Origin of the sequence: Brevibacterium sp. HMSC22B09 (assembly GCF_001806795.1) — a bacterium.
In the GTDB taxonomy this organism is placed as follows: Bacteria; Actinomycetota; Actinomycetes; order Actinomycetales; family Brevibacteriaceae; genus Brevibacterium; species Brevibacterium ravenspurgense.
In genome coordinates this window covers 69439-116166 of sequence record NZ_KV786013.1, presented here as the reverse complement: position 1 = coordinate 116166, position 46728 = coordinate 69439, and the positions used below count along the sequence as shown (strand labels likewise).

Below are 46728 nucleotides of genomic sequence, written 5' to 3'. Positions count from 1 at the left end.
ATTAACGCGTGAAACTGCATTAGCGCGCAAATTTGGCCCAGCCGCCGCGACGGGCTACCCCGTCCTGAAAGGGCTTTACCAGCCGAACGCAGTCACCGTGACAACGCAGGCCGCCGTTCGAACCCAGTTTCACGCTTTAATGCAACTTTGCGCGTAAATGCGCCACATTAACGCGTGAAACTGCATTACCGCGCAAGTCTGGCCCAGCCGCCGAAGCGGGCCACCCCGTCCTGAAAGGGCTTTACCCATCCAAACGCAATTCACCGTGACCACGCGCGCCGCCGTTCGAACCCAGTTTCACGCTTTAATGCAACTTCACGCGTAAATGCGCCGCATTAACGCGTGAAACTGCATTAGCGCGCAAGTCTGGCCCAGCGCCCGAGCGGATTCGCCCACGCAAGTTTGGCCCAGCCGCCGAGCGCACTCAGCCGCGCAGGATGCCCGGCACCAAAAAGCCGACCGCGTCCAGCAGGAAGTGCGCACCGACGAACGGCATCACCCTCCGCCGGCGCATGTACAGCCAGCCGAAGATCAGCCCCATGAGCACATTGCCCACAAAGGGGCCGAACCCCTGATACAGGTGGTAGCTTCCGCGGAAAACCGCCAGCCCCACGATGATCGCCCACGGCGACCAGCGCAGCTTTTCCAGCCGATCCCAGAAGAAGCCCAGCAGCAGCACTTCTTCCAGCACGCCGTTCTTCACCGCCTGCAGCAGCAGAACCGGCACGGTCCACCACGCGGCGTTTAAGTTGTTCGTCGAGATCTGCGCTGTCACACCGAGCGCTCGCCCAGCGGCATAAACAACGAGCGTTCCCGCTCCGATCAGCACAAACAGCCCGACGGCACGCCAGGCATCACCCCAAGCGGCACGCCGAGCACCATCGCGCAAAACACCATCAGACGCAGTGCCGCCACCACGAGCATCGCACCCCGCATCCGGGCCGGCACCGCACCCCGCATCCGGGCCGGCACCGCCACGACCGGAACCACCACGACCAACACCGCGCCCCAGTCCCAGCCGCTCGAGCACGGAACCCTGCCCGTCAAGCCACATGAGGTACAGCGCGAGCGCCACCGGCACGAGCGTGAACCCAATGCCCAGCAGCTGGTACACCAGGTCAAAAACTTCCCGCGTCGACTGGCTGTGGTTGAGCCCCGCAGTGCTGTCTTTCAGCGGTGCGCGCGTGAGCATGTCCGCCAGCCGCACGACGGCGTACACCGCCGACTGCCCCAGCGAAACTCCCGCGACCAGCAGCACTTCCGCCCGCCACCGGGTGGGGCTTCCCAGCCTCCCCGCGGACGAGGTGCCGCTCACCTCACTGCCGATCGCCGCCTCCGTTTTCTGGCTTGGCTGCCGGCATGGGCTGGGTCGGACGGTCATCATTCGCTGCCCCAGAAGCTCCTGTCTGTCCAGCCGCAGCACCCACCGGCTGCCGACCGTCGGCACCCGCCTGAGCCTCAGCCTCACCCGTAGCCTCCGCCTCGGCCTTGTCAATGACGGCGGCGCGCGCACCGTCCTTGACGGCCCGCTTCTCAGCGCGACGCTCCTTGAAGCCCTCAAGCAGTTCGTACAGCACCGGCACCAGGATGAGGGTCAGCAGCGTCGAGGACACGAGACCGCCGATGACGGCCAGAGCCAGCGGTTTGGATACAAACACGCCGCCACCGGTGAGTCCCATGGCCATGGGCGTTAGCGCGAAGATCGTCGCCAGTGCGGTCATGATGATCGGGCGGTAGCGCAGGCGCGCCCCGTGGAACACAGCGGTTTTGAGGTCCGCCCCGTGTGCGCGGAAGCGGTTGATCAGGTCGATGAGCACAATCGCGTTCGTCACCACAATGCCGATCAGCATGAGCATGCCGATCATGGCCGTCAGCCCCATGGGCGTGTTCGTGATGAGCAGCGCGAGGATCGAACCTGTCGCGGCAAACGGAATGGACACCAGCAGAATGAACGGCTGCAGCAGCGAACGGAATGTGGCCACCAGGATGATGAACACGATGAGGATCGCCGCGAGCATCGCCAGGCCCAGCTGCTTGAAGGCGTCTTCCTGTTCGGCGGACACGCCCCCGGTGTCCTGGCTGACGCCCGGCTCCAACTGCGTGTCGTCGACGGCCTTCTGCACCGCGGCGGACACCGCTCCGAGGTCATCGCCGTCGGGAGTAGCGGAGACCGTCACCGAGCGCAGGCCGTCGGAGTGGCTGATGACCGGGGCGGTCTTCTCCTGCGTGATGTTGGCGATCTCGCTGAGTTTGATCGTCTTCTCCTGCGGCTGCGGAGACTCCGGAACCTCCGGCACCTGCGGCATTTCGGGCATCTGAGGCTGCTGCGGCATCTGACCGTCAGGCATCTGCGGCATCTGCCCGTCAGGCATCTGCCCGCCGTCACCGGGCGCCTGCGGCTGCTGGCCGCCTTCCTGCCCAGGTTCACGAGGTGCCTGTTGCTGACCGTCTTCCCCTCCCTCATTGTCAGGGTTGGGCTGCTGCGGCTGGTCGGTTGAACCGGGGTTCGACCCCAGGCCGGGCGCATCGGACGGCTTCGAGGCTGGCTGGGCTACTCGCCCACCGCCCATCGGGCCACCAGCGCCACCAGCACCCCCGGCACCCCCGGCGCCTCCTGCGCCACCAGCACCGGCACCTCCCGTGACGGGCGATCCGTCGGGCATGACCATAACGGTGAGCTTGATGTCTTCGAGATCGCTGATGGTCTCAGCGTCGCCGTCGAACAGGTACACGCTGTTGGTGACGTCGTCGAGAACCACCTGGCCGATGATCTGCCCGTTGATTGCACGGGTGACGATCTGGCCCAGCTGCGCTTCCGACAGACCGTATTCGGCTGCCTTTTTGCGCTTCACATCCACGTGGATGACATCGCCGACAGCGCGCAGGCTGTTGTCGACCTTCTTCACACCGTCGGTCTTCTCAAGCTTCTTCGTGAGCTTTTCGGCGGACTTCTTCAGCGCTTCTGTGTCGTTTGCCGTCAGCGTGATGTCGATTGTCGATCCACCCGGACCGGAGTTGTCCATGACTTCGAAGCTGCCGGACTTGTCCGGGTCCATATCCTTGAACTTCTCAGTCAGGCGCTGCGAGACCTCGTCAGCGCTGGCCCCTTCGGACAGGTTGATGAGGTAGGTGCCATTGAGTCGGCCGGAACCGGAAGCCCCGCCCATGTCGAACTCGCTCGAACCGACCGTGAAGCTCAGATCCTCTACACCTTCCGTGGCGAGGATGTCCTTTTCGACCGGTTCGGCGAGCTTCCCGGCCTCCTCCAGGCCGACACCCGCGGGGAACTGCTGGCGGGCGTTAAGGGTGTCCGAGCCCATGTCGCCCAGGAAGTCCGTTTTGAGAAGCGGCACGAGGCCCAGTGTGAGGATCAGCACCAGGACGCTGGCGACCAGCGTGATCACGGGGTGGCGCACCGTCCAGCCGATGACCGGCGTGTAGGTCTTCTGCAGCCGGGTGACCGGCGAACGCAGCCCCTCGAGCTCGTCAATCTCGCTTTCGGCATCAGGTGAAACAGCATCAGCCGACTCCACCTCGGCAACCGGAGCCGCGGACGAGGTGGAGGTCACCTGGGCAGCCGGCGCCACCTCGGCGGTCTCAGCCGCCACAGCTCTTTTCTTGCCAGCACGGCGGCGCTCCTTGCGCTCAGCTTTCAGGCCGCGCAGGCCCTCCTTGCGGCGGGCAGCGATTTCCTTCTTCTGGGCGCGGTTAAGGCGCACTTTGGATTCACGCGCATGCAGGAACCAGAACGCCAGAACCGGCACGATCGTCAGCGCCACCAGCAGCGATGCCAGCAGGGCAATCGAGGTGGTCAGAGCGAAGGGACGGAACAGCTCACCCGTCTGGCCGGATACAAAGACCAGCGGAAGGAACACCGCAACCGTCGTCAGTGTGGAAGCGGTGATGGCCCCGGCGACTTCGCCCACGGCGGCGAGGATGTTGCTGAACTTTGTGCCGCCCATCGTGTGGCGCCGGCGGATGGCCTCAATCACGACGATCGAGTCATCGACAACGCGGCCAATCGAAATGGTCAGCGCTGACAGCGTGAGCATGTTGAGCGAATAGCCCGTCTGCCACAGACCGATCATTGTCAGCAGCAGCGACAGCGGAATCGAGATCGCCGTAATGAGGGTTGCCCGCACGCTCAGCAGGAACACGAGGATGACCAGCACCGCGAACACCAGACCGAGCACACCCTCGTGGACGAGGTCGTCAATCGACTGCTGAATGAACGGGGACTGGTCGAAAACAGTGGTGAATTCGGGGTTGCCGCGCACCTTGTCCTGCAGTTTCGGCAGGGCATCGTGAACGGCGTTCGCGACATCGACCGTGTTGGCATCGGGGGTCTTCGTCACCGCCAGGGTGAGCGACTCTTTCCCGTTGGTGCGCGAAATGCTTTCAACCGGCGCGGGCACCTGCTTGATTTCAGCAACCTCGGACAGTTTGAGAGGGCCGTCCTTGCCGGTGACCTGCAGATCGCGGATCTGGTCGAGCTTTGTGATGCGCAGGCCGACTTCGACGGGAGCGTCCCCGTTGTCGCCTTCGATTTCACCGGCCGAGGCGGCCACGCCGTTGGCCTGCAGGACGCCGGCGATTTCGTCGACGCTGACACCCTTGTCTTTGACCTTCTTCTTATCAACCGTGATGTTGACCTGTTTGATGTCAGCGCCGGACACGGCGGCCGCGCGCACACCGTCGATCTTCTTCAGTTCTGGGACAACGACCGAATTGAGGTCATCCGCCAGTTTTTCTTTGTCACCGTCAGATGCGGCTGAGATGACGACCACGGGGAACTCATCAAGAGCACCGCTGAACACGACGGGGTCGACCCCGTCGGGCAGCTGTTCTTTGACCTTGGCAATCGCGCCTTCGAGTTCGCGGACGATGTCATCTGACGAGGTCCCGTACGCGACTTCAGCTGTTACTTCGGACGAACCGGATGACGAGGTGGAGCTGACTGACTCGACTGATTCGGAACCGCTGATCGCGCTTTCGATGATGTCGGTGACTTCGCTCTCCACTGCTTCGGGAGAAGCACCCGGGTATTGGGCGGAGATGACAGCCTGCGGCAGCTCGAAGGCAGGGAAGAGCTCCCGCTTCAGTTGGGCTGTGGCGATGAATCCGAACATCACCGCAACGACGGTGATCAGTCCGATGAGGGCACGGTTCTTCAGGCTCAGGCGAGTCAGTGTTTTCACCCGGCCATCTTATTAGACCTGCTGGGCGAAGCCCTTGAGGTTAACTGCACGCTTGGGGTGGGGAAAACCTCCGCGACCCGATTTTGCCACCCACCGAAGTTAAGCTACCTTAATTTCATGGCAAACAGGGTCCTTTCCCGCGGCGGCGCACACGACGGCGGCGCACGCGGCGATACTCGCCACCAGCACGTTCACCGCAAGCGCCTGGTGTGGCTATTGGGTCCGGCCTTTGTTGCGGCAATCGCCTATGTAGACCCCGGAAATGTCGCCGCGAACCTCAGCGCGGGTGCCGAGTACGGCTACCTGCTGGTGTGGGTTCTCATTGCCGCCAATCTCACCGCCATGATCGTGCAGTACCTGTCGGCCAAGCTCGGCCTGGTCACTGGCGAAAGCCTGCCGAGCATACTGGGCGCGCGGCTGAGGAAACCTGCCCGACGAGCCTTCTGGCTGCAGGCGGAGCTCGTCGCCGCAGCAACCGACCTCGCCGAAGTCGTCGGCGGCGCAGTGGCCCTGTACATCCTGTTCGACATCCCCCTGGTATGGGGCGGAATGATCATCGGCGCGGTATCAATGCTCTTGCTGGCAACCGCCGACCGGGCCGGTCAGCGATGGTTCGAAGCACTGGTGACCGCCCTGCTGGTGATCATCACGATCGGCTTCACAGCCGGCCTGCTCATCAGCGACCTCGACCCCGCCGGCATGGCCCAGGGCATGATTCCCCGCTTCGAGGACACGCGCTCACTCATGCTGGCCGCTGCAATCCTGGGTGCGACCGTCATGCCGCACGCCATCTACCTGCACTCGGACCTCATCCGCGATCGCTTCGGCACCGGCATTCCCGAACGCACTGTTGCCCGATTGCTCAAGGCCAGCCGGTGGGACGTGTTCCTGTCGCTCATCCTGGCAGGCGGCGTCAACCTCGCCATGCTGCTCTTGGCGGCGGCCGCACTGCCCGGTGTGGAGGGCACGGAGACCATTGAGGGCGCGCACGCGGCCATCACAGAGGCCATGGGCCCGTTCATCGGCGTGCTCTTCGGCATCGGCCTGTTGGCTTCCGGCCTGGCTTCAACTTCAGTGGGCTCCTATGCGGGCGCTTCAATCATGAAGGGCCTGCTGCACATGCAGATCCCCCTGCTGTGGCGCAGGCTCACCACCCTCATCCCGGCACTTGTCATTCTGGCGCTCGGCATCGATCCGACGTTCGCGCTCGTCGTGTCGCAGGTGCTGCTCTCAATCGGCATTCCCGCGGCTCTCATTCCGCTGGTCATCTACACCGGCCGGCGCAGCATCATGGGTCGATTCGCCAACCCGCTGCCCCTGCAGGCTGCCGCGTGGGTGACAACAGCCCTCATTGTGGCGCTCAACGCGGTGCTCATTGTGCTGGTCTGCTTGGGCTACGACGTGTAAACACCCTTCGCCGCACCGCCGCTGTGACCGCAGCGGCAGCCCTTTCGGCAGATGCACGAATACGCATAGGGTGAAGGTGTGAGCACTGAACTGGAACATCTGTCACCGGTCACCCAGGACTTCCTCAAGGCCATCTGGAGCGCCGAGGAGTGGGGTGGTGGGCCCATCACGACGAAAGCCCTGGCCGAAAGGTTCGGCACGTCGTCTGCGAGTGTGACTGACACCGTCAAGCGCCTAGCCGCTGCTGACCTTGTCGCCTACACCCCGTACAAGCCGGTCCGACTGACTGATGTGGGCCGCCGTCACGCGGTGCAGATGGTCCGCAGGCACCGCCTGCTCGAAACCTACTTGGTCAGCATGCTCAATTATTCGTGGACGGAAGTCCATGACGAGGCGGAGCGACTGGAACACGCTGTTTCTGATCTGTTCGTGTCCCGCATCGATGCGCTCATGGGATTCCCCACGGCTGATCCGCACGGCGATCCGATTCCCGATGCCCACGGCCGCATTTACCACCCTGATCGCGCGGTTCTGCTGGGCGAGGCCACGGCAGAAGGGCTGCACAGGGTGGATCGCGTGGATGACAGCGAAAACGACATTCTTACGCAAGCCGCCAATCACGGATGTGTTCCCGGGGCGCACATTGTTCCCAGCGCGGTGCTGGAATACGCCCCAAATCTGGCCGAAGCGGTGTGGGTCTCCCCCGTCCAGGAGGGCTGAACCAGCTTCGGTTCTAAGCCTCGGCTTTCTTGCGGCCCGGCATGGTTTCCTCGGCGAAGAACCACTGAATACCGGCGAGCACAACAACTGCTCCCGCCGCGGCAAACGCGACCCCGTAGCCGTAGGCGTCAGCCAGCCAGCCGGAGACAATCGGCCCGAAAATAGCTCCGACGTCCATGCCCATCTGATAGCGCGACAGCACTTTGCCGCCGGCCCTGTCAGGCCCGATGATGTCGGCAATAACAGCCTGCTGCGGAGCATTGACGGTGCCCGCACCGATGCCGGCTATGACCGACAAGATCAGGAAGACGGGGAACGACTGCCACAGGCCAACCAGAATCGTGGAAACACCCAACACCAGCAGGCCCGCAATGATGAACGGCTTGCGGCCATACACATCGGCGGCCCGGCCCAGAGTGTTGACCGACAGAGCAGTGCCGGCGGCGAACAGGGCGAGCGCCCAACCGGCAGCGGCAACACCGGCCTGCAGGGCGTAGATCGCAAACAGCGGATAGATGGCGGTGCGCACACCCATAGCACCCCACCCGTTGGCCATCGCGCCGACAAGCGCGGCTCGATAGGACTTGAAGGCCCACGCTTCGCGGAAGCGCATGGGAGGCAGCCGGTCTGGGCGTTCCTTCGCGGTGACGGCTTCGGCAGCCTGCGGTGAAACGGGTCCGTCGGCGGCATCATCACTGCCGACCCCAGCGGGCTCGTGTGCGCCCTGCGAAACCGGGCCCTCCACCTCGTCATTCCGTCCGGTGGTCAGTTTGAGGTGCACCACCAAAGCAGCAATGACCAGACCGGTGCCGTAGATGAGGAACGGCACCCGCATGCCCAGGCCGGCCATGAGTCCGCCGACGACGGGGCCGGCGATATTGCCCACCAGGAACGCGGTCGCGTACATGCCGGTGGCGCGAGCCCGCGCGTTGTACGGGGCGATCCGCACAATGAGCGCCATGGCTGACACCGTGAACAGGGTCGAGCCGATGCCGCCGAGAGAGCGGAACAACAGCAGCTGCTCGTAGGACTGGGCAAACGCCACGGCAAAGGTCGAAGCGGCCACAATGAGCAGGCCCACAACGTAGATGGGCCTTTCCCCGAACGTGTTGACCAGGCGGCCGCCAGCGGGCGCGGTGAGCAGGCGGAAGAACGCAAAAGAGCTCACCACGATCGTCGTGGCGGTCACGCCCAGATCAAAGGAGTGGGCGAACTGCGGCAGCACCGGAGCGATGATGCCAAAGCCGATCGCCACGATGAACGCAGCGCTGATGAGCACCCAAATGTCCGCGGGCATCGCAACTTTCGGCCCGCGCCACTTAGCTCTCTTCTTCACAGGCGTGAAGACCACCCCTGTTTGGTGTCAAGGAAGACATCCGGGTCGAGCGGCGGCCTGCTGGACGTAGTCAGTCGCTCGTGGAATTCAGGTTCCACGTCGCCCACGTACAGCCAGCCCATCATGAGTTCGCTGTCCTTCAGACCGTGGAAGCGGCGGATGGGTTCGGCGTTGGCGTTCGAGCCAGTGCGCCACATAACGCCCCAGCCGGCCTGCCACAGGGCCAGTTCCAGCAGATGGGCGGCACCGGCGGCGGTGGCGTGCTGTTCCCACTGGGGAACCTTGGGGTGCTCAATGTGGTCGGCAATGACCGCGATGAGCAGTTCGGAGCGAAACGGCTTGGGGTTGATTTCCCCTGCGGGGCGGACGGTTCCGTCGGCTTCATCAAGTGCCTCTGCAAGGCCCACGCGGTCATCACCGCGCAGAGTCATGAGCCGCCACGGACGCAGCGCCTTGTGGTCGGCCACCGGTGTGACGGCGGCCAGCAGGTCGCGCAGCTGCGCATCGGTCGGCGTTTCGGGTCCGACCTTGGACACCGAGCGGCGATTCTTCATGGCGGTGAGGACCGGGTCGGTGAATTCGACGGGGTCGAGGCGGCGGGGTGTTGCCGCTGTTGGTTCTTCCGGGGTTGTCATAGGTTCCATTCGATCACGTGTTGTCAGTACATGTATTCGGCGTACCGGGCTCGTGCCTGCGCCAGCTTGGGGTCGATGACGAACATGCAGTAGCCGTTGCCCGGATTGCGCCCGTAGAAGTTCTGGTGGATGTCTTCGGCCACGTAGAACCGGCTCATGGGTTCCAGCGTCGTGACGATCGGCCTGAGGAAAAGCTCTTGCCAGTGTGCGATGGCGTCTTGGAAGCGCTGTTTCTGTTCCGCGTCTTCGTAGAACATGGCCGAACGGTACTGCGTGCCGACATCGTTGCCCTGCCGGTTGAGGCTCGTGGGGTCGTGCCCGGTGAAGAACATGCCGAGGATGACATCTTCCGGCACGACGGCCGGGTCAAACGTCACGCGCACGGCTTCTGCGTGCCCCGACATTCCCGACGCCACCTGTGCGTAGGTGGGATCGGGAATGTCACCGCCGATGTAGCCGGATTCGACGCGGCTGACTCCGCGGGTACGGCTGTAGACGGCTTCCAGGCACCAAAAGCATCCGGCGGCAAGCGTCAGCGTCTTCATATTCGACATAACCTCGCACGCTCCTGGGCTATTCCACCGGCGGCCCTGCGGGGTTTACTGTTCGACTTCGATCTGCGCGTCCTCAGCGACGCTTGCCCACTGTGCGACGGTCAGCAGGTCAGGTTCGTCCTCTGGGCTGTAATCGGCGTCAACGTCTTCGAGGTCGACGCCTTCTTCGTCCCAGTCGATGAAGAACATGATTTCCCGCAGCCGGCCTTCCTCGATCATCAGCTCGACCAGGTAGTCGGTTCCGTCCACGCTCACGCGGCCGCGTACGGGGTAGGTGTGCGAGCGCGGAACGATGGGGCCTGCTTCGTCACTGCCGTTGTCCACGCTGACGAAGTCCAGTTCGCGGTTCAGCAGGGCATCACCGGTGAGTGCGCCGTCCTCGACGCCCTCATCATCGTCAGCCCACACCGTGAACGAGGCGGTGCGCAGCTGCTTCTGAATCTGCTCGGCTGCCTGCGGCAGGGGCGAGATTGCCGGGTCGGCGATCCGCTGCAGAAGGTCAAGGATTTCCGGTGGCAAAGTCACGACGGTTGGTTCGCCGTCAGGCAGCGGGTAATCCGCGTCTTCGAGAGCATTCTCAACAAGGCGCGCTCCCCTGCTGAAAACGAAAGTTCCAAGACCTGTGACGAGTGCCGGTGAAGCAACACCCCAGCGGCGCAGCCGAGCATCGAGCCAGTCGTTGGCCTTCACGTTGACCGGCCACAGCACGGCAGAAGCCACGCCGATAACAGGGGCTGCCCATTTGAGGTACGTGTTGAGCTTGGCGATGCCGATTTCCTCAGCGGTCACGATTGCCTCGGAGTCGCCGACGGAAAGTGCCCACGCGTGGTCTTCGCGGATCTGCTGTACTTCCAAAGCAGACGCTGCCGTCAGAAGGCCACCGAAAACGACTGCACCAGCCAGGCCGCTGCTGCCCACGTGGCGCGGGCGCAGGCCGGCGGCCACGCTGTAGAGGACATCGGCTCCGAGTGTGCGCAGGCTGCCGTTTGGACCAAGGTTCAGCGAAATCGCATTGCCGCTTGTGGCAAGAGAGTCTGCCGCCCTGCGGCGCAGCGAAGATATGAATGAGCTCATGAGTTCTCCTGTGGTGTGTGGGGAGGGAGGCTGAAACCGAGCATCTGCGCTGCGGTTGTCGGATCTCCCTGGGTGAGGTCTCGGTTGTCGTCGGCTGTCAGTGAGCGGATGTCGGCGCGGTCCAGGTAGAGCGTGCCGTCCAGGTGGTCGAGTTCGTGTTGGATGATGCGGGCCGGCCAGCCGCGGAAATCGCGGCTGTTGGCGTTGCCGTCGGGGTCTTCTGAGCGCAGTCGCACGTGGGCAAACCGGGTTGTCGCGGCCTGGTAGCCGCGCACGGACAGGCAGCCTTCGAAGAAGGCGGCGCGTTCATTGCTCAGCGGCTGCCAGCTGGGGTTGATCAGCGGCATGAATGGAAGCGGCGTGCGCTCCCTTTCGCGGGCTTGGTCTTCAGGAAGCCGAACCCGGTCTTCTATGACCGCAATGCGCACTCCGATTCCGATCTGCGGTGCGGCAAGCCCTACGCCGGGGGCCGCGTGCATGGTTGCCCGCATGACTTCGAGCAGACCGAAAAGCTGTTCATCAGACAGCTGTCCGGAGTAGGCGGCAGCCGGGCGGCGCAGCACGGGGTCACCGGCTTGGACGATAGGGGCCACACCATTGTTGTCCTGTGCGGCGCGCAGAACAGCATCAACCTGCTCGACAATCGGGTTCATAAGCACAATTGTGCCCCATCCCTCTGACACAGGACGGGGCACAAAAGCTCAGGTGCGGACCTTAGGCGCGTGAGCGGATGCGGCGGGCCTGACGCAGCAGAGGTTCGTCGATCATCTGCCCTTCGTACTGGAAGACGCCGTGGGAGGTTTCGGCTTCTTTCAGCACGCCAAGGGCCCAGTGGATCTGCTCTGCGGTCGGCGCAAACGCCGTGCGCACCACCTCAATGTGACTGGGGTGGATGGACACCTTGCCGTCGAAGCCGGATTCCACGGCGTCTTCGGCTTCGGCTCGCAGACCTTCGAGGTTCGGGATGTCCGCCCAGATCGAATCGAGCGCGTACTTGCCGTTGGCCTTCGCGGCCAGCAGCATCTTGGCGCGTGCCACGCGGGCGAAGTCACGGTATGTGCCGTCGGCCTTGCGGGAGGATCCCCCGCCGAGGTCGGCAGTGAGGTCTTCGGCACCCCACATAAGGGTTGTCACGTTCGGCGATGCGGCGATCTCGCCGACATTGAGAACGCCCTTTGCGGTTTCGATCAGCGCAATCACCTTGAGCCCGGCAAGCTTTTCGGTGTCCTCAGCGCTTTCCACCTTGGGCAGCATGTAGCTGTAGCCGCCGGACAGTTCGCCGATGAACTTGCGGTCTTCGGCAAAGGACGGCGAGCCGACTGGGTTGACGCGGATGACAGTCCGCTCCGGGCTCAGAGCATCAGGGCCGTTCTGAAAGTTGACGAAGGCGCGGCGGGCGGCCGCTTTGTCATCAGGGGCCACTGCGTCTTCGAAGTCGACGATGACGATGTCGGAGCGCTCGGCGGCTTTCTTGTAGCGGTCCGGGCGGTCGCCGGGAACGAAAAGCCAGGCGGGTTTCATGGTCGGCATGGTTGTCTCCTCAGTATGGGCGGGTCACTCGGCGGCGTCACTGCCTGCCGTGTTGGCGTTCGGGTCGGAAGTGAACATGAGCGTCTGCCTTACGGCTCGGGCAACGACCGTGCCGTCTTGGTTGCGGCCGATGTGTTCGAGTGTGACGATGCCCTGTCCGGGCCTGGACTTGGAGTTCCGCTTGTCCAGGATCTTCGTTTCGGCGTACAGCGTGTCACCGTGGTACACGGGGTGGGGGAACGAAACTTCGGAGAATCCCAGGTTTCCGACGATGGTGCCCTGGGTCAGCTGAGAAACCGACAGGCCCACGAGGGTGGCGAGTGTGAACATGGAATTCACCAGGCGCTGGCCGAAGGGCTGCTGCTCTGACCACGCGGCGTCCAGATGGAGGGCCTGCGTGTTCATGGTCACGGCTGTGAACCACGTGTTGTCCGCTTCTGTCATGGTGCGACCGGGAGCGTGCTTGTACACTGCACCGACTTCCATTTCGTCAAGGTACAGCCCACGCTGCTGGATGACGGGCCCGTTTTCTTCACTCACGATTCTGTGCTCCTTTGCATGAGAACTGCCTTCAATCTATCGCGTCCGGTGCGACCGGCGTTACTGCAGTGCTGATGTCAGGCGGAACAGGGACTCCAGGTATCGGCGGAATAGGCCCCTCTCCCGCCATTCATCCAAGGTGAGTTCCGTGCACCTGGCCCGATACTCCTCGACGACATCAGAAATACCGGACACGAAATCGCCCTCAGCGCACATGAGGCTGATTTCGTAGTTGAGGCTGAAGGAGCGCATATCCATGTTGGATGATCCGAAGACGGCGTAGTCGTCGTCGATGATGAAGCACTTGGTGTGAAGAATCTGCGGTTTGGGCAGACGGTAGATGCGCACGCCGGCTTCCAGCAGGTTGTCGTAGTAGGACGACTGGGCGTACTCGACCATGAACTGGTCAGCTTTTTCGCTGACGAACAGTTCGACTTCGACCCCGCGGTGGGCGGCGGTGATGATGGCAGCTTTGATCGTTTCGTCCGGTACGAAGTAGGGGCTGACAATCGACAGCCGCTTTTCGGCGAGGTACATCAGCGATGTGAAGCAGCGCAGGTTCGGTTCGGTTTTGAAGCCCGGCCCCGATGGGACCAGTTGGACGACCGCATCTTTGCCTTCGAACTCCGGCACCGGCCGTCCGTCGAAGTCGTAGGGCCGGATGTCGATGACCTCTTCGCGTTCGGAGTACCAGTCGGTTGCGAATACAGCTTCGAGTTCGGCGACGACCTCGCCGGACATTTTGACCCACAGGTCGTTCCAGTGGCGGCCCGCCTCGCGGTTCTTCTGGGATCCGTAGGCGGATTCGATGAGGTTCTGGGAGCCCATGAAGCCCACCCGCCCGTCGATCACGACGAGTTTGCGGTGGTTGCGCAGGTCGATGCGGCGCATTTTGCCCTGCAGCGGCAGGAAGGGAAGCATGAGCTCCCAGTCAATGCCCACACTGTCGAACCATTTCTGCATGTCACGGAAGCCGTCGTATTTGCGTGATCCGATGTGGTCCAGCAGAACGCGGACGTTGACACCGCGCTGCGCAGCTCGGCCGAGGGCCTGGAAGAACGGCTCGGTGTAGGCGTCGCGCGACATGATGTAGATCTCGACGTGCACATAGGATTCAGCAGCGTCGATGGCATCTGCCATGTCATGAAACGCCTGGCGGTAGTCGGTGGACATGCTCAGTTTGCGGGCATCAACCATCGGCAAGCCGGTCAGGTGGCGGTTGAGCTGGACAATCTGTGCGAAGTCACTGGCGGGTTCGTAGCCTTCGGGCCAGTCGGGAACGTCTTTTGTTCCCTTCTCCAGGAGCTGGTTGACTTCAGCTTGGATGCGCTGTCGGCGGTCGTTGACGTAGGGACTGCCGAACATGATGAAAAGCGGCACGCCGATCAGCGGGATGAACAGGATGGCCATGAGCCACCCCATTGAGGCTCCCGGCCTGCGGTTTTCCGGCACTACGCCCACAGCGATGATTTTGATGGTGTAGGACACCACGAGCCAGATCACCCACATGACCGTCCAGAAGCTCATCGTCCCCGCCTTTCACACAAAATTTACAGTTCAAACACTAAGGGACGGCGCGGTGACCGCGCCGTCCCAGGTGTGTGCTGCAGCGATCAGCCGCCGATCGGAGCGAGGTCCAGACCCGCAAGCATCCAGCCGAGGATCGGGGTGGACTGCAGGCCGATGAGCAGGCACAGGAACAGGACCAGCACCACGGACCAGCCGATGACCTTGCGGAAGATGACCGACTCCTGGCCGGGCATGTTTGCGGCGGTGGCCGCAATTGCAAGGTTCTGGGGGCTGATGAGCTTGCCGACCACACCACCGGAGGTGTTTGCGGCAACCGTGAGTTCGGGGTGCACGTTGAGTTCGACGGCAGCGGTCTGCTGCAGCTTGGCAAACAGCGCGTTGGCCGAAGTATCCGAACCGGTGACGGCGGTTCCGATCCAGCCCAGCAGCGGGGACAGGAAAGCGTAGGCCGCACCCGTTCCGGCCAGCCACACGCCGATCGAGATGGTCTGTCCGGAGAAGTTCATGACGTAGGCCAGCGACAGCACCAGAACAATTGTGAGTCCTGCCCAGCGCATGCGGTAGAAGGTGTTGCCCAGTTCTTTGGCCGCGGCGCCCAGGGGTGAGGGGAACTTGCCGCCGGAGGTGCAGAAGCTGTAGACGATGGCGACGATGATGCCGGTGATCAGCAGCAGCGAACCAGGTGAGGACAGCCATGAGAAGTTGAACACGGTGGCGTCGCGGACTGCGCCGTTTTCGTCGACGAGAGCTTCGTGGATGACAGGCCAGGGAATCTTGACGTCGGTCGATGCGAGGAACGCGGTGACCGGCGGCACGAGCTTGGCGATGCCGAACACGACGATGAGCGCCAGGTAGGGGAACAGGGCGAAGAAAGTGCGTTCGCCGCTGATCTTTTCCGCCTTCGGCGGTTCTGCGACACCCAGGCGCTCACGCGCTTCGATTGAGCCCTTGGGTTCGCAGATCTTCATGAACAGGATGGTTCCGCCCAGACCGCCGAGTGCTGCGACGATGTCGGTCAGTTCGTAGCTGAAGTAGTTCGAGGACAGGAACTGGAAGACGGCAAAGGTGAAGCCGGTGACGAGGGCAATCGGCCACAGGTCTTTCAGGCCGCGGCGACCGTCGATGATGTACAGCAGAATGAGCGGGACGATGAGAGCCAGGATGGGTGATTGGCGGCCGATGATCGCACCGATGATGTTGGGGTCGATGTTGGTGAGTTTGCCCGCGGTGGTGATGGGCGTGCCGATGGCGCCGTAGGCGACGGGTGCGGTGTTGGCTACGAGGACCGCGGCGGCTGCGCGCAGCGGTTTGATGCCCAGTGCCATGACCATGGTCGCGGTGATCGCGACGGGTGCCCCGAAGCCGGCGAGCGCTTCAAGCAGACCGCCGAAGCAGAATGCAATGAGGAGGGCTTGGACGCGGATGTCGCCGTGGCCCACGCGGTCGAAGATGTTGCGCAGGTCTTCGAAGCGGCCGTTGATGACGGTCAGCTGGTAGAGCCAGATGGCGAAGATGACGATGAGGGCAATCGGCATAATGCCGAAAGCCGCACCCTGCAGTGCGGACATCAGTGCGTAGCCGACCGGCATTTTGAAGCCGGCGACGGCCACCACGATCGCGGTGATCAGAGCGATGAGACCCGAAACGTGGGCCGAGCGCTTGAGGACGACGAGCGCTGCGAAGAACACCAGAAGCGGGATGAGCCCCACGAGTGCTGATGCAGTAACTGAACCCGCGACGGCGTCAACGGCGGGTGTGTACTTCTCCATGTTGTCTTCTTAACTGTCAGGGTGCACGCCGTGTTGGCGTGGCACTGGCGGAATGTTGGGAAACACGCATCCGCGGTGCTGCGACCGTGAGTCGAATTGTCCCAAGCCTGCGGCAGTGTTTCTTCCGCAGAGTTCAAGCATATTGTGAAGCAACTCACGCCTGAACACCAGGTCAACATCAGGTGTGTCAGCGGCATCGAGACTCTGTTGTCAGAGCACTTCGGCAACCGCTCTTCGCAGGACCTCAATCAGCCACGCGTTGACGTGGCAATCGGCCTCCAGCCGGGATCCCAGCTCGTTGGCAAGACCTGGGCAGCTAATCTACTCAAAACAGTGAAAGGGCAGATGCACATGAACGGGCTCAACTTTGCGGTTCTCGATGTGGAGACCGCTAACCGCAGTCGGGCTTCGATTTGTCAGCTCGGTGTCACGATCGTTCGTAACGGACAAATCGAGCAAACGTATGAAACTTACGTCGTCCCGCCGACCGGCTTAGGGACTTTCGACCCTCGCAATGTATCGATCCACGGAATCGAACCTGAGCATGTTGCGGATGCTCCGACATGGGACTTCGTCGACACGGTAACGCGAAGGCTACTTCAAGGTCTTCCAGTTATTGCGCATAACGCGGATTTTGACCGGTCTGCCTACTACGAAGCCTGCACAGCTGTCGGGTTGGACCATCCCAGTTTCAATTGGCTCTGTTCGCTCCAATTGGTTCGCCAAGAACTTGGCTACGGCAATGCCAGCTTGGGTCATGCAGCAAAGGTATATGGGATTCCACTAGACAATGCACACACAGCAGGCGCCGACTCTCGCGCAACAGCTGCGGTCATACTTGCTATTGCCAAACAACGCAGGGCATCCACCCTTGAAAAGGTGTGGCAAGGCGTGCCACAACTGCGCGCATTCACCCCTGTTCGCGAATCGGAAACTGTGCGTCCGAGATTTACGTCTTCGAAGTATCAACGCGTCGCAGATCTTCCCGAGGCCAACAGTGGCGCACCACAAGACGGCCCGTTTTATGGAGAAACCGTCGTCATCAGTGGAGTTTTTGACGACGTGCCACGCGACACTGTCATCGACAGAATCGCCGAAGTCGGCGCATATCCTCGCCTGAACTTCACAAAGAAAACAACCGTGCTGATACGTGCCGAGCACACAGGGAATCCTGTCGAAGGCTTGGAGCTTGGAACCGGCAAAGAGAAGGCGGCAGCGAAGGCACTCGCGGAGGGACGCAGCATTCGCGTTCTCAACGGCGAGGATGCACTGCGGGAACTGGGTTTGAAGTCTAAGCCGCGGAAAACCCAAAGCACCAAACCAACGCTGCCGCATCGTCCCGCACCGCAGAATCGTGCAACAGCACGTCAAGGCAACCTGCAAAGCTCTTCCGGGCCGTCCCCTTTAGTTAACAGCGATCTGCGCTGGTGGAACGACCCAGCCAGAAACCTCGACGACTTTCCAAAAAAGTGGTGGGTAACCTTCGCATTTGATGGAAAGAAGTTTGAAACCTCGGCGAAGATGGTTCAAAGAACATATCCCAAAGCAGTGGCCATTCTGCTTCAGGTGACCCTCTGGTCAATTGTGCTCCTGGGTCTCATAGGTTTTCCTTTCGGCCTATTGATCTCAGTACCTGCAGGAGCCTTTGCAATATTCGCGCTTGTGATGAACAGGCGCGTTAAGACCGTCCGGCAGCTGTGGAACCAAACTCCGCGCCGAATCTCCGTCATTGCTATCAAACCTCAGCCCAACAAGCTCAGAAAATGAGCACGGCCTTCGTACCACAATTAACCAACGTGTTTCCGCGCGCTAAGGCCGTTATTCAGTCCACTACTGCGAATTAGACGGAACACAAAAACAGTGGGCGCTGTGCTTTCCGCACAGCGCCCACCGTCATTCACACCAGCTCAGTCATCCAGCCAAGCGTTGGCGAATACGGCTCGCGACACCTCGGGAGCTGGCGGATGGAAGATGCCCGCGGCAGCATCCCGGTACAGCCGCGATGCTTCGGCAGCATTCCCGAAGCCCGCACCTCCAGCACAGTGCAGAGCCGCCTCGGCGTTCGCCCTGGCAGCTTTCTGCGCCATGTACTTAGCCGAGACAAAGCGCTGCGCCCACGCCGGACCGTAGTCCACACACTCATCGAAATCACGCGTGTAGGAATCCAACTGGGCCGGCACTGCAGCGAACTCCAGAGCCGCATCGGCAACACGCACGCGGAACTCACCGATCTCCGTATACGGCGCTCCCCCGTTCTTAGCCGAACGGCGCTTGCGTAGAGCCTCCGAAGCGACCTCGAGAGCACGGCGAGCAAGACCCGCGTACACCGAAGCGATGAGCAGCTGGAAGTTCGCGGTGATGCCGAAAGTCAGCAGATCCGGGTTCGGACCATCCGGGATGTGGCGCACAACCCGGTCAGCCTCGAGAACAGCATCCTCCAGGATCGTGGCGCGCGAATGCGTAGCGCGCATACCCAGAACATCCCAGTCGTCCGAAGACTTAACGCCCTCCGTACCGCGGGTGAGGAAACCGTAGACCAGCTCCGGACCATCGGCGGCGGTTTCATCCTTGCCGTGCACAATCAGCCTGGTCCAGGCAGGCGTCATCGACGTGAAGATCTTCACGCCCGACAGACGGTAAGAACCATCCTCCTGCGGCACGGCCTTCGTGTTCGAGCCCTGCAGAACCCAGTCATTGCCCGGCTCAGAAACACCGAAGGCAAAAACCTCGCCGTCACGCGCTTCTTCCAGCGCGAACTGCAGCGACTTATCGCCGCGATTCCACATGGCCCGCATCATGCCGGTGCACACAAAGTGCATGTTCACGCCCAGCGCGGTTGCCGGGGCGGCAGTCGCCAGCCGCTGCTGCAGACGGGAAACCTCGTTCATGCCCAAACCCGGCCCGCCGAGTTCTTCAGGCACAAACAGCGTCAGATAGCCACGCTGTTCAAGTTCTTCCAGATCTTCAAAGAAGAACGCGTTATCACGGTCATACTGTGCGGCACGCTCCCGGAAGCGCTCCAAAAGCTCATCCGGCAGGTACTTCTCTTCGAGTTCAACAAGTCGCTGTTCGCGGTCAGTCATACATCCTCCTGTCGGATCAACGCCAGACCCGACTGCAGTTCATCCGTGTGGCTGGTCACGCCACTCCTCCCGTCCAGCCTAGTGCCGTAAGGCCCAACATGAGAGCAGCGGACATCACAAGGAAAACACCGATCTTCGGTGCGGCCCAGCGCACCCACGTCAGATACGGCACACCGGCGGTCACGCACGAACCGACCAGCCACGCCAGCACCGGCGACAGGATGTTCGTCAGACCATCACCCAGCTGGAAGGCCTGCAGCGCCAGCTGGTGGTGCATGCCCAGAGCTGTGGCAATCGGAGCAAGAAGCGGAATGAGAATCGCAGCCTTCGCCGCGGTCGACGGAATGATGAAGTTGATCGCCGCAAACAGCAGAACCATAAGCACTGCCGACCAGCCCAGGCTCACATCGCGCAGCGGCAGCGTGAGCGTGTAGACAATCGTGTCGAGAATCTTCGCTTCCGTCAGCAGGCCGGAAATCGAGCCTGCCATGCCGATGATGATGGCAATGAAGCCCATGCTGGAAATACCGCGGGCAATCGACTCCGCCAGCGGGTTCCACTCAAAGCCCGCCGCCTTGCCGATGATGATTGCCGACACCAGGTTGGTTGCAAACATCACTTCGATGACCTGCTTCGAATCCACCAGAAGCGAATAGCCCACAACCACACCGAACTGCGCAATGAACAGCGCCAGCACAAGCACCGAGCGCATCTGCAGCTTCGTGGGAGCCACCGTGTCAGCCTCGCCTGCAGCGTCCCCTGCAGCCTCTCCGTCAACACCAGCCTCAGCTGCCTCACCACCTTCGGCGCCCGTTGCAGCAAGAGCACCGTGCGGCCGCCAGCCGTGCTTCCACATGAGCGAACGCGTGGGGTCCTTCTGAATACGGCGCACGTACATCAGCACAAAGGCCAAGCCCGCCAGCATGAAGATGTTCATGATGAGCATGCGCATGCCGAAGCCGGAGTATGGCGGCAGGCCGATAAGCATCTGCGACACCGCCATGTGCGTGGGTCCCGTGCCGAACCCGATGAGCGCGGCGAATGTTGTCACCGCAACGGCCACGATCCCATCGAGGCCGAGTTTGCGGGCAAACAGAACGCCGATCGGCACGATCGCAATCAGCGCGTCATTGCCGGAGAACCCGCCGATGTAAACCATGAGGCAGAACAGTCCCGACACCAGCAGCGGCGTGCTCTTGTCCTGCAGTTTGTAGATGGTGGAATCGAGCAGATTCTCAAACGCCTTCGATTCCAAAACCACGGAAACGTTCGCCCCGACCGACAGCACGGCAAAGGCAACCGGGGCCATGTTGACCGCCCCGGTCAGCAGCATCATGAGTGCGCCTAGGGGGCTGACCGGCGACTGGTCTTCCAGGTAGCGGAAGTCGTCCGGGTTGATCGAGCCGTCGGGGTTCTTCTGATATTCCCCGGCGGGAATGAGATAGCCGGCGGCTGTGGCCGCGCCCAGAATGATGAACATGAGCCACAGCAGGTGCGGCATTTCCCAGCGCTTCTTCGGCTGGGTCTGGTCTGTTGTTTCGTCGTTTTGCGCACTGGCCTGAGCGGTTTGTGCGGCCTTCTTTTCGTCTTTTTCGGCCGGCGCTGTCTGCGCGGCCTTGTCGATTGTCGTCGACACGGTGAGCTCCTGAATGCAGAAATGGATGAGGGGGCAACACCCGCGGTGCATCGCTTCTCTGACGGCTGACCAGCCTGTCTGCAGGTTGGGTGGCGGGGAGCTCAGGCCACCACCCAGTGGGAGCCTGTGCTCAGACGGTTCTAATGAGAACTGAACCGTTGTGTCCGCCGAAGCCGAAGGAATTCGACAGCACCGCGCTCATACACGGACCAGCACGGTCGAGTGGCTTGCGGGCTGCGACGACGTCGAGCTTCGGGAAATCGGGCACGTCAAGGTTGACGGTTGGTGGGATCACGCCGTCACGCAGGGCGCACACGCTGATGATCGCCTCGAGCACTCCCCCGGCTCCCAGCAGGTGCCCGGTGGACGACTTCACTGCCGTCACGGGAATCTGGCTGACAGCATCACCGAACACGGCTTCCAGGGCGAGGGCTTCTGCAGCATCCCCCGCCGAGGTGGAGGTCCCGTGCGCGTTCACGTGCCCCAGGGGTGCCCCTGCGGGACCGCCCGTGGCGAAGTCCTCCGGGGTGAGACCAGCATCGGCCAGGGCAGCGCGCATAGCCGCGGCGGCGCCTCGTCCCTCAGGGTCGGGGGCGGTGGCGTGGTGAGCATCGGATGATGAGCCGAATCCGGCCAGCTCGGCCAGTGCCTGCCCACCGCGGCGCTGCAGAGCGGCATCGCTTTCCAGCACGATGGCAGCTGCGCCTGCGGACATGACAAAACCGGCCCGATCGCGGTCGAAGGGGCGCGAAGCCTCCTTCGGGCGGTCGTTGAAACCAGAGGCGAGCGCACGCATGTTCGCATTCGACGCGAGGTTGGCCGGGTTGATGCAGTCTTCAACGCCGATGACAATCGCGGCATCCGCATAGCCGTGGCGCAAAGCTCGCAGCGCCTCGCCCAGACCGACGGCCCCGGATGCGCAGGTGGCGGACACGGCGTGGGCGGGCCCGGTGATTCCGTACCGCTGGCTGATGAGTGCTGCCGGAGAATCCGGTGCGCCGTGCATGGACAGGGTCAGCGGCACGCCGCGCTGGCCGTCTTCGGCGTAGGCGAGCGCTGAGCGTTGCTGAGGTCGGATGGGCCCGGACCCGGTGGCTGTCACGATCATGACCCGGGCGGGATCCCACGGGAGGTCAGCTGACGAGGCGCCACTTGGGCTGGTCTGTATGTCTGCGGCTTCCTCGAGGGCCTGGTCGGCGGCTGCGATGGCCCACAGGTGGAAGTTTTCTAAGCGTCGGGCCAGGTGGCGGGGCACGTGGTGTTCGGCGTTGAAACCGCGAACCTGTCCGCCGATGCGCACGCTGAGGCCGTCGAATTCTTGGCCTTCGAGCACTCCGATTCCGCTGTGTCCGTGCTGCACGGCCTGCCAGGTGTCGGCAACCGTCAGACCGCTGGGCGTGACAGCGCCCGTTCCGGTAATCCAGACACGGTTGGGTTCAGAGTGGTGCGCGTTCACAGACGGACAACTCCTTTCCCACCGGTCTCAATGAGCCCCACTGTTTCAGTGGCTCGCACTTTACCGCCGACTGTGCGCGGCAGTGCCTCCACGGCGTAATACTTCGAAGGAACAAACTGTGGCGCCAAGTTTTTGCGCCCGTGTTCCCGCAGTGCGGATTTGCTCAGCTCTTCGGGCAACACCGGGACAGACTCATTCTGTTCCCGTGAGCCGCTCTGTTCCTGTGAGTCTGACCACACTCCGTCACCTGAATCAGCAGGCACCAGGTCACCGACTTCGACAACCAAAGCGACAGCGGTTCCGAGTGCAGCATCCGGCACGCCCACGGCAACAGCTTCGCGGTGCTGGCCGCCGACAGTGAGTCCCGCGTAAGCACGTGTGACTTCCGGCAGTGCAACCTTGTGTCCGCCGACGTTGATGATGTCGCCCTTGCGTCCCAGAAGCTGCAGTTGGCGTTTGCCGTCCACCACGGCAATCCGGCCCTGGTCTTCAACGGTGGCCCAGCCTCGTTCATCCAGCAGGTGAACATCGGCGGTGCCGGCAATGTAGTCATCGGAGCGCGACTCGGCAAGCACCCACAGTGTGCCGATTTCACCATCCGGCACGGGGACGCCCTCATCATCGCGGATTTCGACCTGGATGCCGTCGTAGATCTGGTTCCACGTGCTGTCCTCACCGCGGGCATCCCCGATGAAGCCGATTTCGGCTGCCCCGTAGTAGCTGATGAGCCGCACGTGCGGCAGCACTTCAGCTAGGTCCTTCCGCAGTTCGTTGGGCAGGTTAGCCCCGCCGACCACAATGAGTTCAAGCCCCGCAAAATCCTTAGGCCTGCGGGTGGCTTGGGCAATGATGCCGCGCAGCACCGCCGGCACTGTGACAATCCGCGTGATCTGCTGCTGCGCCACACGCTTGCCCAGACCGGGCAGGGAAAGCTCGTCAGCCAGGTGGACCTCTCCCCCGCTGGCCAAGCATTCAACCGCCGCGTACAGCGTCAGCGAATACGCAAACGCCCCGGGTGCAAGGGTCGCCACTCCCGGCAGCGGCTCCAAGTACCGCGAGGACACCGCGAAGTTTGCCCTGTACTGGCCGCGGGTTTTGAGAAACGCCTTCGGGCTGCTGGTCGTGCCGGACGAAAAAAGCATGAGGTACGGCTCGGCAGCATCCCGCACCTGCGGCGGTTCGGCAGGCTGCACTTGCGCCTCTATTTCCCTGAAACGGTGGACGGGCACAACAACCCCACCCCAGTCCGGGCCGAGAGCAGAGCGCAAGCGGGCCTCTGCCTGGTCATCATCGACGATCACCAGGCCGATGCCGACTTCGGCAATCACGTGCCGCTGGTGGTCCACCGGCCAGCGCGGGTCGATGGTTGCCGACACCGCACGGTAGCCGGCCAGGCCGGCCATAATGCGGGCGGCTTCAAATGCCGAGGTGGAACTCACCGCGATCACCGGCGCCCCCTGGGTTTCGGGGGTGGGTGTGGGCAGGTTCGGCGCCTGAGCCAGCAGGTGGCGCGCGGCGGCGATGACGCGGCGGCCGTCCTCGGCAAGTTCTCCGTAGCTCAGACGGGTGTGTTCGCCGACGATCGCCGGACGGTCGGGATGGTTGGCGGCGGTGGTGAGAATCGAATGGGTTATCGGCACAGTTTCAGCCTAGACAGAAGCGGAGGCCGGGGTCGAAACACCCCGGCCTCCGGTTTATATGCTGTCAGATCTTCAGTTCGCCCATTTCGTCCCAGCCTTCACCGTCGACCTGCCGAGACACGATCTTCGGTGTAGCCGTCAAGTGCGGCCGCATGGCCTCCAGGCCCTTAGCGAAGTGCTCACTGGTCACATGCGGCTCCGCACCTTCGTCGGTGAATGCCTCAACAAGCACGAACTCGTTCGGGTCCGCAAGGCTCCGCGACCACTCGAACCACAGGTTTCCATCTTCTGCACGAGTCGCCTCAGTGAACTCGGCAACAATTGACGGCCAATCTTCGACACTTTCAGGTTTCACCGGGAACTTAACAACGATGAAGTACATCGCACCCTCCTGCTCGTTTGATCACTGTCAGCACAACTGTTGCACCTGTGAACCCACCTGTCCTCACCTCTTATCGATCAGTGAGAACGAAACATGTGCCGCTTGAAAAGACGGTGTGCCAAACTGACGCCATGAGCGAAGGACAACTCCAGAACCCGGCTGCCAAGCCCAGCAGGGACGGGATCTTGAAGCGAGCTCTGGCGATCATTGAGTACATCGCAGAAAACGGAGGCTCGGATGCCAAAGCCGTATCTGCGGGGACGGGGATACCGCTTCCCACCACGTACAGGCTTCTGGGTGAGTTGTGCGCTGAAGAGCTCCTCGTCCACTTGAAGAACGAACAGACCTACGCGCTGGGCTACCGCCTTCACAAGTTCGGTGTCCGTCTACATGCTGACCTTGGCCTGAGCAAAGAGATCCGCAGAGAGCTCAGCGAGATTCACCAACGGCTCGGAATGGCAACATACCTGGCAATCCACAGGGGTATGGATTTCGTCGTCGCTCATGTGTGTGATTCCCCTGCCGCACCCCGTCTTGCCCCTATGAGCTTCGGGTTCAGAGAAAACCCCCACGCGTCGGCATTCGGCAAGCTAGGTCTTGCGGCACTTGACGAAAGCTCTCGGAAACAGGTCCTCACCGAGTCGGGAATGCCAGCTTTGACGGGTCGAACAATCACCGATCTCGGTGATCTCCTGTCTGAGCTGAAAGCTATAGAACGCGACCGAATCGCCTGGGAACACGAGGAATTTCAGGAAGGGGTCTCCTGTGTTGCAGTGCCCTTCTTCAGCACAAACGGAGTGCTTCTAGGGTCAATAGCCGCATCTGCTCCCACATCGGCGTACGAAGGCATGCGCACTCGCATTGAGCACGTACTCCGCTCGGCAGCATCGCGAGTAGGTCGCATGTATCGACTGGGCCCACACTTCTACCGGCACGTTTATCAATAGCTGAGATCCGCGCCTTACCTGCTGGCTCTGCGAGGGTTAGCGTCGGTACCACTTCAACGACGAAGGAGGTACAAGATGCCGATGCCCAATTCACTTCCGGCTAAGTACGGGGCGCTCAACGCTATGGAGTTCTCTGACGAAGCCAAACAGGTCTTGGTGAAAATACTCGCGACGGCGTTTCCGCATAAAAACTTTCCCCAGGGACCCTATGAGCGGATGGCCGACAAACTCATCTCGATGGCCGACGAATCTCCCTGGTTTCGGATGAAGCTCATCCAGGGGGTCGAGACAATCGACGCGGGCGCCGACCGAAAGTTCTCGACGCTTCCCTACGAAGAGGCGCTGGAAGCGCTCAAGAAAGTAGAGCGGACAGAGTTCTTTTCCTTCATCCGCCGGATGACCATTCTGACGATGTACGAAGACGAAGAAGTCTGGTCAAGCGTCGGCTACGAAGGTCCGTCGTTCGACAAGGGCGGATACATCAACCGCGGGTTCAATGACCTCGACTGGCTGCCTGAACCGCGAATCGAAGAATCAGAGGAACCGCTGCCGGACTTCGGACCGGGGCACAAGGAAGGGGTGTCGTGATGGTTGAGTTCAATGATGATCGTGCAGTCGTCATCATCGGTTCCGGTGCGGGAGGCGGAACCCTGGCCTATGAGCTGACACGCCAGGGCATCCCCGTCGTGCTGCTTGAAGCCGGCCCATACCTGCAGAACGAAGACTATGTAAACCTCGAGTGGGAAGCCTTCAACCAGATGGCGTGGCTTGATCCACGGACAACATCGGGAAGCTGGCGAATTGCACAGGACTTCCCCAATCTGCCCGCCTGGATTGTCAAGGCCGTCGGCGGTACGACAACACACTGGTCAGGTGCCACGCCGCGATTCAAAGCCCACGAATTCAAAGCGGCAACTACATATGGCAACGTCCCCGGAGCGAATCTGCTTGACTGGCCGATCACCCTCGAAGATCTAGCCCCCTACTATGACCGGGCTGAGATCGCAATGGGGTCAACACACCGCCACGGCCGACCACCCCTGCCAGCCAATAACAACTACAAAGTGTTTGCAGCCGGTGCTGAACGCGTGGGCTACAAGCACTACGCCACCGGCCCCTACGCAACCAACGCCGAGCCTTATGACGGCCGCCCCGCATCAATCCAAGACGGCTTCAACTTCCAGGGCGATAAGAACAAGTCGAAATGGTCGATACTCGTCCGCGAGATTCCCCGCGCTCTGGAAACCGGGCTCCTGGACCTGCGCCCCGACAGCACGGCAGTGCAGATCACCCATGACGCCTCTGGCCGAATCGACTCAGTCCTGTACATGGACAAAGAAGGCAAAATGCACCGACAGGCAGCGGGAGTCGTCTGCGTTGCCGGCAACGCGATTGAGACACCTCGCCTTCTGCTCATGAGCGCAACATCGGCATTCCCCGATGGGCTGGCCAACGGATCGGGCATGGTCGGTCGCAACTACATGCGCCACATGACAGGCTCCGCCTACGCGATGTTCGACAAGCCGGTGCACATGTACCGCGGCGAAACCATGGCCGGGATCATTGCCGACGAATCTGTTCACGACCCCTCGCGCGGATTCGTCGGCGGTTACTACATGGAGACCATTTCACTCGGACCGGCGTTCTTGGCAAGCTTCATCGATCCCGGAAACTGGGGAGAGGACCTCACCCGCTGGATTGACAACTACGACAAACTTGCCGGCATGTGGATTGTCGGCGAGGACATGCCGCAGGAATCCAACCGGGTAACACTCAGCTCGACGGCGACCGACACCAACGGCCTGCCCGTGCCGAATGTGCATTTCGACGACCACGAAAACGACATTTCCATGCGCGAGTACGCCTACGGCAAGGCCGAAGACCTCTACCGAGCAGTCGGTGCCCTCGACGTCCATAGGACACCGCCATACCCTTCAACCCACAATCTGGGCACCTGTCGAATGGCGGCGAAGCCTGAAGACGGACCGGTGGACGGCTTTGGACGTGCACATGAGATCCCGAACCTCTTCGTGTCTGACGGTTCACTGTTCACGACCGGAGCCGCAGCAAACCCAACCCTGACCATCGTTGCCCTTGCAATGCGTCAGGCCGACTACATCGCCAACGAGCTCAAGACCGGCGGCCTGTAGAACCTGAGACACACGGCTGACGAACACAGCAGCTGTAGGCAACAAGCAGCCGGCTGTCGCGACAGGTTTTCACACCTGCTGCGACAGCCGGCTGCTTCGCTCAGCGGCACGGGCTCGGCAGCCGAAGTTTCAGCTCAAGCCGAGCCCCACCTCGTCAGCCCAGCTTCAGATCACAGCCCGAGAGCGCGAGCGATGAGCATGAGCTGCACCTCGGTGGTGCCTTCGCCGATCTCGAGGATCTTCGAGTCGCGGTAGTGGCGGGCCACCAGGTATTCGTTCATGAAGCCGTAGCCGCCGTGGACCTGTGTGGCGTCGCGCGCGTTGTCCATGGCTGCTTCACCTGCAATGAGCTTGGCGATGGATGCTTCCTTCTTGAACGGTTCGCCGGCCAGCATCTTCGAAGCGGCTTCGTAGTAGGCCGCACGAGCTGCCGAAACACGGGCTTCCATACGGGCGATCTTGAAGGAAATCGCCTGGTAGCTGGCAATCGGCTTGCCGAAGCTCATGCGCTCCTGGGCGTACTTCACGGACGCGTCAACACAGCCCTGCGCGGCACCGACAGACAGCGCGGCAACCGCGATACGCCCCTCATCGAGGATCCGCAGGAAGTTTGCGTAGCCGCGACCGCGCTCACCCAGCAGGTTCTCTTCGGGAACCTTGACGTTGTCGAAGGTCAGCGGGTGGGTGTCGGAGGAGTTCCAGCCGACCTTGTCGTACAGCGGCTCAGCCGTGAAGCCGGGAGTGCCGGCCGGAATCATGATGGTGGAGATCTCCGGCTTTTCCTTCCCGTCCTTGCCCACGCGGGTGCCGGTGACGGCGGTCGCGGTGACCAGGCGGGTGATGTCGGTGCCGGAGTTGGTGATGAACGACTTCGAACCGTTGATCGTCCATTCGCCGTTTTCCAGCGTCGCCTTGGTGCGGGTGCCGCCGGCGTCTGATCCGGCTTCGGGTTCCGTCAGGCCAAAGGATGCAAGACCGGAACCGTCCGTGAGCTTGGGCAGCCATTCCTTCTTCTGCTCTTCCGTGCCGAACAGGTAGATGGGCATGGCACCGAGCGAAACAGCGGCCTCGAGCGTGATGGCCAGCGACTGGTTTTCGCGCGCGATTTCCTCAATCGCCAGGCACAGTGCGAAGTAGTCTCCGCCCATGCCGCCGTACTCTTCCGGGAAGGGCAGGCCGAACAGGCCCATCTTGCCCATCTTCGCGACGAGTTCATAGGGGAATTCGTGCTTGCGGTCGAGTTCAGCTGAAACGGGGGCGACTTCGTTGTCGGTGAAATCAGCAACTGCCCTGCGGAGGCTTTCGTATTCCTCCGGCAGCATTCCTGGGGTGAAGCTCATGAGCTCTCCTTAAGTTCTGGGTCAGTCTTCTTCTGCTTCTTCGTCGACGATCGTGACGAGCACTTCGTCCAGTGCCACCTGAGCGCCGACCGTGGCTTTGACGTGGGCGGTGCCGGCTGCGGGTGCGCGCAGCACGTGCTCCATCTTCATGGCCTCGACGACGGCGATCGGGTCGCCTTCTGCGACCTCCGCACCGTCTTCGACCAGCAGCTGGGTCAACGACCCTGGCATGGGTGCGCAGATGTCGGCACCCGCGGCACCCGGGTCGAGTTCAGATTCGGCAACGGGGCGCGCAAAGCTGTAGACGCCTCGTTCGCTGGCGACCCAGATCATGCGGGTGTCCGGGTCGGCCCACAGCATCGCGGTGTGCTGCACGCCGTCGATCGTGAGCTTGTACACCGTGTCACCGGCTTCCGTGGTGACTCGCGTGAGCTCTTCGCCGCGCCACACGACGGTCTCGACTTCACCGCCGTGGGCCAGCTTCACGCTCACGGCAGGCTGGCGGCTGGATCGCCACCCGTTGGGCCGAGCCCACGCACTGGGCGCTTCTGCGCGCTCCCCTGCCGAGGTGCCGCCGAGTTTCTGTGTTCCCGCGGCTCCCCGGGTGCTCACCACGAACGCCGCGGCGAACAGTTTGTCGATCTCACCGGCAGCGTGGGCAAGTTCATCTTCCGTCATGCGGTCAATCAGGCCCGTGTCGAGTTTGCCTTCGACAACATCGTCACGGCGGACCAGGCGACGAACGAAGTCGATGTTCGTCGTGATGCCCGGCACGGCTGAGCGTGCGAGCGCGGAGTCCAGGCGTGACAGCGCGGTTTCGCGGTCATCAGCGGTGACGATCACCTTGGCGATCATCGGGTCGTAGTCAGACACGATCCGCTGACCGGCTTCAAGACCGGCGTCAATGCGGATGCCCTCACCTTCGGGGAACTGCACGTCGAGTGCCGTTCCGCCGGTGGGCAGGAAGCCGCGGGAGGGGTCTTCCGCGTAGACGCGCGCTTCGATCGAGTGGCCGGTGAGCGTGATGTCTTCCTGCTTCAGCGAAAGCTCTTCGCCGTTACCGATCCGCAGCATCCACTCGACCAGGTCAACACCCGTGACCTCTTCGGTGACGGGGTGTTCCACCTGCAGGCGGGTGTTCATCTCCATGAAGAAGAACTCATCGGGCTTGTCAGCCGAGACGATGAACTCGACCGTGCCGGCACCGCGATAGCCCACGGAGCGGGCGGTGTCGCAGGCAGCCTGGCCGATGGCCGCGCGGGTTTCTTCGTCCAGCAGCGCTGACGGAGCTTCTTCGATGACCTTCTGGTGGCGGCGCTGCAGGGAGCATTCGCGTTCGCCCAGGTGAATGACGTTGCCGTGCTCATCAGCGAGGATCTGCACTTCAACGTGCCGCGGCGTGGCAACCAGGCGCTCAATGAACAGGGTGTCATCACCGAAGCTCGACGCTGCCTCGCGGCGGGCTGCAGCAAGAGAGTCCTTGAGGTCCTTTGGGTCGTGCACCGCGTGCATGCCCTTGCCGCCGCCTCCGGCTGAGGGCTTGATGAGGATGGGGAAGCCCACCTCGTCAGCCCGCTCAATGAGCTGTTCGTCCGTCAGGCCGGCTTCGGCCACACCGGGAACCAGCGGCACATTGCGCGAAGCCACAGCCTGCTTGGCTGTGATCTTGTCGCCCATCGTGCGGATGGCCTCGGCGGTCGGACCGAGGAACACAATCCCCGCGTCCTCACAGGCCTGAGCGAATTCGGCGTTTTCCGACAGGAAGCCGTAGCCGGGGTGAATCGCCTCGGCACCGGTGTCCTTGGCGGCCTGAATGACCTTGTCGATCCGCAGGTACGATTCCGCAGCAGCTGCCGGACCCAAGCGAACCGCGACATCGGCGGCTTTGGCGTGTGCCGCCTCGGCGTCGGCATCGGAGTACACGGCAACCGTTTTGATGCCCAGCGCACGGCAGGTGCGCATAACGCGCAGGGCGATTTCACCGCGGTTGGCAATGAGAACTGTTGAAAACACAGCGATCACATCCTGAACACGCCGTAGCCGGGCGCGTTGTTGGGGCGGGCAAGCGGGGCGTAGCGGGCGGCTTCCAAAGCCAGTGCGAGCACCTGGCGGGTGTCGCCGGGTTCGATGATGCCGTCATCCCACAGCCGTGCGGTCGAATAGTAGGGCACACCCTGGGTTTCGTACTGCTCAAGGACAGGCGCTTTGAATTCGGCTTCTTCTTCAGCCGACCATTCTTCACCGCGAGCTTCAATCTGGTCGCGTTTGACGGTGGAGAGCACGCTGGCTGCCTGTTCGCCGCCCATGACGGAAATGCGGGTGTGCGGCCACATCCACAGGAAACGCGGGCTGTAGGCCCGCCCGCACATCGAGTAGTTGCCGGCTCCGTAGGAACCGCCGATGACGACGGTGAACTTCGGTACGCGGGCGGTGGCCACTGCGTTGACCATCTTCGCTCCGTGCTTGGCAATACCGCCGGCTTCGTAGTCGCGGCCGACCATGAAGCCGGTGATGTTCTGCAGGAAGATCAGCGGGGTGTCGCGCTGGTCGCACAGTTCGATGAAGTGTGCGCCCTTCTGCGCGGATTCGCCGAACAGCACGCCGTTGTTGGCGATGATTCCCACGGGGTGTCCATCCAGGTGGGCAAAGCCGGTGACGAGCGTTGTGCCGTATTCGGCTTTGAATTCGTGGAACTCGCTGCCGTCGACCAGACGGGCGATGACTTCGCGGACGTCGTACGGGGTTTTGAGATCAGCCGGCACCACCTGGGTGAGTTCGTCCGGGCTGAACAGCGGTTCGCGCGGTTCCCTGCGCGCCCACGCCGGGGTGAGGCTTTCCTGCGGGGGCAGGGTGGACACGACATCGCGCATGATCTCCAGAGCGTGTTCGTCATTGGCCGCCAGGTGGTCGGTGACACCCGAGGTGCGTGAGTGCAGAGCACCGCCGCCAAGCTCTTCAGCTGTGACGACTTCGCCGGTTGCGGCCTTCACCAGCGGCGGGCCGCCCAGGAAGATCGTGCCCTGTTCGTTGACGATGATCGATTCGTCCGCCATCGCCGGAACGTACGCACCGCCGGCAGTACACGAGCCCATGACAGCGGCCAGCTGCGGAATGCCGGCGGCCGACAGGGTCGCCTGGTTGTAGAAGATGCGGCCGAAGTGCTCGCGGTCAGGGAAGACGTCGTCTTGATTCGGCAGGTTGGCACCGCCGGAGTCGACCAGGTAGATGCAGGGAAGCTGGTTTTCGCGCGCAACTTCCTGGGCGCGCAGGTGCTTCTTGACGGTCATCGGGTAGTAGGTCCCGCCCTTGACCGTGGCGTCATTGGCGACGATGACGCATGTGCGGCCAGCAACGACGCCGATGCCGGTGATGATTCCAGCACCCGGGCTGTCGTCGTTGTACATGCCGTTAGCAGCAAGCGGCGACAGCTCCAGGAACGGAGTGCCCGGGTCGAGCAGCTGTTCGACACGATCCCGGGGCAGCAGTTTGCCGCGGTCGATGTGCCGCTGCCGTGAACGCTCAGAACCGCCCAGGGCGGTCTGGGCAATGCGCTCACGCAGTTCGTCGATGAGCGTCTGGTGCGCCGCGGCGCGTTCGGCGCCGACCGCAGCATCAGGCGGCGTGCCTAGTGTCTTCATCCGAACTCCTTCGTACTGGATACCACTGGGCCGTGAGGTTTCAGACCTTCAGACGGGCTTTCAGAATGTGCTTTCTGACTGCCGCTTGCCGATTTCAGTGAATTGCCACTAACTGAAAGTATAGTATGCCGATGTGTCTCCAGACACAAGCAAGAACACCGGCGGCGAAAGAGCCCAGCAAAGGAGGGCGGCATGACACGCAGCGCAACAGGCGCGACCCGCCCCGGCAACGCCCAGGTACCCGACAATCAGGTGACAGCAGGCAGTGAAGCCGGCGGCACCTCGGAAGCTTCACCGGCCCCGACTAAGCGGCAGGCCGCGAAAGAGCGCAGGCGCCAGCAGATCCTCGATTCGGCCAAAAAGCTGTTTGCCCGTCAAGGGTTCCGCGCCGTCAGCATTGACGACATCGGCGCGGGCGCGGGGATTTCCGGGCCTGCGGTGTACAGGCACTTCGATTCAAAAGAAGCGCTGCTGGCCGAACTTCTGGTCGGCATTTCCAAACGGCTGCACGCTGGCATGAGCAGCATCGTCGCAGCCCACAGTGGCGCACAGCCGCGCGAGGCAATGGAAGACCTCCTGGCCTTCCACGTGGAATTCGCGGTGAACGAACCGGAGCTCATCCGCATTCAGGACCGCGACTTCGAGGCCCTGCAGGAAAGTGATCGCAAACGCGTGCGCCGCCTGCAGAGGGAATATATGACCGGCTGGGAAGACGTGCTGATACACGTGCACCCCGACCTTGAAGGGGCCGGGGTGCGGGTGCTTGTTCAGGCGGTCATCGGGATGCTCAATTCGACGCCCTACGTGGTGCGCAGGCTCGACAAAGACGTCATCGAGCAGCATCTGCGCGACGCCGCCCGCGCGGCACTCCGCCTGGGGTGAAGCACCCAGCGGAGCACCGCGTGCCGGCAGGGTGAGCCTGACGGGAGACAGACACGGCCGGGGCTCTATTCCCGCCCGTGGCTTTTCACCGCAGGGCGGAGGCAGTGAACGGAAGTCAGTTGATGATGCGGCGGCTGGCCAGGCGCGGGTCGTCGCGGAATGTCGACAGCAGCAGTGAGCTGCGCGCTTCGGTCACCAGTCCGGCTGCGGCTCGACCCAGCTGGACCGCCATTCCGTGGAACAGGTTCACACCGCGCTTGCCGATGCACAGAAGCTGCGCGTCGGCAGAACCCTCAGCGAGCGCTTCGACGGGGTTGGAAGATTCGACGAACTTCGCGGACGCCTTGAGGTCGCGGAATTCTGAGCGCAGCCACGTGAGGTCGAAGTCGACCTGCGAGTTGGCCCGGTCAGAGTTTTCCAGAGTTCCGGTGGCGACGACCACTTGGAGGGGAACTCCCGCCCGCTGCGCAAATTCCGCTGCGTCGAGTGCGGCAACCGCCGAATATTCCGAGGTGTCCATGCCGACAATGACGGGGCGTTCGTCACGGCCGTCTTCGCTGTCTTCAAAATCGTCAACGGGTCGGTGAATGAGAACCGGGCACAGTGCGTGTCCCGGCAAGCCGCGGCTGACGGTGCCGATCCTTCCGGCAACGGGCTGGTCTGATCCGTGGTGGCCGATGACCAGCAGGCCGGCGTCCATACCGCACTTGTCGAGCTCTTCTGCCGGGTCGCCGAACAGCACGCGGGATTTCACTGAAGCGCCTTCGGGAATGACGAGCTTCGATATGACGCGCTCAATCGCAGCTTCGCCCTTTTCACGTTCTTCCGGCGTTCCGACGGTTGAGAAAGTGCCGGGCAGATTGTGTTCGTAGTCGCCTGCCGGGCGTTCGGTTTTGATGACGGTGACAAGGTCAATGGGAGCGTCCTGCGCGAAGTTGTCCACGGCGAACTGCGCCGCTTTGCGGCTTGAACCAGAACCGTCGATTCCGACGACGACGTCTCCGCTGATCTTCACGTAGCACTCCCGGTAGAAGGTCTGCCTTTCCTGCACCCTACTGTAACCCGGACCACACTCCCCCACGGCACACGAGGTGGAGCTCGACTTCCTCTTCGACGGGCTTGCCACCCAGGAGCAGGATGCGGCCGGATTCATCTGAACGGCCGGTGAGGCGAGCGCGTGCACATTGGCGCGAGAAAGCGCGAAGGCGAGCGGCGCCTCGTGAGACAAAAAGAAGCTCCCCTTCCGAACCTGGAAGGGGAGCTTTTATGCCGAGCCGCCTGCCGGAATCGAACCGGCGACCTATTCATTACGAGTGAATCGCTCTGCCGACTGAGCTAAGGCGGCAACTCGGAAAATGATACTCGAACGCAAAGACAAGGGCAAAACGACCGGAACCGCTGCACGCCCACCCAGTAAGGTGACAAGGGGCAACCCCAACAGCCGCATGACAGGCGGCACGCACATACACGTCGACAGTAAGCAGAATCAGGACAGGGAATCACCAGTGGACAGCACGGAACTCGACCGATTCATCCGCCATTTCCGCACACTCGTGGAATGCGAATCACCGTCGATGGACCACTACGCCCTGTCACAGTCCGCCAGAGTTCACGCAGCCGTCGGCAAAGAACTGCTGGGCGTGGCGCCGCGAATCATCACGGTTTCCGACACTCCCCACCTGCTGTGGCGGTTCGGCACACAGCCGCGGAAAGTCGTCATGATCGGCCACCATGACACCGTGTGGCCCATCGGCACGCTCGACACCATGCCGTTTGCCGTCAACAAGGGCGTCATCACCGGCCCTGGCACCGACGACATGAAGGGCGGCAACCTCATCGCCCTGTACGCGGCCGCCCGCGTGCAGAAGAAACTCGGCTCACTCGATGGGCTGTCAATCTTCATCAACGGCGATGAGGAGCTCGGCTCACCATCATCACGCCACCTGATCGAAACGGAGGCCCACGGGGCTTCGGCCGCCTTGGTCTTCGAATCCGGCGGGCCAGATGGTGAGCTCAAAGCTGCGCGCAAGGGTGTTGCACTCTACGGCCTGAACATCACCGGGCGGGCCGCCCACGCGGGCGTTGAACCCGAACGCGGCATCAACGCCACCGTCGAAGCCGCCCACCAGATCCTCACCGTGGAGCGGCTGAACGACCCTGCGGTGGGCACGTCTGTCATCCCCACTGCCATGCACTCGGGCACTACAACCAACACCGTGCCGGCAGAGGCGCAGCTCGACATTGATTCGCGCGCACTGACGGTCGCCGAACAACTGCGGGTCGACTCAGCACTGCATTCGCTCACCCCGCACCTGCCGGGGGCGCTGGTCGAACTGACCGGCGGCATCAACCGCCCGCCCATGGAAGAGCGTTCCAGCCGACCGCTGATCGAACTGGCTCAGCACATCGCCGACAGTCAGGGACTGCCGGAAGTACGGCCGATTTCGGTTGGCGGAGGGTCCGACGGCAACTTCACCGCCGGCATAGGAGTGCCCACCGTCGACGGCCTCGGCACAGTCGGCGGAGGGTCGCACGCTGATGACGAACACGCGCTCGTCGACTGGATCGGTCCGCGCACCACGCTGACCGCCGGCATGCTCGAACACCTGCTGACAGAAGGTCTGCCAAGCTGAGCCGGGCTGGACTGAGCCGGGCTGGACTGAGCCCGGCCACTCTGGGCTGACACGGGCCGTGCTGAGCCCGGGTCAGCCCAGAAGGCTCACCAACCGCGTTCGGCCAGGCGGTGCGGCGCGGGGAGGTCCGCGACGTTGATGCCGACCATCGCCTCACCCAGGCCGCGGGACACATCCGCGATGACGGTCGGGTCGTTGTAGTTCTGCACGGCGGTCACGATGGCCTTGGCACGCGCTTCGGGGTTGCCGGACTTGAAAATGCCGGAACCGACGAACACGCCGTCAGCACCCAGCTGCATCATGAACGCGGCATCAGCCGGGGTGGCGACACCGCCGGCGACAAGCAGCGGAACCGGCAGGCGACGCTCACGGGCGGTTTCGACGACCAGTTCGTACGGCGCTTGGAGTTCCTTCGCACGGACGTAGAGTTCGTCGGGCGCGTTTTCGTACAGGGCTGCAATTTCGTTGATTTCGCGGTTGAGCGTGCGGATGTGCTTGGTGGCTTCCGAAACATCGCCCGTGCCGGCCTCACCCTTGGAGCGGATCATGGCGGCACCCTCGTTGATGCGGCGCAGCGCTTCACCCAGGTTGGTGGCACCGCAGACAAACGGAACGTCGAAAGCGTGCTTATCGATGTGGTTGACGTAGTCGGCGGGGCTGAGGACTTCGGATTCGTCAACGAAGTCCACACCAAGCGACTGCAGCACCTGCGCTTCGACCTGATGGCCGATGCGGGCCTTGGCCATGACGGGAACGTCAACGGCTTCGATGATCGAGTCGATGAGGTCCGGGTCGGACATGCGGGCCACACCGCCCTGCGCGCGGATGTCGGCAGGCACGCGCTCAAGGGCCATGACGGCACACGCACCGGCATCAGCGGCAATGTGGGCTTGCTCGGCAGTGACGACGTCCATGATGACGCCGCCCTTGAACTGGTCTGCCAGGCCTCGCTTGACCATGCTCGACTGAGCGGCTGTCTGATGTCCGGGTGCTGCCATGGGAAATCCTTTCGGGCTTCGGCCGCTTGGGCGTGCGATGCCTGCGACATTTGCGGCACTGTGCCGGGGCGGCCAACTGATGTGACTTCGCCCATCGTGGCCCGTAAAGCGGATCAAAGCCAGGTCCAGTTCTGCATCCCAGCATTAGACCACTTATCCGGCGGTCAGCTACTGTCTGAGCATGGCCCGCACCCCTCGCCCAGTGACGCTGCCTGTGTCCGTTGATCGCAGCACAAGCGTTTCGCTTCCCGTGCAGATCGCCGGTCAGCTGCGCTCCCTCATTGAAACCGGGACTCTCGTTCCCGGCACCGAACTGCCGTCAACCCGCAGCCTCGCCCGCCTGGCGGGCGTATCCCGTGGCAGCGTCGTCGCCGCCTACGAACAGCTGACCGCCGAAGGGTGCATTGTGTCGGCAGAAGGCTCTGGCACGATCGTCAGCCCCGACCTCGCCGCGGTCCCACGCCCAGCGGCAGCCGAGCACCCGCCGACCCCAACCGGTTTGCCCGGCAGCCGGCAGGCGCCTCGTGAACCCGGCTCGGTGAGGCGCGCGGATGCCGCGGACAGCGGGACCGGGGCACGGGGCGCGGAGGCGAGCTCCACCTCGCCGATCAGTCTCCTGCCTTCCCGCGTGGACGGCTCCGGGGTGGTGTCGCCCATGTGGCGGGCGGCCTGGCGGGCCGCCGCGCGTGAAGCCGAAGAAGACTTCCGGGAGGGGAGCTCAGAACCACTGGGTCTTGCCGAACTGCGAGTCGCTTTTGCCGACCGGCTGCGACGTGTGCGCGGTATGCCCGCCTCTGCCAAGCGGGTTGTCGTCACCGCGGGTGCTCGCGACGGCCTTCGGCTGGTTCTGGACTGTCTGCAGCACCGAATGGGACGAGGTGGAGACGCGACCGGGTCGGCAGTGTCAGTTGGACGGCCAGTGCTGAGCATCGGCATTGAGTCCCCCGGGTATCCGGGCCTGCGACGAGCTGTCGAGGCTTTGGGCCACCGGCTGATTCCTGTGCCCGTTGACGATCACGGGCTGGTTCCCGAGCAGATCCCAGATGGTCTGGACGCGCTCATTGTGACGCCGTCGCACCAGTACCCGCTGGGCGGTTCGCTGCCGCTGGCCAGGCGCCTGGCGGTATTGGCTGCAGCCGATGCGCATGGTTTCACTGTGATCGAGGATGATCACACCGCCGAGTTCCGATGGGACGCAGCGCCTTTGCCGACTTTGGCTGGGCTTGCGGTTTCGGAGCGCGCACCGGTCGTTCTGCTGTCATCATTGGCGTCGCTCATCAGCCCCGGTATTGCTTTGGGCCACCTGCACGTGCCGGTGGAGTGGATCGGTGATCTTGCGGTTCTGCGCGCACAGCTGGGAGCGCCGGTGAGCCGGATTCTGCAGCGGGCAGTGGCTGGACTCATTGAGTCGGGTGGTTTGGAACGTCACGCGGCGGCGGTGCGCGCACAGCATCGGATCAAGTTGGATGTTGTGCGGACGGTGCTGGGGCGGGTTCCCGGATTCCATGTTGACGAGGTGCCGGGCGGCCTCGCCGCTGTTGTCACGGTCGATCTGCCGGAAGCTGAGCTGGTTGCCGCGGCTCAATCGCACGGGGTTCGGGTGCAGCCGCTGTCGGAGTACTGGGCTGGACAGCTGCCTGACGGTGTGGATGACGGTGGACTGCCCGATGGGATCGTTGTTGGCTTCGGCGGGCCGGAGAGTGAACTGCACACGGGACTTCGCCGGCTTGTGGAGGCTGCCCGCGCGCTGAGGTGATGTGGTGCGGCAGGTGCTATGCGGGGCTCCGTTTGCTGGCAGCGCCGTTCCTGCGTACTGCTCCCGAGCGCGCGGACTCAGGGCATCGGCTCAGAGCGTCGTGTGAGTTTCCAGCCAGGGGTTGGCCAGTCCGATGAACGCGGCTTCGACGATCAGCAGGGGTGCGGTGTTGGTCTGCAGGCGTTCGCGGGCCAGTTCAAGCACGTTGATGCGTTTGAGTGTTGTTGTGGCGTCGTCTTGTGCGGCGATTTCGCGGATGAGTTCGGCTTCGCTGATGTTGATGAGTGTGTCCCCACTGCCCAGCTGGGTCAGCAGAACATCGCGGTACAGCGAAAGCAGTTCGAGCATGATCGAGTCGAGTTCGTCAGCCCGTGCGCGAACTGCCCGGCGCTTCTGTTCCTCTTCCAGCCTCTTCACCTGCGGGCGCAGAGCCGGCGGCACTGCTTTGCCGGGTTCAACACCCAAGGTTTCAAGCAGTTCAGCGCGTTCCTTTTCTGAGCGGGCTTTTGTGCGCTCTTCCGCGCGTTCGGACGCCGCTTCGACTGTTCGACCCGCCAGCCGCACTGTTGCGCCGACGGATGTGAGACGCTGAGGGATTTCAAGGATCCTGCGGCGAGCCTGCGCTGCGTCGTCATCAAGTGCCAGATGTTTGGCCCGTCCGATGTGGTTCTGTGCGGCGGCAGCAGCCCATTTGGCACGCTCGGGGTCGACACCGTCGCGGTTGACCAGCAGCTGGGCAACGGCCTCTGCCGGCGGGATGCGCAGGCCCACGGTCCGGCAGCGCGACCGGATGGTGGTCAGTACGTCTTCGGGGCTGGGCGCACAGAGGATCCACACCGTGGTCGGCGGTGGTTCTTCGATGGCTTTGAGCAGCACGTTGGAGGTGCGTTCGGCCATGCGGTCGGCGTCTTCGATGATGATGACGCGCCAATCGGCGTTGACCGGTGAGCTTTGCGAGGTGCTGACCAGCTGGCGCACTTCGTCAATGGAGATGACGGACTTCTGGGTGCGCAGCATCGTCATTGATTCGTGGGTGCCGGAGAGCGCTCGCTGCGCCTCGGGACTGAGGCTTGCGCCGTGGTCTTCAGTCAGCAGCGCGGCAGCGAAGGCTCGAGCCGCATTAGATCGGCCCGAACCGGGTGGACCGGTGATAAGCCACGCGTGCGTCATCCCCTGACCGGCCGCAGCAGCGGAAAGTTCGCTGATGGCTGCTTCTTGGCCGACGAGGTCGTCCCACACACTCACCGTTTGCCCCTGCGGGCCTGACGCAGACGTTCACGCGCCTGGCGTTCGATTTCGGCCTGCTTGCGCAGCTTTTCGGCGCTCTGTTCCGGCTGGGACGGCAGAATGCGGGTTGCGGCATCGTCGTCAGCGCTCACAGACGGTGTGTCCGGAAGGATTGTGTCAGCTTCCGGCACGGGAGCAGGTTTCGCTTCCGGCTTCGGCGGAACACTGCTGTCAGGGTCTGCGGCGGTGTCAGCACCTTCAGCGCTGCCCGCAGCAGTTTCGACCTGTTCCGGTTCAGCGGACTCCTGCTGTTCTTCCGCTGGTTCTGGCTGCACGTCAGCTGGCTTTTGGCCATCGCTTGTTTCCTGCGATCCGTCAGCTGGTTTCTGCTGTTCTTCTGCCGGTTTCACGACGGGCATCTGTGAAACCGCCGGACCCTGCGCCGAAGCTGACTGGCCAGACGCGCCCTGTGAGCGCTGCTCTGATTCGGCACGAACATTCTCAGCTTCGAGCGAAGGCATGGCCTGTGTGGCATCGGGGTCGTCCGATGCCAGCAGATCCGCTGAGGAGCGCCGCGGGGTTTGCGAGTGGTCCTGCTGCCCCTGCGGCCTGCGGCCCAGGCCCGCAGCATCAAGTGCCGCATCGAGAGCCGCGGCGATGTCCTCAGAGACCTTCTGTGCGGGCTGATCGGCGTTGATGACCACGTAGCGGTGCGGGTTTTCTTCCGCAAGAGACAGGAAACGTGCGCGCACTCGGCCGCGGAACTCTGCGGACTGTTTGTCCAGGTGATTTTCATTGCCGCGCTGTGATGTGCGCTGTGCGGAGGCTTCTGGGGAAATGTCCAACAGCAGTGTGAGATTGGGCATGAGCCCATCAGTTCCCCACGCGGACAGGGCGAAGATGTCTTCTTCTGCAAGTTCGCGGCCGGCCGCCTGGTAGGCAAGCGAGGAGTCGATGTAGCGGTCGGTGACGACGACTCCGCCGGACCTCAGGGTGGGGTCGATCAGCGAGGCCACGTGGTGTGACCTGTCGGCGGCGTACAGCAGCGCCTCGGACTTCGGGGTGACTCCCTGGCCGTCGAGAATTGCGGCGCGGATCTGCTTGCCCTTGTCGGTGCCGCCGGGTTCGCGGGTGGTTTCGACATTGTGCAGGCCGCGGGCGGCCAAGTGCTTGCGGATGAAGTCGATCTGCGTTGTCTTGCCCGAACCGTCGGGACCTTCGACCGCGATGAAGAAACCGCTCTGCGCGGTCCGCACGGAGGGCGTCTGCAGGCCGCCACCGGACTGAGCTGCCTGCCCACCGTGCCCAGCAGGTGCGGCCGGTGCGTGCGGCTGTTTGGGGCCGTGCGCGCCTGCAGAACCGGCAGACTGACCCGGTTGCCCGTCTGCTGTCCGCGTGCGGAACGCGTGGACGATGTCGACGCCGATGCCGTGAATACCGGTGGGTGAGAACAGGAACAGCGCAATGATGCCGCCGACCATGGCCAGGAGTCCGACACTCGACACTGCGACTGCAGAGCCTGTGATGTTCCAGGTTGAGGCTTCGCTCAGCACGACTGTGAAGCGTGCGTCCAGGCTGAGGATGAGCAGTGTGATGATGGCACCGATGCCCAAGCCGATGCGCCGCGACACCTGGTAATCCTGTGCTCGCACGCCCACTCCGACGGCGAAGGCAGCCGCGGCGAACAGAAGCGCGGTGCCGGAGACTTCGTGGACCATGCCGCCGAGAATGGCGAGAACGCCCGCGCCGATAAGCGAAAAGGCGGTGAGCCTTGGCCGGGTCATGCCGGGAGCGAAAGTCGGCCCCGCCTCGTACCCGGCAGCCCAACCGACCAGAACGGCACACACCATGAGCCCGAGGCTCATGATGCCGAACGATTCGTCAGAAGCAGTAGGCACAATCACCACGAAAATTGAGCCGATCACGCTGAACAGCGCGTATACCGGCCACGGGGTGCCCACATCTACGTGGGCGCGAGCCTGCTGCAGCGCACGGGTCAGCGGGAACGCCCCGGTGGAGGGAATGCGAGAGCGCTGCAGCGGCGAAACGATGATGAGCACACCGGCCAGGATGATGACAATGCCGGATGCGAAGACCGTCCACGGAACAGCGGGCATACCCGCCCCGATGCCCGCCCGAATCTGGGCGACTGCGCCGATGAAGAAGAAGATCACCGCAGACACGGTGCCCGCACGCCAGGGCTTGGTGTGCAGTTCCGGGGTGTGAATGACCTGCAGAGAAATCAGCGCACCGAGGAACAACGCGGCAATCGCACCCATCCACACAGTTGAGTACACGCCGAAGACAATAAGGGTGATGCCCGTCAGCACGGACGTGATGGTCAGAATCAGAGTGCGCTGCGAAAACTCCATCGAGCGGACCCGCTTGAGCGGCAGGAAACTTCCAATGCCCAAAAGCACGATGACCGCCAAGTACGCAGGATTGGCGAAATTGCGGTTGAAGTCGCCGTCAGCTTCGCGCTGCACAACGGCTGCGAGCGCGCCCCCGCGGGCCGAAGATGCAAAGCCCACGACACCGGCCAGAGAATACGTCAGCAGGACAGAGGACATCACGGCCAGCCACGTCGCGGCTTCAAGAACCGCATGCCCGATGACACCGCGCTGCGGGGTGATGGCCGCAATCCGGTCAGAGGTGTCTGCGTTCGGGCCGCCGAAGGGCTGCTTGGCCGAAAGCCTCTTGTCATTGCTCATCTGATGACCTCCTGTGTCCTGACCATCCCAGCCTACGTTGACCCTCTGACACGACGCTGAACACACACCGTTCGAAAGCGTCCCGCTACAGTGTTTTCGTGTCGACACTCCATTTTCTGCCCCGAGGTCACGACGACCCGCTGACCACGCTGTCCCTGGCTCGCGTGCTCCTCGACTCGGTGCGTGCGGGGCGCAGGCCCGGTGCACTGCGCATCTACCGGCCCGAGTCGACCGTTGTGTTCGGCGGGCGTGACCGGTTCCTCGCAGGGTTCGACGACGCGGTCGGCAAGGCGCGCGAAGCCGGGTTCACTCCCCTGCTGCGCACACTCGGCGGACGAGTTGCGGCCTACCACCACGGCAGCCTCGTGATCGACCACGTGGAGCCCGCAGACCAGATGTTCACGGGCACTCAGGCACGCTTCACCTCGTTCGGTGACATGTATGTGCGGGCCCTGCAGTCAGTGGGGGTCGACGCGCGGCTTGGGGAGATCCCCGGCGAGTACTGTCCCGGTGAACACAGCGTCAACGTCGCCGGGAAGATCAAGGCGATCGGCACGGCACAGCGGGTGACGAAGACGGGGTGGCTGTTCTCATCGTCGGTCATAATCACCGACCCGGACCCCATTCGCTCCGTGCTGACGGATGTCGAGGCGGCACTCGGGGTCGACTGGGACCCCGCGACCGGCGGGTCGATCAGCGAAGTCCATCCGGACGTCACTGTCGATGCGGTCGAGCAGGCCTTTCTGGCGGAGTATGCGCGTGGCTATGACCTTGAGCCGTCGGAGTTCTCAGCCGAGGAAATCGAGGCGGCCGGCGCGTACAACTCGGTCAGCCAGCTCGAATCCACGCGCTGATGCAGATTTGCGCTTTAATGCAGCGCATCAGCGCGTGAAGTTGCATTAAAGCGTGAGAACGGCCCGCCGCGGTTCCAGAAAGCGCCCGCCGCGGTGCCAGAAACGGCCCGCCGCGGCCGCGCAGGCAACCCGCCACCCCACACCCCGCCCAGCCCGTTCACGCAGTTTTACCCTCAGCGAAACGGTGAGTTCACCAGCGAGTACGACGGTGAATAGGTTCGATTTCGGCCTGCAGAAAGTTCATCCGTGAAGCTCACTCGTCTTGCCCCCGCAGTACTCGCCGCCGGTTTGGTCGCCGGCATCGGCATCACCCCCGCTGTCCTCAGCGCATCCGGAGACACGACCCCGGCAAACGCGCAGACGGCCGCTTCCGGCGCCTCGTTCGCCCGGACCGCGACCTACCCCGTCTACGAAAACCGCCCTGACGGCGTCGACATCGCAGACGAAACCGTTGCCGAGATCTCCGACATCTCCGAAGACGGCAAGACGATGGTCTACACCGACGCTGCGGGCAAGCGCATCGGATTCCTCGATGTCAGCGACCCCGGCAGCCCCAAGGGACTCGGCACTGTCAGCCTGGCAACCCTTGGCAACGCGGACGACGAACCGACGTCTGTCGCGGTTGTCGGCGAATACGTGCTCGTCGTCATCAGCGAAACCGGCAAGGACTACGAAAACCCCAAGGGCCGCGTTGACGTCATCAAGCTGAGCGACCACAAAAAGGTCGGCTCCTACGATCTGGGCGGCCAGCCCGACTCGATTGCCATCAGCCCCGATGGCAAGCGCGCCGCAATTGCGATTGAAAACGAACGTGACGAAGACAAGGGCGACGGCGGGCTCCCCCAGCAGCCGACCGGCTTCGTCCAGACGATCAAGCTCGAAGGCGACCCCGCCTCGGATTGGAAGCCCGAACCTGTTCGCTTCCACAATGAGGACGGCACTCCCCTGCCCAAGGTCGCCGAGGCTGGCCTTGACACTCCTGAGGACCTCGAACCCGAGTACGTGTCGATCAACGGCCGCAACCAGCTGGCCGTCACGCTGCAGGAAAACAACGGTGTGGCGATCATCGACCTGAACACCAACGAAATTACGAGTGTTTTCAGCACCGGCAGCGTTGACCTTGAGAACGTCGACGCTAAGAAGGACAAGCTCATCAAGCCCACGGACTCGCTGAAGAGCGTGCCGCGTGAGCCCGATGCGATTGCTTGGATTGACGATGAGCACCTGGCCACCGCCAATGAAGGCGACTGGAAGGGCGGCAGCCGCGGATGGTCGGTTTTCGACAGCAGCGGCAAGGTCGTGTGGGATGCGGGTTCGTCGATTGAGGACATCGCCAACCGCTACGGCCTGCACAACAACAAGCGCGCCGAAAAGAAGGGCCCGGAAATCGAGGGCATTGCAACGGCCACCATGAACGGCACCCGCTACGCCTTCGTCGGTTCGGAACGTTCGAACTTCGTGGCCGTGTACAACGTTGAAAACCCAGCCAAGCCCGAATTCGTGCAGCTGCTGTTCACCACCAACGGTCCCGAGGGCATTCTGCCGGTGGAGAACCGCAACATGCTGCTGGTCTCCAGCGAGGTCGACGAAGCCAAGAACGGCGTGCGTTCGGCCGTCAACGTCTACCAGCTGTCGGACAAGCAGGACCCGCAGCCGTCGATCGTGGCGGATAAGTCCGAACTGGGCTTCAGCGCTCTGGGCGCTCTGACCGCCCACCCGACTGACGCGAAAACCCTGTACGCCGCATCGGACTCCGCTCTGGCCGAAGGCCGCGTGTACACGGTCGATGTCAGCGACAAGAACGCACCCGCCCGCATTACTGACGCTCGCTCCGTCATGCAGGACGGCAAGCCGGCTGAAGGCCTCGACATTGAGGGCATTTCCGCACGTGAGGACGGCGGTTTCTGGATTGCCTCGGAAGGCAAGACCGGTGACAAGAACGCGATCCACCGCACGGACGGCGAGCTCAACATCAAGGAGACCATCAGCTTGCCGGACGATGTTGCCAAGCACATCGGCAAGTGGGGGCTTGAGGGCGTTGACGCAATTGACGACGGCAAGGGCGGCGAATACGTCTACGCCGCAATCCAGCGTCCCCTGTGGAAAGACCCCGAAGCCAAGCCTCTCGAAGGGCTCGAGGGCGACAACACTGTGCGCATCGGCCGCTACAGCACCACCGACAAGACCTGGGAGTGGTTCTCCTACGAACTCGACTCCACTGACAAGGACGGCGACTGGATCGGTCTGTCCGAACTCACCGTGGTCGACAAGAACACCCTCGCCGTAATCGAACGCGACAAGCAGAACGGCCCCAACGCTGCGATTAAGCGCATCATGAAGGTCACACTGCCTGATGGTGCTGAGGCGGGCGGTGCAGTTGAGGCTGATTCGGCTGACGAGGCGCCAATCGCCGGCAGCGGCACCGCTCCGGGTGCCGACGGCTCGGGTTCGGGTGGCGCGGCCGGCGCTGCAGAGGAAGGCGCAAAGCCGCAGAAGGTCAAGAAGGCTGTTGCGGTTGACGTGTTGCCGAAGCTGCAGGCGCTCAACGGCTGGACGCAGGAAAAGCTGGAAGGCTTCACCATCGCGGCTGACGGCGAGGCCTACGCCGTCACCGACAACGACGCTCTCGATGACGCAACCGGTGAAACTGTGTTCCTGCGCTTGGGCAAGGTCTTCGGCGAAGATGCGCCTCCTGCAGAGGAAGAACCGGGCGATGACAACGCTGACGGCCCCTCCGATGACCCCACGGGAGGCTCTGAAGACGGCCAGGAGGGCGGCACCTCGGGAGACTCCGGCGATGCTGGCAGTGATGGCGGCGCAGATGGCGGCGCAGATGAAGCCGGCGACGAGCCGACTGACAAGGCCGGCGACAAGGCCACCGGCAATGCCGGCGACAAGGCCGGCCCCGAGGCGAAGGCGCCCTCCTCGAAGGGCGGGGCTCTGCCGCGCACGGGTGTGAGCATCGCTGCGGCACTTGCTGCGGCGGCCGCTTTCATCGGCGGAGGCTTCGGCCTGCGAGCTTTGGCTCGCCGCCGCGGCTGATTCCACGGCCCCACCCGCTTAGCCGACAGGCCAGATTCACGCTTTAATGCAACCTCACGC

General features: G+C 62.9%; 34 protein-coding genes and 1 tRNA gene. 11 read left to right on the top strand and 24 right to left on the bottom strand.

Features of this window, described 5'->3' with window-relative positions; all coding sequences use genetic code 11:
• Positions 1-424: 424 nt before the first annotated feature.
• Positions 425-1384: a CPBP family intramembrane glutamic endopeptidase gene (locus HMPREF3087_RS05620; RefSeq protein ID WP_370919319.1), complete on the bottom strand. Its 960-nt coding sequence runs from the start codon at positions 1382-1384 to the stop codon at positions 425-427.
• A complete protein-coding gene (locus tag HMPREF3087_RS05615) occupies positions 1317-5198 on the bottom strand; it encodes an efflux RND transporter permease subunit (protein WP_070428390.1) in 3882 nt (1293 codons plus the stop codon). The genes HMPREF3087_RS05620 and HMPREF3087_RS05615 overlap by 68 nt, the downstream gene beginning before the upstream one ends.
• Before the next feature lie 117 nt (positions 5199-5315).
• On the opposite strand from HMPREF3087_RS05615, the gene HMPREF3087_RS05610 reads away from it, so the two are divergent.
• Positions 5316-6605, top strand: a complete 1290-nt coding sequence (locus HMPREF3087_RS05610) for an Nramp family divalent metal transporter (protein ID WP_070428389.1) — start codon at positions 5316-5318, stop codon at positions 6603-6605.
• Positions 6606-6683: 78 nt separating this feature from the next.
• Positions 6684-7325, top strand: coding sequence for a metal-dependent transcriptional regulator (locus HMPREF3087_RS05605; protein WP_070428388.1), 642 nt, complete (start codon positions 6684-6686; stop codon positions 7323-7325).
• Between the two features lie 13 nt (positions 7326-7338).
• Here HMPREF3087_RS05605 and HMPREF3087_RS05600 read toward each other — a convergent pair whose 3' ends face one another.
• The 9 genes from HMPREF3087_RS05600 to HMPREF3087_RS05560 form a co-directional block, all read right to left on the bottom strand.
• Positions 7339-8622, bottom strand: a complete 1284-nt coding sequence (locus HMPREF3087_RS05600) for an MFS transporter (RefSeq protein ID WP_070428387.1) — start codon at positions 8620-8622, stop codon at positions 7339-7341.
• Positions 8623-8657: 35 nt separating this feature from the next.
• Positions 8658-9296 (bottom strand): nitroreductase family protein, encoded by a 639-nt coding sequence (locus HMPREF3087_RS05595; protein WP_256173050.1) that lies wholly within the window; start codon positions 9294-9296, stop codon positions 8658-8660.
• Positions 9297-9319: 23 nt separating this feature from the next.
• Positions 9320-9841 (bottom strand): peptide-methionine (S)-S-oxide reductase MsrA, encoded by a 522-nt coding sequence (msrA, locus tag HMPREF3087_RS05590; protein ID WP_070428425.1) that lies wholly within the window; start codon positions 9839-9841, stop codon positions 9320-9322.
• Positions 9842-9895: 54 nt separating this feature from the next.
• Positions 9896-10924, bottom strand: a complete 1029-nt coding sequence (locus HMPREF3087_RS05585) for a hypothetical protein (protein ID WP_070428386.1) — start codon at positions 10922-10924, stop codon at positions 9896-9898.
• Positions 10921-11577 carry a peptide deformylase gene (locus tag HMPREF3087_RS05580; RefSeq protein WP_070428385.1) on the bottom strand — a complete coding sequence of 219 codons (657 nt, stop codon included), beginning with the start codon at positions 11575-11577 and terminating at the stop codon, positions 10921-10923. Before HMPREF3087_RS05580 ends, HMPREF3087_RS05585 begins: the two co-directional genes overlap by 4 nt.
• Positions 11578-11638: 61 nt before the next feature.
• Positions 11639-12454, bottom strand: coding sequence for an HpcH/HpaI aldolase/citrate lyase family protein (locus tag HMPREF3087_RS05575; RefSeq protein ID WP_070428384.1), 816 nt, complete (start codon positions 12452-12454; stop codon positions 11639-11641).
• Positions 12455-12478: 24 nt separating this feature from the next.
• Complete coding sequence (locus HMPREF3087_RS05570; RefSeq protein WP_061940843.1) at positions 12479-12994, bottom strand: MaoC family dehydratase; 516 nt, start codon at positions 12992-12994, stop codon at positions 12479-12481.
• Between the two features lie 60 nt (positions 12995-13054).
• Complete coding sequence (gene cls, locus HMPREF3087_RS05565) at positions 13055-14521, bottom strand: cardiolipin synthase (RefSeq protein WP_070428383.1); 1467 nt, start codon at positions 14519-14521, stop codon at positions 13055-13057.
• A gap of 86 nt (positions 14522-14607) precedes the next feature.
• On the bottom strand, positions 14608-16293 hold the full coding sequence (locus HMPREF3087_RS05560; protein ID WP_070428382.1) for an L-lactate permease: 1686 nt from the start codon (positions 16291-16293) through the stop codon (positions 14608-14610).
• A gap of 144 nt (positions 16294-16437) precedes the next feature.
• Between HMPREF3087_RS05560 and HMPREF3087_RS05555 the strand changes: the two genes are divergently transcribed.
• The gene (locus HMPREF3087_RS05555; RefSeq protein ID WP_070428381.1) at positions 16438-18060 is read left to right on the top strand and encodes an exonuclease domain-containing protein; all 1623 of its coding nucleotides are present in this window, start codon (positions 16438-16440) and stop codon (positions 18058-18060) included.
• Positions 18061-18200: 140 nt separating this feature from the next.
• Here HMPREF3087_RS05555 and HMPREF3087_RS05550 read toward each other — a convergent pair whose 3' ends face one another.
• The 5 genes from HMPREF3087_RS05550 to HMPREF3087_RS05530 form a co-directional block, all read right to left on the bottom strand.
• Entirely contained in the window at positions 18201-19376 is a 1176-nt protein-coding gene (locus tag HMPREF3087_RS05550; RefSeq protein WP_070428380.1) for an acyl-CoA dehydrogenase family protein, read from the bottom strand.
• A 55-nt stretch (positions 19377-19431) separates the two neighbouring features.
• The gene (locus HMPREF3087_RS05545; RefSeq protein WP_070428379.1) at positions 19432-21012 is read right to left on the bottom strand and encodes an AbgT family transporter; all 1581 of its coding nucleotides are present in this window, start codon (positions 21010-21012) and stop codon (positions 19432-19434) included.
• Between the two features lie 130 nt (positions 21013-21142).
• A complete protein-coding gene (locus tag HMPREF3087_RS05540) occupies positions 21143-22468 on the bottom strand; it encodes a beta-ketoacyl-[acyl-carrier-protein] synthase family protein (RefSeq protein WP_070428378.1) in 1326 nt (441 codons plus the stop codon).
• Positions 22465-24108 carry a class I adenylate-forming enzyme family protein gene (locus HMPREF3087_RS05535; protein WP_070428377.1) on the bottom strand — a complete coding sequence of 548 codons (1644 nt, stop codon included), beginning with the start codon at positions 24106-24108 and terminating at the stop codon, positions 22465-22467. The genes HMPREF3087_RS05540 and HMPREF3087_RS05535 overlap by 4 nt, the downstream gene beginning before the upstream one ends.
• A 64-nt stretch (positions 24109-24172) precedes the next feature.
• Positions 24173-24490 carry a putative quinol monooxygenase gene (locus tag HMPREF3087_RS05530; RefSeq protein ID WP_070428376.1) on the bottom strand — a complete coding sequence of 106 codons (318 nt, stop codon included), beginning with the start codon at positions 24488-24490 and terminating at the stop codon, positions 24173-24175.
• Positions 24491-24621: 131 nt separating this feature from the next.
• Between HMPREF3087_RS05530 and HMPREF3087_RS05525 the strand changes: the two genes are divergently transcribed.
• From HMPREF3087_RS05525 to HMPREF3087_RS05515, 3 genes are all read left to right on the top strand, one after another.
• A complete protein-coding gene (locus HMPREF3087_RS05525; protein ID WP_070428424.1) occupies positions 24622-25437 on the top strand; it encodes an IclR family transcriptional regulator in 816 nt (271 codons plus the stop codon).
• Between the two features lie 81 nt (positions 25438-25518).
• Positions 25519-26025: a hypothetical protein gene (locus tag HMPREF3087_RS05520; protein WP_256173049.1), complete on the top strand. Its 507-nt coding sequence runs from the start codon at positions 25519-25521 to the stop codon at positions 26023-26025.
• Positions 26025-27587: a GMC family oxidoreductase gene (locus HMPREF3087_RS05515; RefSeq protein ID WP_070428374.1), complete on the top strand. Its 1563-nt coding sequence runs from the start codon at positions 26025-26027 to the stop codon at positions 27585-27587. The genes HMPREF3087_RS05520 and HMPREF3087_RS05515 overlap by 1 nt, the downstream gene beginning before the upstream one ends.
• A gap of 170 nt (positions 27588-27757) precedes the next feature.
• Here HMPREF3087_RS05515 and HMPREF3087_RS05510 read toward each other — a convergent pair whose 3' ends face one another.
• The 3 genes from HMPREF3087_RS05510 to HMPREF3087_RS05500 are packed head-to-tail and all read right to left on the bottom strand — an operon-like array spanning position 27758 to position 32565.
• The gene (locus HMPREF3087_RS05510) at positions 27758-28927 is read right to left on the bottom strand and encodes an acyl-CoA dehydrogenase family protein (protein ID WP_070428373.1); all 1170 of its coding nucleotides are present in this window, start codon (positions 28925-28927) and stop codon (positions 27758-27760) included.
• 21 nt (positions 28928-28948) lie between these two features.
• Entirely contained in the window at positions 28949-30940 is a 1992-nt protein-coding gene (locus tag HMPREF3087_RS05505) for an acetyl-CoA carboxylase biotin carboxylase subunit (protein ID WP_070428372.1), read from the bottom strand.
• A gap of 5 nt (positions 30941-30945) precedes the next feature.
• The gene (locus tag HMPREF3087_RS05500; protein WP_070428371.1) at positions 30946-32565 is read right to left on the bottom strand and encodes a carboxyl transferase domain-containing protein; all 1620 of its coding nucleotides are present in this window, start codon (positions 32563-32565) and stop codon (positions 30946-30948) included.
• A 192-nt stretch (positions 32566-32757) separates the two neighbouring features.
• Between HMPREF3087_RS05500 and HMPREF3087_RS05495 the strand changes: the two genes are divergently transcribed.
• The gene (locus HMPREF3087_RS05495; RefSeq protein WP_083272059.1) at positions 32758-33447 is read left to right on the top strand and encodes a TetR/AcrR family transcriptional regulator; all 690 of its coding nucleotides are present in this window, start codon (positions 32758-32760) and stop codon (positions 33445-33447) included.
• Between the two features lie 115 nt (positions 33448-33562).
• Here the strand turns inward: HMPREF3087_RS05495 and HMPREF3087_RS05490 are convergent, their stop codons facing one another.
• Together HMPREF3087_RS05490 and HMPREF3087_RS05485 are read right to left on the bottom strand one after the other, a co-directional pair.
• Positions 33563-34462, bottom strand: a complete 900-nt coding sequence (locus HMPREF3087_RS05490; protein WP_070428370.1) for a universal stress protein — start codon at positions 34460-34462, stop codon at positions 33563-33565.
• Between the two features lie 257 nt (positions 34463-34719).
• A tRNA-Thr gene (locus HMPREF3087_RS05485) sits at positions 34720-34792 on the bottom strand.
• A gap of 160 nt (positions 34793-34952) precedes the next feature.
• On the opposite strand from HMPREF3087_RS05485, the gene HMPREF3087_RS05480 reads away from it, so the two are divergent.
• Positions 34953-36080, top strand: coding sequence for a M20 family metallopeptidase (locus HMPREF3087_RS05480; protein WP_083272064.1), 1128 nt, complete (start codon positions 34953-34955; stop codon positions 36078-36080).
• 86 nt (positions 36081-36166) lie between these two features.
• Here HMPREF3087_RS05480 and pdxS read toward each other — a convergent pair whose 3' ends face one another.
• Positions 36167-37078: a pyridoxal 5'-phosphate synthase lyase subunit PdxS gene (gene pdxS / locus HMPREF3087_RS05475; RefSeq protein ID WP_061940879.1), complete on the bottom strand. Its 912-nt coding sequence runs from the start codon at positions 37076-37078 to the stop codon at positions 36167-36169.
• 181 nt (positions 37079-37259) lie between these two features.
• On the opposite strand from pdxS, the gene HMPREF3087_RS05470 reads away from it, so the two are divergent.
• On the top strand, positions 37260-38834 hold the full coding sequence (locus HMPREF3087_RS05470; RefSeq protein ID WP_083272057.1) for a MocR-like pyridoxine biosynthesis transcription factor PdxR: 1575 nt from the start codon (positions 37260-37262) through the stop codon (positions 38832-38834).
• A gap of 90 nt (positions 38835-38924) precedes the next feature.
• On the opposite strand, the gene HMPREF3087_RS05465 is transcribed toward HMPREF3087_RS05470, so the two are convergent.
• Positions 38925-40079 (bottom strand): DNA polymerase III subunit delta', encoded by a 1155-nt coding sequence (locus tag HMPREF3087_RS05465; RefSeq protein WP_070428368.1) that lies wholly within the window; start codon positions 40077-40079, stop codon positions 38925-38927.
• Positions 40076-42772: a dTMP kinase gene (gene tmk, locus HMPREF3087_RS10730; RefSeq protein ID WP_070428367.1), complete on the bottom strand. Its 2697-nt coding sequence runs from the start codon at positions 42770-42772 to the stop codon at positions 40076-40078. Before tmk ends, HMPREF3087_RS05465 begins: the two co-directional genes overlap by 4 nt.
• Before the next feature lie 98 nt (positions 42773-42870).
• Here tmk and HMPREF3087_RS05455 point away from each other — a divergent pair, with 98 nt between their 5' ends.
• On the top strand, positions 42871-43626 hold the full coding sequence (locus HMPREF3087_RS05455) for a lipoate--protein ligase family protein (protein WP_070428366.1): 756 nt from the start codon (positions 42871-42873) through the stop codon (positions 43624-43626).
• Positions 43627-43872: 246 nt separating this feature from the next.
• On the top strand, positions 43873-46668 hold the full coding sequence (locus HMPREF3087_RS05450) for an esterase-like activity of phytase family protein (protein WP_070428365.1): 2796 nt from the start codon (positions 43873-43875) through the stop codon (positions 46666-46668).
• The last annotated feature ends 60 nt before the right edge of the window (positions 46669-46728 follow it).

Excerpts from the sequence above, each read along its gene's own strand:
- HMPREF3087_RS05595 (WP_256173050.1), bottom strand. The coding sequence starts at position 9,296 with ATGACAACCCCGGAAGAACCAACAGCGGCAACACCCCGCCGCCTCGAC.
- cls (WP_070428383.1), bottom strand. The coding sequence starts at position 14,521 with ATGAGCTTCTGGACGGTCATGTGGGTGATCTGGCTCGTGGTGTCCTAC.
- HMPREF3087_RS05515 (WP_070428374.1), top strand. The coding sequence starts at position 26,025 with ATGGTTGAGTTCAATGATGATCGTGCAGTCGTCATCATCGGTTCCGGT.
- HMPREF3087_RS05550 (WP_070428380.1), bottom strand. The coding sequence starts at position 19,376 with ATGACTGACCGCGAACAGCGACTTGTTGAACTCGAAGAGAAGTACCTG.
- HMPREF3087_RS05495 (WP_083272059.1), top strand. The coding sequence starts at position 32,758 with ATGACACGCAGCGCAACAGGCGCGACCCGCCCCGGCAACGCCCAGGTA.
- HMPREF3087_RS05525 (WP_070428424.1), top strand. The coding sequence starts at position 24,622 with ATGAGCGAAGGACAACTCCAGAACCCGGCTGCCAAGCCCAGCAGGGAC.
- HMPREF3087_RS05620 (WP_370919319.1), bottom strand. The coding sequence starts at position 1,384 with ATGATGACCGTCCGACCCAGCCCATGCCGGCAGCCAAGCCAGAAAACG.
- HMPREF3087_RS05575 (WP_070428384.1), bottom strand. The coding sequence starts at position 12,454 with ATGCCGACCATGAAACCCGCCTGGCTTTTCGTTCCCGGCGACCGCCCG.
- HMPREF3087_RS05500 (WP_070428371.1), bottom strand. The coding sequence starts at position 32,565 with ATGAAGACACTAGGCACGCCGCCTGATGCTGCGGTCGGCGCCGAACGC.
- HMPREF3087_RS05510 (WP_070428373.1), bottom strand. The coding sequence starts at position 28,927 with ATGAGCTTCACCCCAGGAATGCTGCCGGAGGAATACGAAAGCCTCCGC.
- HMPREF3087_RS05610 (WP_070428389.1), top strand. The coding sequence starts at position 5,316 with ATGGCAAACAGGGTCCTTTCCCGCGGCGGCGCACACGACGGCGGCGCA.
- tmk (WP_070428367.1), bottom strand. The coding sequence starts at position 42,772 with ATGAGCAATGACAAGAGGCTTTCGGCCAAGCAGCCCTTCGGCGGCCCG.
- pdxS (WP_061940879.1), bottom strand. The coding sequence starts at position 37,078 with ATGGCAGCACCCGGACATCAGACAGCCGCTCAGTCGAGCATGGTCAAG.
- HMPREF3087_RS05600 (WP_070428387.1), bottom strand. The coding sequence starts at position 8,622 with ATGCCCGCGGACATTTGGGTGCTCATCAGCGCTGCGTTCATCGTGGCG.
- msrA (WP_070428425.1), bottom strand. The coding sequence starts at position 9,841 with ATGAAGACGCTGACGCTTGCCGCCGGATGCTTTTGGTGCCTGGAAGCC.
- HMPREF3087_RS05585 (WP_070428386.1), bottom strand. The coding sequence starts at position 10,924 with ATGAGCTCATTCATATCTTCGCTGCGCCGCAGGGCGGCAGACTCTCTT.
- HMPREF3087_RS05560 (WP_070428382.1), bottom strand. The coding sequence starts at position 16,293 with ATGGAGAAGTACACACCCGCCGTTGACGCCGTCGCGGGTTCAGTTACT.
- HMPREF3087_RS05530 (WP_070428376.1), bottom strand. The coding sequence starts at position 24,490 with ATGTACTTCATCGTTGTTAAGTTCCCGGTGAAACCTGAAAGTGTCGAA.
- HMPREF3087_RS05520 (WP_256173049.1), top strand. The coding sequence starts at position 25,519 with ATGCCCAATTCACTTCCGGCTAAGTACGGGGCGCTCAACGCTATGGAG.
- HMPREF3087_RS05470 (WP_083272057.1), top strand. The coding sequence starts at position 37,260 with ATGGCCCGCACCCCTCGCCCAGTGACGCTGCCTGTGTCCGTTGATCGC.
- HMPREF3087_RS05580 (WP_070428385.1), bottom strand. The coding sequence starts at position 11,577 with ATGAACCCGATTGTCGAGCAGGTTGATGCTGTTCTGCGCGCCGCACAG.